At 68.3% G+C, this 55,501-nt stretch carries 58 protein-coding genes and 1 tRNA gene (2 of these 59 cut by a window edge); 23 read left to right on the top strand and 36 right to left on the bottom strand.

Annotation, left to right across the window (positions count from 1 at the left end; all coding sequences use genetic code 11):
* Positions 1-193: the 3' end of a hypothetical protein gene (locus AC3B5T_RS10775; RefSeq protein ID WP_010844182.1), read on the top strand. It extends 647 nt beyond the left edge of the window; only the last 193 of its 840 coding nucleotides appear in the window; its start codon lies off the left edge, out of view; its stop codon occupies positions 191-193.
* On the opposite strand, the gene AC3B5T_RS10770 is transcribed toward AC3B5T_RS10775, so the two are convergent.
* From AC3B5T_RS10770 to AC3B5T_RS10755, 4 genes are all read right to left on the bottom strand, one after another.
* A complete protein-coding gene (locus AC3B5T_RS10770) occupies positions 190-1,671 on the bottom strand; it encodes a sensor histidine kinase (RefSeq protein ID WP_488358637.1) in 1,482 nt (493 codons plus the stop codon). The genes AC3B5T_RS10775 and AC3B5T_RS10770 overlap by 4 nt on opposite strands.
* Positions 1,664-2,386, bottom strand: coding sequence for a response regulator transcription factor (locus tag AC3B5T_RS10765; protein WP_010844180.1), 723 nt, complete (start codon positions 2,384-2,386; stop codon positions 1,664-1,666). Before AC3B5T_RS10765 ends, AC3B5T_RS10770 begins: the two co-directional genes overlap by 8 nt.
* A gap of 94 nt (positions 2,387-2,480) precedes the next feature.
* Entirely contained in the window at positions 2,481-3,167 is a 687-nt protein-coding gene (locus AC3B5T_RS10760; RefSeq protein WP_488358636.1) for a DUF899 domain-containing protein, read from the bottom strand.
* A gap of 108 nt (positions 3,168-3,275) precedes the next feature.
* The gene (locus AC3B5T_RS10755) at positions 3,276-3,485 is read right to left on the bottom strand and encodes a hypothetical protein (RefSeq protein ID WP_010844178.1); all 210 of its coding nucleotides are present in this window, start codon (positions 3,483-3,485) and stop codon (positions 3,276-3,278) included.
* Positions 3,486-3,633: 148 nt separating this feature from the next.
* Here AC3B5T_RS10755 and AC3B5T_RS10750 point away from each other — a divergent pair, with 148 nt between their 5' ends.
* The gene (locus tag AC3B5T_RS10750) at positions 3,634-3,873 is read left to right on the top strand and encodes a three-helix bundle dimerization domain-containing protein (protein WP_488358635.1); all 240 of its coding nucleotides are present in this window, start codon (positions 3,634-3,636) and stop codon (positions 3,871-3,873) included.
* Positions 3,874-3,911: 38 nt separating this feature from the next.
* Here AC3B5T_RS10750 and AC3B5T_RS10745 read toward each other — a convergent pair whose 3' ends face one another.
* The gene (locus tag AC3B5T_RS10745; RefSeq protein ID WP_010844176.1) at positions 3,912-4,274 is read right to left on the bottom strand and encodes an Rv2640c family ArsR-like transcriptional regulator; all 363 of its coding nucleotides are present in this window, start codon (positions 4,272-4,274) and stop codon (positions 3,912-3,914) included.
* 100 nt (positions 4,275-4,374) lie between these two features.
* Between AC3B5T_RS10745 and AC3B5T_RS10740 the strand changes: the two genes are divergently transcribed.
* A complete protein-coding gene (locus tag AC3B5T_RS10740) occupies positions 4,375-4,857 on the top strand; it encodes an ArsI/CadI family heavy metal resistance metalloenzyme (protein ID WP_488358634.1) in 483 nt (160 codons plus the stop codon).
* A 46-nt stretch (positions 4,858-4,903) separates the two neighbouring features.
* On the top strand, positions 4,904-5,176 hold the full coding sequence (locus AC3B5T_RS10735; protein WP_488358633.1) for a hypothetical protein: 273 nt from the start codon (positions 4,904-4,906) through the stop codon (positions 5,174-5,176).
* Positions 5,177-5,214: 38 nt separating this feature from the next.
* Here AC3B5T_RS10735 and AC3B5T_RS10730 read toward each other — a convergent pair whose 3' ends face one another.
* From AC3B5T_RS10730 to AC3B5T_RS10715, 4 genes are read right to left on the bottom strand one after another with little or no spacing between them, the layout of a single operon-like run.
* Positions 5,215-5,625, bottom strand: a complete 411-nt coding sequence (locus tag AC3B5T_RS10730) for an arsenate-mycothiol transferase ArsC (protein ID WP_488358632.1) — start codon at positions 5,623-5,625, stop codon at positions 5,215-5,217.
* Positions 5,618-6,706, bottom strand: a complete 1,089-nt coding sequence (gene arsB / locus AC3B5T_RS10725; protein ID WP_014925407.1) for an ACR3 family arsenite efflux transporter — start codon at positions 6,704-6,706, stop codon at positions 5,618-5,620. Before arsB ends, AC3B5T_RS10730 begins: the two co-directional genes overlap by 8 nt.
* Complete coding sequence (locus AC3B5T_RS10720) at positions 6,703-7,065, bottom strand: ArsR/SmtB family transcription factor (protein ID WP_014925406.1); 363 nt, start codon at positions 7,063-7,065, stop codon at positions 6,703-6,705. Before AC3B5T_RS10720 ends, arsB begins: the two co-directional genes overlap by 4 nt.
* 45 nt (positions 7,066-7,110) lie before the next feature.
* Positions 7,111-8,301 (bottom strand): winged helix DNA-binding domain-containing protein, encoded by a 1,191-nt coding sequence (locus tag AC3B5T_RS10715; RefSeq protein ID WP_488358631.1) that lies wholly within the window; start codon positions 8,299-8,301, stop codon positions 7,111-7,113.
* 519 nt (positions 8,302-8,820) lie between these two features.
* Here AC3B5T_RS10715 and AC3B5T_RS10710 point away from each other — a divergent pair.
* Entirely contained in the window at positions 8,821-12,609 is a 3,789-nt protein-coding gene (locus AC3B5T_RS10710; protein WP_488358630.1) for an nSTAND1 domain-containing NTPase, read from the top strand.
* A 92-nt stretch (positions 12,610-12,701) separates the two neighbouring features.
* Here the strand turns inward: AC3B5T_RS10710 and AC3B5T_RS10705 are convergent, their stop codons facing one another.
* Positions 12,702-14,336, bottom strand: coding sequence for a carboxylesterase/lipase family protein (locus AC3B5T_RS10705; protein WP_488358629.1), 1,635 nt, complete (start codon positions 14,334-14,336; stop codon positions 12,702-12,704).
* Positions 14,337-14,408: 72 nt separating this feature from the next.
* Here AC3B5T_RS10705 and AC3B5T_RS10700 point away from each other — a divergent pair, with 72 nt between their 5' ends.
* Positions 14,409-14,762: a hypothetical protein gene (locus AC3B5T_RS10700; protein ID WP_010842778.1), complete on the top strand. Its 354-nt coding sequence runs from the start codon at positions 14,409-14,411 to the stop codon at positions 14,760-14,762.
* A gap of 73 nt (positions 14,763-14,835) precedes the next feature.
* On the opposite strand, the gene AC3B5T_RS10695 is transcribed toward AC3B5T_RS10700, so the two are convergent.
* The 3 genes from AC3B5T_RS10695 to AC3B5T_RS10685 form a co-directional block, all read right to left on the bottom strand.
* Positions 14,836-14,910 (bottom strand) — tRNA-Thr (locus AC3B5T_RS10695).
* A gap of 71 nt (positions 14,911-14,981) precedes the next feature.
* Positions 14,982-15,368: a RidA family protein gene (locus AC3B5T_RS10690; protein ID WP_488358628.1), complete on the bottom strand. Its 387-nt coding sequence runs from the start codon at positions 15,366-15,368 to the stop codon at positions 14,982-14,984.
* A gap of 28 nt (positions 15,369-15,396) precedes the next feature.
* Positions 15,397-16,365 carry an alpha/beta fold hydrolase gene (locus AC3B5T_RS10685; protein ID WP_488358627.1) on the bottom strand — a complete coding sequence of 323 codons (969 nt, stop codon included), beginning with the start codon at positions 16,363-16,365 and terminating at the stop codon, positions 15,397-15,399.
* A gap of 176 nt (positions 16,366-16,541) precedes the next feature.
* On the opposite strand from AC3B5T_RS10685, the gene AC3B5T_RS10680 reads away from it, so the two are divergent.
* The 4 genes from AC3B5T_RS10680 to otsB all read left to right on the top strand — a co-directional run bounded on the left by AC3B5T_RS10680 (position 16,542) and on the right by otsB (position 20,680).
* Positions 16,542-18,038: a threonine/serine exporter family protein gene (locus AC3B5T_RS10680; RefSeq protein ID WP_010842781.1), complete on the top strand. Its 1,497-nt coding sequence runs from the start codon at positions 16,542-16,544 to the stop codon at positions 18,036-18,038.
* A 167-nt stretch (positions 18,039-18,205) separates the two neighbouring features.
* Positions 18,206-18,367: a hypothetical protein gene (locus AC3B5T_RS10675; protein WP_010842782.1), complete on the top strand. Its 162-nt coding sequence runs from the start codon at positions 18,206-18,208 to the stop codon at positions 18,365-18,367.
* A 46-nt stretch (positions 18,368-18,413) separates the two neighbouring features.
* Entirely contained in the window at positions 18,414-19,901 is a 1,488-nt protein-coding gene (locus tag AC3B5T_RS10670; RefSeq protein ID WP_488358760.1) for an alpha,alpha-trehalose-phosphate synthase (UDP-forming), read from the top strand.
* Positions 19,898-20,680, top strand: coding sequence for a trehalose-phosphatase (gene otsB / locus AC3B5T_RS10665; RefSeq protein WP_488358626.1), 783 nt, complete (start codon positions 19,898-19,900; stop codon positions 20,678-20,680). Before AC3B5T_RS10670 ends, otsB begins: the two co-directional genes overlap by 4 nt.
* On the opposite strand, the gene AC3B5T_RS10660 is transcribed toward otsB, so the two are convergent.
* From AC3B5T_RS10660 to AC3B5T_RS10650, 3 genes are read right to left on the bottom strand one after another with little or no spacing between them, the layout of a single operon-like run.
* Positions 20,677-21,783 carry a zinc-binding metallopeptidase family protein gene (locus tag AC3B5T_RS10660; protein ID WP_014925361.1) on the bottom strand — a complete coding sequence of 369 codons (1,107 nt, stop codon included), beginning with the start codon at positions 21,781-21,783 and terminating at the stop codon, positions 20,677-20,679. The genes otsB and AC3B5T_RS10660 overlap by 4 nt on opposite strands.
* Positions 21,784-21,788: 5 nt before the next feature.
* A complete protein-coding gene (locus AC3B5T_RS10655; protein ID WP_010842786.1) occupies positions 21,789-22,598 on the bottom strand; it encodes a transglutaminase-like domain-containing protein in 810 nt (269 codons plus the stop codon).
* Between the two features lie 57 nt (positions 22,599-22,655).
* Entirely contained in the window at positions 22,656-23,783 is a 1,128-nt protein-coding gene (locus tag AC3B5T_RS10650) for an ROK family transcriptional regulator (RefSeq protein WP_055475759.1), read from the bottom strand.
* Between the two features lie 86 nt (positions 23,784-23,869).
* Here AC3B5T_RS10650 and AC3B5T_RS10645 point away from each other — a divergent pair, with 86 nt between their 5' ends.
* A complete protein-coding gene (locus AC3B5T_RS10645) occupies positions 23,870-24,634 on the top strand; it encodes an SDR family NAD(P)-dependent oxidoreductase (RefSeq protein WP_055475758.1) in 765 nt (254 codons plus the stop codon).
* A gap of 6 nt (positions 24,635-24,640) precedes the next feature.
* Here AC3B5T_RS10645 and AC3B5T_RS10640 read toward each other — a convergent pair whose 3' ends face one another.
* Positions 24,641-25,897: a L,D-transpeptidase gene (locus AC3B5T_RS10640; RefSeq protein ID WP_035717420.1), complete on the bottom strand. Its 1,257-nt coding sequence runs from the start codon at positions 25,895-25,897 to the stop codon at positions 24,641-24,643.
* A gap of 57 nt (positions 25,898-25,954) precedes the next feature.
* Positions 25,955-26,566 (bottom strand): helix-turn-helix domain-containing protein, encoded by a 612-nt coding sequence (locus AC3B5T_RS10635; RefSeq protein WP_055475757.1) that lies wholly within the window; start codon positions 26,564-26,566, stop codon positions 25,955-25,957.
* A gap of 47 nt (positions 26,567-26,613) precedes the next feature.
* Between AC3B5T_RS10635 and AC3B5T_RS10630 the strand changes: the two genes are divergently transcribed.
* Positions 26,614-27,531: a class I SAM-dependent methyltransferase gene (locus AC3B5T_RS10630; RefSeq protein WP_055475756.1), complete on the top strand. Its 918-nt coding sequence runs from the start codon at positions 26,614-26,616 to the stop codon at positions 27,529-27,531.
* Positions 27,528-28,511 carry an NAD(P)/FAD-dependent oxidoreductase gene (locus tag AC3B5T_RS10625; RefSeq protein WP_055475755.1) on the top strand — a complete coding sequence of 328 codons (984 nt, stop codon included), beginning with the start codon at positions 27,528-27,530 and terminating at the stop codon, positions 28,509-28,511. Before AC3B5T_RS10630 ends, AC3B5T_RS10625 begins: the two co-directional genes overlap by 4 nt.
* Before the next feature lie 33 nt (positions 28,512-28,544).
* On the opposite strand, the gene deoC is transcribed toward AC3B5T_RS10625, so the two are convergent.
* A complete protein-coding gene (gene deoC, locus AC3B5T_RS10620) occupies positions 28,545-29,222 on the bottom strand; it encodes a deoxyribose-phosphate aldolase (protein WP_014925354.1) in 678 nt (225 codons plus the stop codon).
* A 27-nt stretch (positions 29,223-29,249) separates the two neighbouring features.
* On the opposite strand from deoC, the gene purU reads away from it, so the two are divergent.
* Positions 29,250-30,152: a formyltetrahydrofolate deformylase gene (purU, locus tag AC3B5T_RS10615; protein ID WP_010842794.1), complete on the top strand. Its 903-nt coding sequence runs from the start codon at positions 29,250-29,252 to the stop codon at positions 30,150-30,152.
* A gap of 511 nt (positions 30,153-30,663) precedes the next feature.
* Here purU and AC3B5T_RS10610 read toward each other — a convergent pair.
* Positions 30,664-30,843 (bottom strand): hypothetical protein, encoded by a 180-nt coding sequence (locus AC3B5T_RS10610; RefSeq protein ID WP_055475754.1) that lies wholly within the window; start codon positions 30,841-30,843, stop codon positions 30,664-30,666.
* Between the two features lie 178 nt (positions 30,844-31,021).
* On the opposite strand from AC3B5T_RS10610, the gene AC3B5T_RS10605 reads away from it, so the two are divergent.
* On the top strand, positions 31,022-31,645 hold the full coding sequence (locus tag AC3B5T_RS10605; RefSeq protein ID WP_488358625.1) for a hypothetical protein: 624 nt from the start codon (positions 31,022-31,024) through the stop codon (positions 31,643-31,645).
* Positions 31,646-31,652: 7 nt separating this feature from the next.
* Here the strand turns inward: AC3B5T_RS10605 and AC3B5T_RS10600 are convergent, their stop codons facing one another.
* The 5 genes from AC3B5T_RS10600 to AC3B5T_RS10580 form a co-directional block, all read right to left on the bottom strand.
* Positions 31,653-32,837, bottom strand: a complete 1,185-nt coding sequence (locus AC3B5T_RS10600) for a hypothetical protein (RefSeq protein ID WP_488358624.1) — start codon at positions 32,835-32,837, stop codon at positions 31,653-31,655.
* Positions 32,834-33,709, bottom strand: a complete 876-nt coding sequence (locus AC3B5T_RS10595) for a carbon-nitrogen hydrolase family protein (protein ID WP_488358623.1) — start codon at positions 33,707-33,709, stop codon at positions 32,834-32,836. The genes AC3B5T_RS10600 and AC3B5T_RS10595 overlap by 4 nt, the downstream gene beginning before the upstream one ends.
* 10 nt (positions 33,710-33,719) lie before the next feature.
* Positions 33,720-34,418 carry a class I SAM-dependent methyltransferase gene (locus AC3B5T_RS10590; protein ID WP_488358622.1) on the bottom strand — a complete coding sequence of 233 codons (699 nt, stop codon included), beginning with the start codon at positions 34,416-34,418 and terminating at the stop codon, positions 33,720-33,722.
* A 110-nt stretch (positions 34,419-34,528) separates the two neighbouring features.
* Positions 34,529-35,041, bottom strand: coding sequence for a DUF2505 domain-containing protein (locus AC3B5T_RS10585; RefSeq protein ID WP_058251265.1), 513 nt, complete (start codon positions 35,039-35,041; stop codon positions 34,529-34,531).
* 10 nt (positions 35,042-35,051) lie between these two features.
* Positions 35,052-35,558, bottom strand: coding sequence for a DUF2505 domain-containing protein (locus tag AC3B5T_RS10580; protein ID WP_435172621.1), 507 nt, complete (start codon positions 35,556-35,558; stop codon positions 35,052-35,054).
* 38 nt (positions 35,559-35,596) lie between these two features.
* Here AC3B5T_RS10580 and AC3B5T_RS10575 point away from each other — a divergent pair, with 38 nt between their 5' ends.
* The gene (locus AC3B5T_RS10575) at positions 35,597-36,691 is read left to right on the top strand and encodes a UDP-N-acetylmuramate dehydrogenase (protein ID WP_488358621.1); all 1,095 of its coding nucleotides are present in this window, start codon (positions 35,597-35,599) and stop codon (positions 36,689-36,691) included.
* Between the two features lie 12 nt (positions 36,692-36,703).
* Here AC3B5T_RS10575 and AC3B5T_RS10570 read toward each other — a convergent pair whose 3' ends face one another.
* From AC3B5T_RS10570 to AC3B5T_RS10545, 6 genes are all read right to left on the bottom strand, one after another.
* Entirely contained in the window at positions 36,704-37,819 is a 1,116-nt protein-coding gene (locus AC3B5T_RS10570; RefSeq protein ID WP_488358620.1) for an alpha/beta fold hydrolase, read from the bottom strand.
* 58 nt (positions 37,820-37,877) lie between these two features.
* Positions 37,878-38,741 (bottom strand): MerR family transcriptional regulator, encoded by an 864-nt coding sequence (locus tag AC3B5T_RS10565; RefSeq protein WP_488358619.1) that lies wholly within the window; start codon positions 38,739-38,741, stop codon positions 37,878-37,880.
* Positions 38,742-38,746: 5 nt separating this feature from the next.
* Entirely contained in the window at positions 38,747-39,070 is a 324-nt protein-coding gene (locus AC3B5T_RS10560; RefSeq protein WP_010842804.1) for a DUF2516 family protein, read from the bottom strand.
* Positions 39,071-39,151: 81 nt separating this feature from the next.
* Positions 39,152-40,387, bottom strand: a complete 1,236-nt coding sequence (locus AC3B5T_RS10555; protein WP_488358618.1) for a heparin-binding hemagglutinin — start codon at positions 40,385-40,387, stop codon at positions 39,152-39,154.
* A 3-nt stretch (positions 40,388-40,390) separates the two neighbouring features.
* A complete protein-coding gene (locus tag AC3B5T_RS10550) occupies positions 40,391-40,924 on the bottom strand; it encodes a helix-turn-helix domain-containing protein (RefSeq protein WP_010842806.1) in 534 nt (177 codons plus the stop codon).
* Positions 40,925-41,089: 165 nt separating this feature from the next.
* Positions 41,090-42,430: a DUF445 domain-containing protein gene (locus tag AC3B5T_RS10545; protein ID WP_014925340.1), complete on the bottom strand. Its 1,341-nt coding sequence runs from the start codon at positions 42,428-42,430 to the stop codon at positions 41,090-41,092.
* Between the two features lie 41 nt (positions 42,431-42,471).
* Between AC3B5T_RS10545 and AC3B5T_RS10540 the strand changes: the two genes are divergently transcribed.
* The 4 genes from AC3B5T_RS10540 to AC3B5T_RS10525 all read left to right on the top strand — a co-directional run bounded on the left by AC3B5T_RS10540 (position 42,472) and on the right by AC3B5T_RS10525 (position 46,200).
* Positions 42,472-43,284: a TetR/AcrR family transcriptional regulator gene (locus AC3B5T_RS10540; protein WP_010842808.1), complete on the top strand. Its 813-nt coding sequence runs from the start codon at positions 42,472-42,474 to the stop codon at positions 43,282-43,284.
* Positions 43,284-44,123, top strand: a complete 840-nt coding sequence (locus AC3B5T_RS10535) for an SDR family NAD(P)-dependent oxidoreductase (protein WP_488358617.1) — start codon at positions 43,284-43,286, stop codon at positions 44,121-44,123. Before AC3B5T_RS10540 ends, AC3B5T_RS10535 begins: the two co-directional genes overlap by 1 nt.
* The gene (locus AC3B5T_RS10530) at positions 44,120-44,971 is read left to right on the top strand and encodes a polyphosphate kinase 2 family protein (RefSeq protein WP_010842810.1); all 852 of its coding nucleotides are present in this window, start codon (positions 44,120-44,122) and stop codon (positions 44,969-44,971) included. Before AC3B5T_RS10535 ends, AC3B5T_RS10530 begins: the two co-directional genes overlap by 4 nt.
* Before the next feature lie 143 nt (positions 44,972-45,114).
* On the top strand, positions 45,115-46,200 hold the full coding sequence (locus tag AC3B5T_RS10525) for an IS110 family RNA-guided transposase (protein WP_014924910.1): 1,086 nt from the start codon (positions 45,115-45,117) through the stop codon (positions 46,198-46,200).
* A 367-nt stretch (positions 46,201-46,567) separates the two neighbouring features.
* Here AC3B5T_RS10525 and AC3B5T_RS10520 read toward each other — a convergent pair whose 3' ends face one another.
* Positions 46,568-47,761 carry a benzoate/H(+) symporter BenE family transporter gene (locus AC3B5T_RS10520; RefSeq protein WP_055475741.1) on the bottom strand — a complete coding sequence of 398 codons (1,194 nt, stop codon included), beginning with the start codon at positions 47,759-47,761 and terminating at the stop codon, positions 46,568-46,570.
* 70 nt (positions 47,762-47,831) lie between these two features.
* On the opposite strand from AC3B5T_RS10520, the gene AC3B5T_RS10515 reads away from it, so the two are divergent.
* On the top strand, positions 47,832-48,356 hold the full coding sequence (locus tag AC3B5T_RS10515; RefSeq protein ID WP_488358616.1) for a helix-turn-helix domain-containing protein: 525 nt from the start codon (positions 47,832-47,834) through the stop codon (positions 48,354-48,356).
* A 147-nt stretch (positions 48,357-48,503) separates the two neighbouring features.
* Positions 48,504-49,442 (top strand): hypothetical protein, encoded by a 939-nt coding sequence (locus AC3B5T_RS10510; RefSeq protein ID WP_488358615.1) that lies wholly within the window; start codon positions 48,504-48,506, stop codon positions 49,440-49,442.
* 156 nt (positions 49,443-49,598) lie between these two features.
* On the opposite strand, the gene AC3B5T_RS10505 is transcribed toward AC3B5T_RS10510, so the two are convergent.
* From AC3B5T_RS10505 to AC3B5T_RS10490, 4 genes are all read right to left on the bottom strand, one after another.
* On the bottom strand, positions 49,599-50,372 hold the full coding sequence (locus AC3B5T_RS10505; RefSeq protein ID WP_010842814.1) for a hypothetical protein: 774 nt from the start codon (positions 50,370-50,372) through the stop codon (positions 49,599-49,601).
* 288 nt (positions 50,373-50,660) lie between these two features.
* The gene (locus tag AC3B5T_RS10500) at positions 50,661-51,527 is read right to left on the bottom strand and encodes a 3-hydroxybutyryl-CoA dehydrogenase (RefSeq protein ID WP_488358614.1); all 867 of its coding nucleotides are present in this window, start codon (positions 51,525-51,527) and stop codon (positions 50,661-50,663) included.
* 168 nt (positions 51,528-51,695) lie between these two features.
* Entirely contained in the window at positions 51,696-52,991 is a 1,296-nt protein-coding gene (gene aceA / locus AC3B5T_RS10495; protein ID WP_014925333.1) for an isocitrate lyase, read from the bottom strand.
* A gap of 467 nt (positions 52,992-53,458) precedes the next feature.
* On the bottom strand, positions 53,459-54,238 hold the full coding sequence (locus tag AC3B5T_RS10490; RefSeq protein ID WP_055475738.1) for a hypothetical protein: 780 nt from the start codon (positions 54,236-54,238) through the stop codon (positions 53,459-53,461).
* Positions 54,239-54,298: 60 nt separating this feature from the next.
* Here AC3B5T_RS10490 and ramB point away from each other — a divergent pair, with 60 nt between their 5' ends.
* Positions 54,299-55,501, top strand: partial view of an acetate metabolism transcriptional regulator RamB gene (gene ramB / locus AC3B5T_RS10485; RefSeq protein ID WP_055475737.1) — the 5' portion only. It continues 228 nt past the right edge of the window; only the first 1,203 of its 1,431 coding nucleotides appear in the window; its start codon is at positions 54,299-54,301; the stop codon falls past the right edge of the window.

The raw sequence follows: 55,501 nt of genomic DNA, 5'->3' as shown, positions 1-55,501 counted from the left end.
CGAGGTGCGGTTGCCGACCCAGCTGGTTCTCGCGGTGATCGACGGGATCGGCTGGAAGTCACGGCAGTCGGACCTGCGCCGCATCCATCAGCTGTGGGTGACACGCCAGATCGACGGGATGTACACACTCGTCGGACTCGACCGGTTCCGCGACGACGTCACCGACTTCGCGAAGCTCCGGCGGTTGATCTAGTCGACGTCGGCGAGCGGCAGCCTCACCCAGAACGACGCTCCCGCACCAGGACTCGTGTCGACGCCCACGCGCCCGCCGTGCGCGGCCACCAGGGCGGCGACGATCGACAGACCCAGACCGCTACCACCGCCGTCGCCGCGGTGCCGCGAGGAGTCACCGCGGTAGAACCGCTCGAAGACGTGCTCGGCATCCTCCGCCGTGAGTCCCGGGCCGGTGTCGGTGACGGTCAGCACCGCCTCGCCGGTGTCCGGACGGTCGTCGACGGTCACCCCGACCGTGATCGAGGCGTCGGTCGGCGTGTGGTTCACGGCGTTGCCGATGAGGTTGCGCAGCACCTGCACCAGACGCGGCCCGTCGCCGAGGACCACCGGCGGACGATCGCCCGCGACGACGTCGAGTCGGATCTCACGATCGGGCGCGGCGGCCCGTGCGCTCTGCACGGCGTCGGCGGCCAGGCCGAGCAGGTCCACGGGCGCGGAATCGACAGGACGCGCGGCATCGAGTCGCGCGAGCATCAGCAGGTCCTCCACCAGCAGGTTCATCCGGCCGGCCTCGTCGTCGATGCGTCGCATCGCATCGGTGACATCGGGAAGATCGGGGACATCGGCAACGCCGTGCTGTGAATAGAGTTCGGCGAAGCCCTTGATGGACGTGAGCGGTGTCCGCAATTCGTGGCTGGCGTCGGCGACGAAGCGTCGCATCCGCTCCTCGGAGGCGCGCGCCTGCTGTTCGGATGCGGCGGTCGAGGCGAAGGCGTGCTGGATCTGCCCGAGCATCCGGTTCAGCGAGTCCGACAGGCTGCCGACCTCGGTGTTGGCCGGCGCCGGCGGGACGCGCCGGGTCAGGTTCCCCTCCGCGATCTCGTGCGCGGTCTCCTCGACCCGCCGGAGCGGACGCAGACCGGTGCGCACCAGGACATAGCTCAGCACCCCGATCAGCAGGACGACCAGCACACCGATCCCGATCTGCAGCCAGATCAGCCTGCTCACCGTGTCGTCGATGTCGGACATCGGCGTGGCCACGATGGATCTGCCGAAGCTGTTGCTACGCTTGATAACCCGCCATTGTGGGCCGTCTCCGTCGACGGACGGGACGGTCACGGGTCCGGCGTTGTCGCGGGCCAGTCCGTCGAGGTCGGGGGCGTCGTCGAACTGGTTGTAGACATTGTCGGTCGAGACCCCACCGGGACCGTAGACGATGGACTCGACGTAATAGGGCGACGGCGGCCGGCGCGGTCCGGGCGGGCCGGGTCCGTCGCCGAGGAATCCACGGGGTTCGGCCCACGTGCGTATCGCGTTCGTCAGTCCCTCGTCGGCGCGCGCGATGAGGTCCTGACGCATCGACGAGGTCACCGCGATCCCGGAGGCGAGCAGCCCGACGGCGACGAGCAACACGGTCAGGGCCACCAGCGAGATCCGCAGCGGAACACCGCGCTTGCGCGTCCCGCGACCGGTGCCGGCCACCGCCCGATCAGTCACGGGGCTCTCGCATCACGTAACCCACTCCGCGGAGGGTGTGGATGAGTCGCTTGTCGCCGGTGTCCAGTTTGCGTCGCAGGTACGACACATAGGATTCGACGACGTTCACCTCTCCCCCGAAGTCGTAGTTCCAGACATGGTCGAGGATGCGCGGTTTGGACAGCACCGTGCCCGCATTGACCATGAAGTAGCGCAGCAGGGTGAACTCCGTCGGCGAGAGCGGAACCAACTCGCCCGCCTTGAACACCTCGTGGGTCTCGTCGTCGAGTTCGATGTCGGCGAAGGTGATCTTCGACGACGCGCGCTGCTGATCGTCGAAACCGCTGCGCCGCAACAGCACCTGCAGGCGGGCCACGACCTCTTCGAGGCTGAACGGTTTGGTCACGTAGTCGTCGCCGCCGATGGTCAGGCCGTTGATCTTGTCCTCCACCGTGTCCCGCGCCGACAGGAACAGCGCGGGTGCCTCCACCCCGTCGGCACGCAGGCGGCGCAGGAGCCCGAACCCGTCCATGCCCGGCATCATCACGTCGAGGACGAGGACGTCGGGTTTGGCGGCGCGGCACCTGTCGAGAGCCGCCGGACCGTCGGCGGCGGTCTCGACCTCGTACCCCTGGAATTTCAGCGACACCGACAACAGCTGACGGATGTTCTCCTCGTCGTCGACGACGAGGACCTTCGCGCCGCGCGTGCCGTTCTGATTCGCCGCTTCACTCACACGATCAGACTCCCAGGACGCCCTGGTATCTCACTGTAGGCACGCTGGGAGATTCCTGTGAGCGTTGACCAGCGGTTTCACCGAGGCCGCAGCCTCACGCGTCGGGGTGACCGTACGCCGCGGCGATCTCTTCCGAACCGCGCCAGCGGGAGTAGGTCGGGCTCTGTGGCCATCCGTCCGGAGAGTCCTGCCACTCCTCCTGACGCCCGTAGGGCAGCACGTCGAGGAGTCCGAACACGAAGCCGAGTTGTTCGGTGCCCCGTCCGGTGGAATGCCAGGTGCGGTACACCGTATCGCCGTCGCGGAGGAAGACGTTGACCGCGAACCCCTCCCCCGGCGCGGCATCGACATCCGCCGAGAAGGTCGTACCCGCCGAGGAATACCAGTCCATCCGATTGCCGACGCGCTGCTTGTAGGCCAGCGCCTCCTCGATCGGCCCGTGCGTGATGATGACGAAGCGCGCGTCGTAGTCGGCGAGGTAGTCGAGCCGGCTGAACTGGGTGGTGAAGCCGGTGCAACCCGGGCACTGGAACTCGGCGCCGTCGGTCCACATGTGGTTGTAGACGATCAGCTGTGAGCGTCCGTCGAAGACATCGACCAGCCGAACCGGTCCGTCGGGCCCGGTCAGGACATAGTCGTCCATCTCGACCATGGGGAGTCGGCGACGCTGCGCGGCGACGGCGTCGAGTTCGCGGGTCGCCGCCTTCTCGCGGCGGCGCAGGTCGGCCAGCGCCGTCGCCCAGGTCTCGCGGTCGGCCACGGGTGGGAGTGCCGTACTCACGACGATGCCTCTCGCATGACAGTGCCTTTCGCTCGGTGATGAGAACAGTTCACCGGGTAAGACCCGCCCTTGCTCCGGAATTCATCGCACCGCGGGAACGGCACCTGCCTAGGCGGTGAGTTCGTAGGCCGCCTGGAGCCGGCGCACGTGCTCGCGGACCTCGTACAGTTCCCGGCGCGCGGTTCGCAGAGCCTTCTCGCCGCCTCGACCGGCCTGCAGGCTCTCCACGAGTGAGTCGGCGACGCGTTCCAGCTCGTCAACCAGCACCCGGGCCTGCGCCTGTGCGACGGGATCGACAGATCGTCGCGAGCGAACCATGGGGTCATCGTAGGTTCTTCGATCGTTAACCGCTCGCGGAACCGCCGTCCACCGACCGGGGTTGAACGTCGATGGCGGCGAGATGAACGGTCGATGAACCTCTTCATCGTGACGGTCCACATTGTCGCGTTCGGACTAAATTGTGTCCATGGATGCCCATGACGAACGTCGTCAGATCAGCGAAGTCCAGGACCGGCTCATCGGCCTCTACTCGCACCGTTCGCCCAACGACGTCGCCGCCGCGGTCGAGAAGGCATACCAACACTTCGACGGCACCGAGGTCCGCGACTTCGTGCCACTCCTCGTCGAACGACGCGCGAACAAGGCTCTCGGCGGCACCGACGTCATGGCCGATCCCGCCTCGGTCCCGCCGCACGTCGGGGAGTGACCGAAACGGGGATGACACCGTGACGCCCGGTCACGTGGTCAGCAGCAGCCGGTGGTGGCGCTGAGGACGTTGCGGAGGGCTTCCAGCGATTCGGGTCTCGACCGGTAATAGACGTTCATCCCGCGACGCTCCGGCGAGACCATCCCGGCTTTTCGCAGCTGACCCAGATGGTGGCTCGTCGTCGCCTCGGTGAGTCCGACGGCTGTCGCGAGGTCGCACGTGCAGATCCCGTCGCCGTCGTCGGCGAGGAGGATCGAGACGAGCTTGATCCGCGCAGGGTCGGCAAGAGCCTTGAGCCGCAACGCGATCTCGAGAGCAGTGGCGTCGTCGAGTGGCGCCGCCGACACCGGCGCACAACAGATGGGGGCACTGATGTCGACCATCGGCAAGGTCTTCGGCATGATCCGACCCTACCCCTCCTATTGACATATGTCGAAAAGGTGGCATCCTGCAAGGGCGACCCCGATTAGACATATATCTCACAGGTAAAGGTGGCTCGTCATGTCCCGTATCCAGCTCGCACTCAATGTCGATGATCTCGGTGCCGCCGTCAAGTTCTACGCCAAGCTGTTCGACACCGCCCCGGCGAAACGGAAGCCCGGTTACGCGAACTTCGCGATCGCCGAACCACCGTTGAAGCTGGTGCTTCTGGAGAATCCGGGCCACGGCGGCACCATCAACCACCTCGGCGTCGAAGTCGAGTCGAGCGAGAAGGTGCACTCCGAGATCGCCCGACTCTCCGGCGAGGGCCTGTTCACACAGGAGGAGATCAACTCGACCTGTTGCTTCGCGACCCAGGACAAGGTGTGGGTGACCGGCCCGAGCGACGAGAAGTGGGAGGTCTACACCGTGCTCGCCGACTCCGAAACCTTCGGCGTCAGCCCGAAGTTGTTGGAAGCGAACGAAGTCGACGGAGATCAGCAGGGCGCGGCGTGTTGCGGTGGCGCCTCCGATTCACCCGGTGCCCGCACGGCCTGCTGCTGAACGAGCGCAGCTCATTCTTGTCGGAGGGTGCCCGTATGTTTGAGTCATGCAGTTCGGGGGTGACGGCACAGACACTTCGGGCGAGAGGTCCGAAGCCGAGTCCTCGCTGCCCGCAGCGCTTTCCGACTTCGAGCTGTCTCCCGGGGAACTCGTCGACGTCATCACCCACTGCGGCCGCGACCTGTTCGGCTACCTCGTTCCCGGACGCCCGCCTGATCATCCGGCGCGCAGCAAGCTCGCCGAGCAGCGAGCCACCCGCACCACCGCCCACCGTCGCGAGGTCGACGCGTGGAACGCTGCCAACCCACCACCGTTCTGAATGACTCAGGCGCCAAACCCCGCCGCCGGTCCGGACGACTATCGCTCCAGACGGCCGGCGAGGTCGCGGATGCGTGCGGTGATGTCGTCGCGGATCAGCCGCATCCGCTCGATGCCGTCGACGCCTCGAGCGGAGGGTTCGACGGTGTTCCACACCTCGACGTCGACCCCCTCCGGCGGAGTGACCTCGGCGGTCCCGACCACCACGACCAGATCCGCCGCGCGCATCAGTTCGTCGGTGAGTTGCCGCGGTTGATGTCCGGTGACGTCGGCGCCGACCTCGGCGAGCACCTGGGCGGACAATTCGTTGACCTGGCCGCCGATCTTCGCGCCGGTGCCGGCCGACGAGGCGGCGATCCGCCCGGTGACCGTTGACGTGAGGTGTTCGGCCATCACGGATTTGCCGCGGTTGCTCACGCAGACGAACAGCACGTCGTATTGGTCAGGCATCACGTACCGGCTCCTTGGTCGGATCGATGACTCCGGTGAACCTCTTGCGCAGCGCGAGGGAGACGTACACGAGCGCGACGAGGACGGGCACCTCGATGAGTGGGCCGATGACTCCGGCAAGAGCCTGACCGGAGGTCGCACCATAGGTCGCGATCGCAACGGCGATGGCGAGCTCGAAGTTGTTGCCGGCGGCGGTGAACGCCAGCGTGGTGGTCCGTGCGTAACCCAGCCCCATCGCGGCGCCGAGGACGAATCCGCCACCCCACATCACCGCGAAGTAGATCAGCAGCGGCAGCGCGATCCGCACGACGTCCCACGGGTGAGAGGTAATCTGCTCCCCCTGCAAGGCGAACAGGATGACGATGGTGAACAGCAGGCCGTAGAGGGCCCACGGCCCCAATCGCGGGAGGAACGAGGACTCGTACCATTCGCGGCCTCTGGCCCGTTCGCCGATGCGGCGGGTGAGATAGCCGGCGACCAGCGGGATTCCGAGGAAGATCAGCACCGACTTCGCGATCTGCCACGGCGAGGTGTCGATGGTCGTCTGTTCCAGGCCGAGCCATCCGGGTAGCACCGAGAGGTAGAACCAGCCCAGCACGGCGAACATGATCACCTGGAACACCGAGTTCAGTGCGACGAGGACGGCAGCCGCCTCGCGGTCGCCGCACGCCAGGTCGTTCCAGATGATGACCATCGCGATACAGCGCGCCAGACCGACGATGATCAGTCCGGTCCGGTACTCCGGCAGATCGGGGAGCAGAAGCCAGGCCAGCGCGAACATCAACGCGGGTCCGACGATCCAGTTCAGCAGCAGCGATCCCAGCAGCAGGCGACGATCGCCGGTGACCGAGTCGAGTCGGTCGTAGCGCACCTTGGCCAGCACCGGATACATCATGATCAGCAGTCCGAGAGCGATCGGCAGCGAGATGCCGTCGATCTCCACGGCCGCCAGCGCGTCTCCCAGGCCGGGAACGGTGCGGCCCAGCAGCAGGCCCGCGACCATCGCCGCGCCGATCCACACCGGCAGGAACCGGTCCAGCATCGACAGCTTCGCCGCGACCGCGGTGTCGGTGGCGGTCATGGCCGGACCTCGCACGACCGGGCCTCCCCCACCACCGACGCGAGACCGCCCAGCAGATCGGAAAGCTGTTGTAGCGCATCGGTGTTCACGCGGTAGTACACCCAGGTCGCCCGACGCTCACCGGTGATGAGACCCGCCTCCCGCAGCACCTTGAGGTGGTGCGAGATCGTCGGTTGTGAGACGTCGAACGGTCCGGAGATGTCGCACACGCACGCTTCGGCTCCCGGATGCGCGGCGATCTCTGACAGCAACCGCAACCGAACCGGATCCGCGAGTGCTTTCAGCACCGGCGTGGCCGTCTCCGCCTGGTCGGTGCTCAAGCCGCGCCCGACCGGCGACAGCAGGTTCTGATTCGACATGCGTCAATATTGACCGATGTCGAATCAGTGGGCAACCGCGACCCCTCACAACCGGCGTGCGTAGGGAGCGGCGTATCCGGTCTTCAGCGGTTCGTCCCCCAGCCACGCGGCGAGCTCCTCGGCCCGGGCGTCGAGCGCGCGACGCGCATCGCGGGGCAGCGGCTCCAGCGGGATGATGTCGATCGACGAGTCCGCGCGGCGATACCAGCCGCCGACGATGCGGCCGTCCCACCAGGCGGTCTGACCGCCGTTGCCCGCGGAGTCGAAGACCTCCGCGGCGTGGCCGCCGAGGTAGAAGCCGCGCTCCTTGTAGCCCATGGTGGTCGGGTCCAGTTCGGGCAGCAGAACAGCTTGCGGTTCGACCTCGTCGGCCGAGGCATCGGGTACATCGTCGGGCAGGACGTGGCCGACGCCGCCGCCTTCCAGGTCGACCTGGGTCGTGTCGAGTTCGGCGAGGGCCGCGCGGACCGCGGTCTTGGTCGACCCCAGCCACCAGGCCAGGTCGGTCTCGGTGCCGGGTCCGTACGTGCGCAGCCAGCGTCCGATCAGCGCGCAGTGCCCGTCGTGAACGCTGATCGACGGCAGCGCCTCGCCGAGCCAGAGGGGCATCGACGTCCAGGCCGGCCGCGACAGATGCCAGCCCATGCGATTGGGGCCGCGGACGATCGCGCCTTCGGCGTCGAGCATGTTCAGCACCCGCGGACCCATCGGTGCGCGTCCCGCCCAGGAGGTGCCCGCGCCGTGGCTGATGTAACCGTCGAGAGCCGGTAGGCGCTCGCGCAGTTCGGTGGAGGTCAACGATTCCCCGCCGGCCAGTTCGGCCAGGACCGCCTGCCGGGCGGTCTCGATCCAGCCCTCCGGGTCGTCGAAGTCGGGACTGCGCCGGAGATCGCGCAGCATGTTGGTGCGCTCGGAGGCCGAGATCCGTGGCCCCAACGCCCCGACGGACTCGGCCAGGACGTCCCTCGGGAACACGAACAGGGTCCGTCGCATCGCGAGGTGCTTGACGAGCGTCCGCGCTTCGTAGAGGGCGGCGTCGACGGAGTGGCGCGCGAAGCCCGGGCCGACACGAGCCCAGGCGGCCAGATGGACCGTCGAGGGAGTGGTGGCGTGCAGACCGACCATGGTGGCGGCCGCCTCGACCGCGTCGACTGCCCGCGACGACGCGTCGAGGTGCGCCCGGCGCATGAGGCGTGCGCGGCGCTGTGCGTCGGTGATCACCGGTCGAGCGCTCATCGCTCGAGAATCATCGCTCGGGCACCGCAAGCATTCGCATGGAGAGATCGTAGTGAGGAGAGCCGACAAGAAGAGAGTCGCCCAGAGGAGGGGACGCGGGTGCCGGAGACCGCCGACCCCCGTCGACCCGGTGTCCGGCACCCGCGCGGTCGTGTGGGCCGAACGACACACAGCCCCCGACGGGCAGTGTTCGCCGAACACCTCCGTGTGTCCTTCGACCGACGCAACCTGTGCGCTTCCCGACCCCCGTCGAGTCGCGCCCCACAAGCAGACCCCACGAATGCCGCCCACTCCACCCTCACGCCGGAAACCGCAGCGAAGCCACTGGTCAAGCGGCTAACGGACTATCCGGACCGGACAGAACCAGTTCCGGATCCGGCTTCCGAACCGCCTGCGGAGCCTGGTACGCACGTCCGAGATGTGGCCGTCGCCACATCGGGTCGCCGATGCTGGCGCGGTGGGTTCGGCTACCGCATGATGGTGCGGTCGAACAGTCGGGGCGAGCATGGGGACAGCTGAGTGGATTTCGGTGAGGCTCTCGCGCGACTGTTCGTGCAGGCAGGCCGTCCCACACTGCGGGCGTCGGCGACGCGGGCGCGGGTCTCGGCACAGCGGATCAGCGACTGGCGCAACGGGCGGCATTTCCCGCGGGACTTCGCGACCGTCGAACCGCTGCTCGTCTGGCTGACCGCCCGGGCTGTCGCCGCCGGCGCCGACGACGTCCTCACGATCCGGCAATGGCGAGAGATGTGGGACCACCGGACGCCCGACGAGGCCCGCACGGAGGAGCCGTCCGCGCCGCAGCAGGCACGACCGTTCGCCGGTCTCGCCACCTTGACCGCAGCCGACAGCCAGATGTACTTCGGCCGCGACGACGTCGTCGGCACCCTCGTCGACGCGATCCTGGCGGCACGCAAGGGACCGCCGCCCCTGGCTCCCGCGTCCCGGCTCGTCGTGGTTACCGGGGTGTCGGGATCGGGCAAGTCGTCGCTGCTGCGTGCCGGCCTCGCGCGGGACGCCCGGTTGGCCCCGCCCCGACTCGGCGAGATCACCCCGGGAGGCCTCGCCATCGCGGACCCGGCGGAAGCGGAGGTCACCGACGCGCCGGCTCCGACGCGGCCGACGACGACCGAGCAGGCGGTCATCGTCATCGACCAGTTCGAGAACGTCTTCTCCCTCGAGGACTCGCTGCGGGCCGAGACGCTGCGCGAGGTCGAGGAACTCGCGCACGACACCGTCGTCGTGGTCGGAGTGCGAGCCGATTTCTTCAGTCAGTGCGTCGAGCACCCGTTCCTCGCCGACGCATGGCAACACCGCTGCATGATCGTCTCGGAGATGACGCGCACGCAGTTGCGCGAGGTCATCACCGCACCCGTCCGTCTCGCCGGCGGCCGGATCGAGACCGGACTCGCCGACGTGATGATCACCGAGCTGTACGAGGCGTCGACGGGCGGCGACCGGGCCGGCCGGCTGCCATTGCTCGCGCACGTCCTGCAGGCGACCTGGGCGCGCCGCAGCGGCAACCGGATGACCCTGTCCGGCTACCGGGCAACCGGCGGTATCGCGCGCGCCGTCGCCGACACCGCGGAGGCCGCCTGGGCGGCGATCGACCCGCGGCATCGGGACCTCGCGCGCGCCGTCCTGCTCGCCCTCGTGCACGTCGGTCCGGCCGGGATCGCGCTGCGCGTGCCGCTGTCCACGGCGACCCTCGCGAACCGGTTCCCGCCCGAGGTCGCCACGGTCATCGACGAGTTCGCCCAGGCCAGGCTGCTCACGGTCTCCACCGACTCGGTGATGCTCGTGCACGACGTGGTGCTGACCGCGTGGCCACGTCTGGCCGAGTGGATCGCCGACGACACCGACAACCACCTGTGGCGTCAGCAGGTCGACGCCGACAGCGCGGCGTGGCTGGCCAACGGCCGGGGCCGGTCGTTCCTCTACACCGGGTCGCGTCTCGATGACGCCAAGCGCCGGCGGCGGGCCCTCCGCAGTGACTATCTGCACCTGCTCAGCAAGGAGAACGACGCATTCCTCGACGCCGCGGTCGCGATGCAGCAGCGGCGACGCCTCACCCGCATCGGTGCGGTGTCGGTCATTGTCGTGCTGGCGATCGCGGCGACGATCACCGCGGCGATCGGGTTCCGGCAGGCCCACGACCTGCGGCAACAGCGAAACGCCGCCGAGCGGTCGGCACTGCTGTCCCACATCGACAGCATGCAGTTCTCGAACCCGTCGCTGGCGGCGCGGCTGCTGCTCGTCGCGCACCGGATCTATCCCGACGACCCGACGGTGGAGAGCCGCCTGCGCGGGGCCGCGACGACTCCGCTCGTGACACCCCTGACCGGTCACACCGGCCCGGTCTACGACCTGTCCTTCGACCGGACGGGCACCCGGCTCGCGTCGGCGAGCGGCGACCGGACCGTCCGCGTCTGGACGCGGTCCGGTTCGTCGGACTACCGGGAGTCCGCGGTTCTGCGCGGCTTCGGCAACTACGTCACGAGCACCGACTTCCACCCGACGCGGCAGCTGCTGGCGAGCAGCAGCGGCGACGGCTCCGTTCGCATGTGGGACCTGACCGACGCGTCGAACCCGCGCGCGGCGACGACGGTCTCACCCGGCCACGGCACGGTCTACATGGTGCGGTTCGCCGCCGACGGCCGCACCCTGGCCGCGTCGTCGGACGACGGCACCATCACCGTGTACGCGGTCTCCCCGACCGGTTCGATCCGGGAGACGGCCGTGCTGCGCGGTCACACCGCCGCGGCGCGGACCCTGTCCTTCAGCCCCGACGGTCGCACCCTGGCCAGCGGCGGCGACGACCGGACCGTGCGCCTGTGGACCACCGGCGAATCACCGCAACCCCTGGGTCCCCCGCTCACCGGCTTCCCCAGCATCACCCACGCCGTCGCCTTCAGCCCCGACAGTCGATCCCTCGCGGTCACCGGCGACAGCCCCAACGCCCAACTGTGGGATGTCGCCGACCCGCTCGCGCCCCGCCCGTTGAGCACCTCCCTGCCCAACAGCACGGCGGGGTCGTGGTCCATCGCCTTCGACAGCTCGGGTTCGCAGCTGGCCTCCGCCCGCGCCGACGGTCTCGTCCGGGTGTGGAACACCGCCAATCCCACCTCGCCGACCCTGCAGTGGGCGCTGCAGACCACCTCCGAGCAGGGGTCGGTGCGGACCTTCTCCGCCCGCTTCGACCCCAGCGGCGACCAGCTCGTGTCCGGTCGTTCCGACGGCACCATCGACGTCTGGAGCCTGCCCGGCCGGACCGAACCCGATCGGGGCGGGACGATCACGGGGCTGGACACCGACGCCGCGCAACGAGTCCTCGCGACGGTCGGCTCCGACACGACTCTGAACCTGTGGACGACGTCCGGCGGCCTCACGCTGCGATCGCGAACGCCGATCCAGCGCCGGGTCAACGACCATCCGCGTGTCAGCCTCAACGGCCCGGGCACGCTGGCCGCGACCGCCAACAACAACGGTGGGCTCGTCGAGCTCTGGGACATCGCCGACACCGCGGCCCCTCGACGCGCCGCGGCCCTCGGCGTCGCCACCCGCTACTCCTTCCCGGTCGTCTTCGCGCCGTCGGGGAACCTGCTCGCGACCGGCGACACGGATACCACCGTGGCCCTGTGGGACACCTCGGACCCCCGCTCCCCGCGACGGGTGGGTGCACCGCTGCGCGGACCGACCGACCTCATCCGCAACGTCGCGTTCAGCCCCGACGGCACGCGGCTCGCGCTGACCTCCGACGACAAGCGCGTCTACCTGTACGACCTCACGTCGTCGAGTCCGGACCCGGTCGACGTCATCACCGACGAGGCGCCCATCGCCCAAGCCGCCTTCGACGACGGCGGTGTGCTGGTGGTCGCCTCCCGCGACCTGTCCACCTGGCGCCTGCCGCCGGTCGGCTCCGACGCCGAACCGGAACTGCTCGACCGGCAGGAGGACATGTTCGCCTCGACGGTCTCGATGGCGCCCAACCGCCTCGCGGTGGGCACCGCGACGCACGAGCTGATCAGCTTCGCGCTCGACGACGACGGTCAGCTCACCGATCGGCAACCGGTCGGGACATTGCTCGCCACCACCGACACCACCACCACCTGGCAGCTACCGGTCCAGCTCCCGTCCGACGAGGAGATCATCTCCGGCGGGGACACGACCGGGAACGTCTACCTGCACACGCTCGACCTCGATGTGGCCCGCGACTGGATCTGCGCGAGCACCGCACCCCTCACCGACGCGCAGCGCGACGCCTATCTCCCGCACGTCGACGTCCGCGCGAATTGCGGTCGGGACTGAATGTTGTTGGCCGGCAGGTGACCTCGACGGACGCGGCGTCCTCGCTGCGCTCGGTCGACGCTGCTCGGCCAGCAGAGGGGTCGCAGCAGGCCTCACCGGAAGCCGAGCACCTCGTCGCCCCATGCCTCCCAGATGTCGCCGTCGAGGTTCTGCACCACCCGATCCTCGGCATCTATGCGCAGCACCGGACGGTGGCCGGTGTCGTAGGTGGGCCAGGGATCACCGAGTGACCCGGCGTCCGGCTCCTGTCCGTGCGCGAACGCGGTCCATCGTCGGACCATCCTCTCGGACACCGCTTCTCCCTGCTTGCGGCCGCCGAGCAGGAACGTGACGTCACGGGGCCCCGCGCCGAGATTGCCCCACACGTACGGGACCTCGGTGGCGTGGGCGGCGCCGAGGCCGAGGAGGCGGAACATCCTCGTTGTCCAGTCGTAGCGGTAGACGTAGACGGGCGCCGAGCGTGCGTGCGCCTCGGCCAGCCACAGCGTGGGCATGCGGAACGCCACGTCGCGGGCCACGCCGAGCCCGGTGACCTTGGGACGCAGACCCGAATAGGCCGAGAGCACCTGGGCACGCTGCGGGAGGACGACGTCCGGGTACTCCTTCGTCATGCCGGCGAACATCCGCTCGATGTCGGCCGTGGTGATCGGCATGAGCGGGGACTTCATGTACTTGAAGAGATTCGCCTCGTCGCGATTGGTCCCGATGATCAGCGGCACCGGATGCGCACGGCCTGCCCGATACACGTCGAGGGGATGCTCGGGCAGCAGATCGCCATCGATGACCGGCGCGAACGCGATGGTGCCCGGGGTCTCGGCGGGGATCTTCTCGAAGAGAGTGGTGGTGAGCGCCGAACACGTCATGCCGTCGAGCGCCTCGAGCCGTCCGACGACGTCGCCGGTGTCGAGTTCACCGGCGTCGATGCCGGCGACCTCGAGCAGTTGCGCGGCAACCCGCGCCGCCCGCTCGGACCCGTACATCGAGGTCACGGGCGAGCTCTGCGCGATCGCCCGGCCGAAGAGCCCGGCCGCGGCCGGCATCGTGAGCAGTGCGGTGACCAGTCCCGCACCCGCCGATTCGCCGAACACCGTCACTTTGCCGGGATCGCCGCCGAACGCGGCGATGTGGTCGTGGACCCAGTGCAGCGCCGTCAGCACGTCGCTGAGTCCGGCGTTCGATTCGAATCGCCCGTCGATCGACGAGAGGTCGGCGAACCCGAGGACCCCGAGCCGGTAGTTGAGCGTCACGACGACCACGTCCCCCGTGGCGGCGAGGTTCGAACCCTCGTAGAACGGCTGGGCCCCTGATCCCAGGACGTAGGCGCCGCCGTGCAGCCACACCATGACCGGCAGTCCGACGGCATCGTCGGCATGCTCCGAGGCACCCGGCGGGGTCCACACGTTGAGGAACAGACAGTCCTCGTCCATCACCACGTCCGGGCCCAGCCGCACCGCGGGGTTCAGTTGTTGCGGGCAGACCGCGCCGAATCTCGAGGCATCGACGACGTCCTCTGGCGCGTCGCTCTCGGCGAGGGGCACCGCCCGGTGCCAGCGCAGCTCCCCCACCGGCGGACGGGCGTACCGGATGCCCCGCCACACGTCCGCCCGCTCGCCGACGACACCGCGGTAGGTGCCGACGCGGGTGTGGGCGAGCGGTCGCGGGCCACTCGCAGCTTCTCCCACGGATGAGGGTGGGATGGCGGAGGTGCCCGGTTCGTCGTGCTTCATCAGTCCATCGTGCACCGTGAACCTGTTCCGGTTGTCCGGAATTTCACCGCGCCTCCTGGGTAATGTGACCCCATGGAGCTACTACGCAACGTCGTAATCTTCCTGCACATCATCGGCTTCGCCGTCACCTTCGGCGCCTGGGTGACCCAGCTCGTGGCGCGCGAGTTCCGCGTCACCCGCGTCATGGACTACGGGATACTGCTGTCCCTGCTGACCGGGCTCGCACTCGCGGCGCCGTGGCCGGCCGGAATCGACCTGAACTACCCCAAGATCGGGATCAAGCTCGTGATCCTGCTCGTTCTGGGCGCGATCCTCGGCATGGGCAGCGCACGCCAGAAGCGCACCGGCGAACCCGTACCCCGGCCCCTCTTCTGGGCCGTCGGCGCGCTGTCGCTGCTCGCCGCGGGTCTCGCGGTCATCTGGTGAACGACCGCGCCCACCGGGCCGGACCCGCGAAACGACAACGCCGCGCACCGGATCGGTGCGCGGCGCTTGTTCGTGGAGCCCCCTGTCGGGATTGAACCGACGACCGCTCGCTTACAAGGCGAGTGCTCTACCACTGAGCTAAGGAGGCACGCGCGGCCGAGTATATCGGCCGGACCGCTTCCCGGTTCATCCCACCCGGGCCGATCGGACGCTCCCCGATCAGCCCCGGATCGCGGCCACCGCCTCGATCTCCACCAGCTGCTCGTCGTAGGCGAGGACCGAGACACCCAGCAGGCTGCCCGCGGGCTTGTGATCGCCGAAGGCCTCGGTCACCGCGTCCCAGGCGACCACCAGATCGGCCTGCAGGTGCTCGGCGACGAACACGGTGACCTTGGCGACGTCGCGCAGCGTCGCGCCGGACTCGATCAGCGCGGCCTCCAGGTTCTTCATGCACTGCACGGCCTGTTCGCGGACGTTCCCGGGAGCGACGGTCGCGCCGTCGTCGTCGATGGGCGCCGCGCCTGCGGTGAAGACGAGACTCCCGGGACTCACCGTTGCGCTGCGGGTGTGGCCGTCTCGAGGACCGTTGATGTGCACGGAAGACATGCCCGCGATCGTAGACCAGCCGCGGAACTCAGCCCTCCAGCGCGGAGTCGATCACGGCGGCCAGTTCCACCGGACGGTCGCTCTGGACCGAGTGGCCGGCACCGGCGATCACGACTTCGGAGAATCGCGCCGCCCGCTCGGCGAACTCGCGGGCGTCGGCGTCGTCGACGAAGGTCGAGTCACCTCCCCGCACCAGGGTGAAGTGGGTGTCCGCGGTCTCGACGTGCTCCCACAGCGGGCGGAAGTCGTCCGCACCCGAGAGCCGGTCGTAACGCCACTCGTACCGGGTGCCGACCGGCTTGCTGTTGTGTATGACCCCACGTCGTATCGCCGACCGCGGCCGGTGTGGGGCCATCGCCGCGATACTGTCCGTCATGGTCTCGATGTCATCGAAAAGAGCTGGGCCGCTGGCCAACTCGGTCGTCCCGCGCTGGTCCGCCGACATCCCCTGCAGGCGCGTCGAGACCGACGGTGTCACATCGACGACCACGGTGTGGGCCACCAGCGCCGGACGCAGACCGACCGCGCGGATGGCGGTCAACCCGCCCAGCGACATGCCGACGAGCATGCGTGCACGAGGCGCGACCTCGCCGATGACCGGCAGCACGGCCTCCGCCGCCGTCCACGGCATGTAGTCGCGGTCCGCCCGCCGATCCGAATGTCCGTGACCGGGCAGATCGATGGCCACCGCGGACAGATCGGGTCGCCGGCAGATCAGTTCGAGGATCACGCTGTCCCACGTGTGCGCGTTCTGCGCGCCACCGTGGAGAAACACCACCTCGGGATCTGCTCGCCCCCAGCGCAGAGCACTCAGCGCGCGCCCCTCGACGTCGACGGTGTCGCGTTCGACGACCGGCAGCGGGAAGTCATCGCGCCCGATCTCCGCGCGATTCTCGGCGAGGTGGTCGAATTCGTCCGCGGTCGATCCCGTCATGATCTCTCCCTGGGCTCCGTGCGGGATCATCCCGCCTGCGTCGACGAAGAAGGCGCCGGGCATGTCCGAAATACTGTGTACCACCACCGGACAGCTGCCGTCGTGAGTGTTTGATCGGAACGCGGCACCCTGCCCGAACCGCCCGGACGGAGGAGGTGTATCCAGTCTCCTGTCAGGGTTGAACCGGTCGGGAGCCGGTTACCCCGCGAGCACTCCCCCACCGACCCCAGGAGGCCTGCGTGCGCGAACAGATCGGCCGTGTCCTGCGCCGGCTCAGCGGCAGCCGGCAGGCGACGATCGACACCATCGAACCCGGCAGCATCATGGTGTCGCCGCGCAAGCCGATCGAACCGTTCGACGTCGCGGCGATCACCGAGGTGCTCGATCTCGCCACGAAGATCGGTGCGGTCCTGCTCGACTCCGGCACCGGGGCCATCGACACCCAGACGCAGATCAAGTTCGTCGCCGGCGTGTACGGCCTCGAGGACGTCGACGTCGACGTCACCTACAACACGATCGTGGTCAGCGCGCGGCGCGGCGCGACCCTGCCGCCCATCACGACCATGGAGCAGGTCTACTACCGCTCGATGGACTTCACGCGGCTCGCGCAGGTCGACCGGCTGGTCCGCCGTATCCGTGATTCGTTCATCAGCCCGTCGACCGCGCATCAGATGGTCGACGAGATCATCACCGCGCCGCACCCGTATCCGCACTGGCTGGCCACGACCGCCTGGGGGATCATGGCGTCGGGCATCGCGGTGCTGCTCGGTGGCCAGTATCTCGTCGCCGCGCTGGCCTTCGCGACCACCGTGGTGACGGTCAGCATCAACCGCCGCCTCAACCGCATCGGGACCCCCGTCTTCTTCCAGCAGGTCCTCGGCGGGTTCGTGGCCGTCGTCCCCGCCGCCCTCGTCTTCGCCGCGGCCGAACGGCTCGGTGTCCAGATCGCGCCCTCGCAGGTCATCGCGGCCGGCATCGTCGTCCTGCTGTCCGGGCTGTCGCTGGTCGGCTCGGTACAGGACGCGATCACCGGCGCGCCCATCACCGGGGTGGCCCGCTTCTTCGAGTTGCTGCTGATGACCGGCGGCATCATCGCCGGCGTCGGCGTCGCGATCCGAATCCTGGAGGCGGGGGGCATCTACCTCCCGACAATCACCACGACGACCAGCTTCGAGGTCGTCGAACTCCCCATCCGGGTGGTCGCCGGCGCGGTGGCCGCCTGTGCCTATGCGCTGGCCAGCTACGCCGAGACGCGCGCGCTCGGGGTGGCGTTCCTCGGCGGCTTCATCGGCACCGCCGTGGCGGCCGCATCGACCTTCACCGACATCGGCGACGTCATCGCCAACGGCCTCGCGGCGGCGTTCGTCGGCCTGATCGGCGGCCTGCTGGCGCGCCGTGCACTGACGCCGCCGCTCGTCGTGGCGGTGGCCGGCATCACCCCGCTGCTACCGGGTCTCGCGGTGTATCGCGGTCTCTACGGCATCCTCGGCGATCAGACGCTCGACGGCTTCACCTGGATCGCGAACGCGCTGGCCATCGGCTGCGCTCTCGCCGCGGGAGTCACGCTGGGCGAGTTCGTCGCCCGGTCGCTGCGTCGTCCCCAGCTGCCTCCCCGGCCGGACTGGCGACTCCGCCGCCGGATCGCGCTACGCGAGGATCGCGAGGCCCGTCAGGCGCACGCCAACGCCCGCCGGGGCCGACCGAACCGCCGGCGACCACCGACGCCGCGACTCTGACGCGAGGCGGGTGACCGTGAACCCCCGCGATGCCCGGGTAGAATACGTAGTCGGGCGTGTCCTCGGACGGCAGCGTGGCATCACCAGGAGTCCGGGGACGCCGCACCGCCGCGCCGGCTGACATCGCGCGCCGAACGCACACCATGCCGCACAACGAGGGGACTCACATGCCCGCGAAGACGACCGACATCGCCGACGAAGAACTGGAACCCGTGGCCGACGAGACCGCCAACTCGGCGCGCCGCGTCGTCGCCGCGTACGCGACCGACGCCGACGAATGCCGGATGCTGTTCGCCATGCTGGGGATCGCGCCGGGCGAGAACGCCTGACCAGGTGGCTCCGCGAGCAGGAGAAACCCACCCCGACGCCGACGGCGTGACCGGGACCGACCGGAACATCCACGACGGGGCGGAGTTCGTCGTCGTCGCGAACCGTCTGCCCGTCGACAAAGAGGTCCTTCCCGACGGCACCGTCAATTGGAAGCGGAGTCCGGGGGGACTCGTGACCGCGCTCGAGCCGATCCTGCGCGCCAACACCGGGGCATGGGTCGGATGGTCGGGGATTCCCGACTCCGACGACAACCCCGACATCGAGGGCATCGACATCCACGCGGTCCCGCTCTCGACGCAGGAGATCGCCGAGTACTACGAGGGCTTCTCCAACGCCACGCTGTGGCCGCTCTACCACGACGTCATCGTCAAACCCGAGTACCACCGCGAATGGTGGAACGCCTACGTCGAGGTCAACCGGCGGTTCGCCGAGGCGGCGTCGAAGGCCGCGGGCGAGGGTGCGGTCGTCTGGGTGCAGGACTACCAGCTCCAGCTGGTGCCCAAGATGCTGCGGATGCTCCGACCCGATGTGAAGATCGGCTTCTTCCTGCACATCCCGTTCCCGCCGGTCGAACTGTTCATGCAGATGCCGTGGCGGACCGAGATCGTCGAGGGCCTCCTCGGCGCCGACCTCATCGGCTTCCATCTGCCGGGCGGGGCACAGAACTTCCTCTTCCTGGCCCGGCGCCTCGCCGGTCAGGCGACGAGCAAGGGCACGGTCGGCGTTCGCTCGCGTTTCGGCGTGGTGCAGGTCGGGTTCCGGACCGTGCGCGTCGGCGCGTTCCCCATCTCGATCGAATCCGGCGAGCTCGACGCCCAGTCCAAGACCCGCAAGATCCGGGAGCGGGCCGCCGAGATCCGCCGCGAACTGGGCAATCCGAAGACGATCATGCTCGGCGTCGACCGGCTCGACTACACCAAGGGCATCGACGTCCGGCTCAAGGCCATCTCGGAGCTGCTGGCCGAGAAGCGGCTCGAGCCCGCCGACACGGTGATGCTGCAGCTGGCGACGCCGAGCCGGGAACGCGTCGAGAGCTACAAGCAGATGCGCGCCGGCATCGAGCAACTCGTCGGGAACATCAACGGCACGTACGCGAGCGTGGGACAGCCCGTGGTGCAGTACCTGCATCGTCCGGTGCCCCGCGAAGAACTGCTCGCCTTCTTCGTGGCAGCCGACGTCATGCTGGTCACGCCGCTGCGTGACGGCATGAATCTCGTCGCCAAGGAGTACGTGGCATGCCGGGGCGATCTGGGCGGCGCGCTGGTGCTCAGCGAGTTCACCGGCGCGGCAGCCGAATTGCGTTCGGCCTACCAGGCCAATCCGTACGACCTCGACGGCGTGAAGGATGCGATCGAGGCCGCCGTCGGACAGAGCGAACACGAGGGCAGGCGACGCATGCGCGCGCTGCGGAGGCAGGTCCTCGCCCACGATGTCACGAAATGGGCCGAGAGCTTCCTCGGCACGCTCGGCGCCGACTCCGACACCGAGCTGTCGGCCAATCGGGGTGTCCACCTGGTGGACGAACCGGAGTGAGCGACAACGGGATTCCCGCCGAGCTCACCGAGGCGCTGACGCGGGCCGCCGGCGTCGGGGTGCTGCTCGTGGCGAGCGACTACGACGGATGTGTCTCGCCGATCGTGTCGCGGCCCGAGGACGCCGTTCCCCTCCCCGCGTCGATCGACGCTCTCACCGCCGCCGCCGCGCTGCCGGACACCGTCGTCGCAGTCGTGTCCGGTCGCGAGCGCGCCGTGCTCGCGGCACTGTCCGGCCTCACCGCTCCGGTGGTGCTGGTCGGCAGTCACGGCAGCGAGTTCGAGTCCGGCTTCGCGGTCGAGGTCACCGACGAGGCCCGCGCGTTGCTCAACCGGCTGATCGACGAGTTGTCCTCCATCGTAGCCGAATTCCCGGGCAGCACAGTCGAGGTCAAACCGGCCAGCACCGTGCTGCACGTGCGCAACGCGTCCGAGACGGACGCCGTCTCCGCGCTCGACCGTGCGCGCACCGGCCCGGCCGCCTGGCCGGGCGTGCACGTGACCGAAGGCAAGGCCGTTCTCGAACTCGCGGTGATCGAGACCAGCAAGGGTCACGCGCTCGACACCCTGCGCGAGGCCATCGGCGCCGACGCGGTCATCTACCTCGGCGACGACGTCACCGACGAGAAGGCCTTCGCCCACCTACGCCCGGGGTCCGGCGACGTCGGCATCAAGGTCGGCGAGGGCGACACCGCCGCCGAATACCGCATCGCCGACACCGACGACGTGGCAACGGTTCTCGCGTTCGTCGCCGAACAGCGGGCACGCGCGGCCGACTAGGCCGGCATCGCGACGAGCGGGTCCGTGGCCACCGCCCGGCGGGCACTCTCGCGGATCACCTCGTGTACGAAACCGAGTTTGCGTACGACCGGTTCGGGGATCGTGAACGGGTACAGCGGCCGACGCCCCATCGCCACGTTCACCCTGTTCAGCATGAGCGACAACCACTTCCAGTCGTAAAGCAGACGCTCGATCGGCTCGTCGGCGTACGACCGGAGCGGCACGATGTCGCGCTCCATGGTGAACCGGACCTGCTGGGCATCGAGATTGAGCCCGGATTCCCGGGCGGTGTCGATGGTTCCGGTGATGTGCAGGTAGTGCGCGAAGCACTCGGCGAAGTCCTCCCACGGGTGCATCGTGGCGTACTCGGAGATGTACGAATCGTGCCAGTTCTCTGGTGCCCCGAACCGGTAGTGCCGCGTGATCGCGTCGGCGTAGCTCGCGCGTTCGTCCCCGAACAGGTCCCGGCAGCGCTCGAGGTACCGGTCGGCGCCCGGACCGGTTTCGACGAGGACGTGTTCGAAGTAGTGACCCGTCTCGTGCCGGAAGTGACCGAGCATCGTGCGGTACTGCTCGCCGAGGTCGACCCGTAGCCGCTCACGATACGCATCCTGGGTCTCGGCGAGGTCGATGGTCACCACACCACCCGCGTGACCGATCATGACCGGCCTGCCGAGGGTCTGACTCGACAGCAGATCGAACGCCAGGCCGCCGTCGGTGCGCCAGAACGGCTCCACCGGCAAGCCGAGATCGACGAGTTGATAGATCAGCAGCCGCAGGTCGAAGGACGCCGGGGCGAGCTTCTCGAGCGCGATGGTGTCCTCGGCGTCGGGCTGACGCCGGATCAGGGACTCCGGAAAACAGCGTCCGCGCAGTCCGATGCTGTCGTCGGCGACCTCGGCCGGGGTCAGCCAGTTGCAATGGGTCCGGTCCCACAACGAGCATCGGACCCACCGGATGCCATCGATCTCGACCCCGTCCGCCGAGACCGCGTACAACGACCGCGACGGGAGGTGCACGCCGACGGTCGTCCCGCAGTTCGGACAGGTCTGACGGTCGAAGCCGGACAACGCATTACAAACCGGACAGGTGAGCGCATGCACGCGGCTCAGCCTATCCGGATGCGCGCATTCCCGTCGTCGATCGGAAGGTCCCCTCGTACCGTCGCCGTCACCTCGTAGGAGTTGAGGTTGATCGAACCGCGATGGTTGTCGAGGAATGCGGTGTCGGCGGCGTCGCGGCCGGTCGAGATCCGCACGAGGCTCTGCCGTGGAGCGAGTCCGGTCGCGTCGACCGACACCCATTCGCCGTCCACGATCGCCTCGGCGACGGCATGGAAATCCATCGGCGAACATCCGGGCGCGTAGACCGCGACGAGCCGCGCCGGGATGTTGAGGGCCCGCAGGAGCGCGACGACGAGATGCGCATAGTCGCGGCACACGCCCGCACCGGCGAGCAGGGTGTCGGCGGCACCGTCGATGGGGTCACTCGCGCCGGGGATGTAGCTGAGCCGGTCCGACACGTAGGCGGCGACCTGCCGCAGGATCTCGCCGTCGGGCAGCGACGAGTCGAACTGACCGGCCGCGAACCCGAAGAACTTGTCGCACTCGGCATATCGGCTCGGACGGAGATAGGTCGAACGGTCGGTGACGTCGACGGGCAGCGGGTCGGCGGGGGTGAGCACCGACGCCCAGTAGTCGATGGTCAGGACACCCCGCTCGAGCTGCAACCGGTGGATGCGGGAGCCGTGCTGCCCGATCATCTCCTCCGGGGTGACCGACCGGCCGTCGAATTCGACCTTGAGTTCCTCCTCCAGTTGGAGTCCGGGCAGTCGGGCGACGGTGATCTGCATCTCCAGTTCGGTGGGGTCGTCGACCCGCACCTCGAGCCGTGCGGACACATCGCGGGGCAGCGTCATGGACTCACCGTAGGGGATGCGCGCGACAACGGCAGCGGCAGGCGGTCGGGTGACCGGTCACAACGTCGCCATCGCCGCGACCGGATCCGCGTAGATGACACTGAGCGCCACCACGATCGCCGCGCTCTCCTGCACCCGCACACCGAACCTCGAGGGCGCGATCTCCAGCGGCCACGTGAGCGTCGTGGCTTCGTCGAAGGCCGCCTGCACCGGCGCGAGCCCGTGCGGGTGCGCGGCGAACGCGTCGCCGGCGACGACGATGGCGTCGGGATTGATCACGTCCCGGATGAGCGCGACCGACTCACCGAGGACGCGGGCCCGTTCGTCGACGATCCGGGACGACGTGGGACTGATCCCGAGACGACGGGCCGCCGCCTCCGCGGCGTCGTCGCCGATGACGTTCTGCAATCGGACCCGAGTGAGTCCCGGCGCGAGCACGGGCGCCGTGACCGGCAGGTGGGCGATGGTGCCCGCCCCGCGTTCCGGCACATGCACCCGGCCGTCGAGAGTCATTGCCATCCCGGCTGTTTCACGTGCGTAGAAGAACAACCCGGAGCCCCCGTCGTCGCGCGGGTGGGTCAGCAGCAGCTCGGCGGCGGCCATCGCCTCGACGTGCTCGCACACCGACACCGGGGTGTCGAGGTGTTCGGCAAGTGTTGCGCCCACGCTGAGTTGATGCCAGCCCAGGACCCGATGGTTCACCACACCGGTCTCGGCGTCGACCGCACCGCCGACGGCGACGCCACCCCACAGCACCCGACGCCCGCTGAAGCGTGCGGCGAGTTCGGCGAGCAGTGCGCAGAGGTGCCGCAGGGCGTCCTCCTGGTCACCGGTCGGCGTGAGCACCGCATGGCTGTGCAACGTTCGTCCGCCGAGGTCGGCGATGGCGAGCACGGTTCGCCGGGCGCCGATGTGCATCCCCGCGACACACAGCGAGTCACGGTCGAGGGTCAGCGGATTCTTCGGTCTGCCAATCGATTTCGGCCCCGCCAGGTCGGGTCGTTCGACGATGAGGCCATGGGCGGCGAGTGCGTGCACCTGACGGTTGATGGTGGCCGGCGACAGACCCGTCGTCGACGCGAGCTGATCCCGGGTCACCGGACCACCGACCCGGATCGCGTGCAGGACCGCCGCCGCCGGGGTGGAGGTCAGTTGCAGCGCCGCCGGGATGACTCCCCCACGCATGCGATGAATGTAGCAGTGCGGCGGGGGCGCCGAGGCGTGCCGACGGGCTGCGCGGCGGCCTTGCGGGCATCCGTAAGGTTGAGCCCATGAGCACCGACACTGCCTCTCAGTCGACGGACAGCCGACCGATCGCCGTGGTCACCGGCGCGAGTTCGGGTATCGGCGCGGCCACCGCGCGGCAGCTCGCCACGCAGGGTTACCACGTGGTGCTCGGCGCCCGCCGGCTCGATCGGGTGACGGCACTCGCCGACGAGATCGGTGGCACGGGAAGACAACTCGACGTCACCGACGACGAGTCCGTCGCGGCGTTCGTCGCCGGGCTCGACACGGTGAACGTGCTCGTGAACAACGCCGGCGGCGCGAAGGGCCTGGACCCGGTCGCGACCGCCGACCTCGACGACTGGCGCTGGATGTGGGAGACCAACGTCCTGGGCAGCCTGCGGGTCACCAAGGCCCTGCTCCCCTCACTCGTCGCCTCGGGTGACGGACTGATCGTCTCGGTCACGTCGATCGCGGCGTTCGAGGCCTACGACAACGGCGCCGGGTACACGTCGGCGAAACACGCCCAGGGCGTCGCCCACCGGACGCTGCGCTATGAACTCCTCGGGAAGCCGGTACGGCTCACCGAGATCGCCCCGGGCATGGTCGAGACCGACTTCTCACTCGTCCGTTTCGAGGGCGATCGGGAACGCGCCGACGCGGTCTACGCGGGGCTCACGCCGCTGGTCGCCGAGGACGTGGCCGAGGTCATCGGGTTCGTCGCGTCCCGCCCGCCCCACGTCAATCTGGATCAGATCATCCTCAAGCCGCGCGACCAGGCCTCCGCCCGGAGGAACATCAAGACGGGGTAGTTGCGGTCAGCGCGGCGCCGGCGCATTCGAGGTGGGCGCCCCGCTCGGCGTCGCAGGGACCGAGGTCTCCCGGACCTCACCCTTGACGGCGGACATCCCCTGCCACGTCTCCCAGTCGTAGATCCAGTCGTAGATGTCGCCGTCGGCCTCCGACAACGCGATCCGTGTCCCGGTGACCTCCACCGGGTCGCCGTACACCGCGACCCCGAAGTAGCGTTCGGCGTCGGACTCGGACAGGTTGATGCACCCGTTGGTGACGTTGGCCGAACCCTGGACGTTCACGGTCGCGGGGTTGGCGTGGATGAACTCGCCGTTGTTGGAGATCCGCACGGCCCAGCGTTCCCTGATGTTGAAGTAGCCCGCGGCCGGGTTGCTCATGAAGAACTCTTCGTACTTCTCGGTCACCACGTGGATGCCGGAGCGGGTGACGTTGCGGTCGAGATCGCCGCCGCCGTAACTGCACGGCAGGGCCATCAGCTCGACGCCGTCGCGGAGCACGACGATCCGGTGCGAGGACTCCTCGGCCTTCACCACCTGCGCGCGCCCGATGGAGAAATCACTGGTCACATCGGCCGCCCCGTAGGCCCCGCCGCCGTGGTCGAGCCCGTAGAGCTTGGCGACCATGCTGACCTTGGTGCCGGGGGCGAAGTACTCGCGCGGCCGCCAGTGCACGCGGGAGCCGTTGTCCTCGCCGAGCCACGCCCACGACCCCTCGGTCGGCGGAGTGGTGGTGACCGTCAGCGCACGTTCGACGGCCTCCTTGTCCTCGACCGTGCCGTCGAACTTCAGGATGATCGGCGCCGCGATGCCGACCTCCTGCCCGTCGCCGATGTTGACGACGACGTTCACCTGACTCGACGGTGTCAGGGTGGTGAACGTCCCGGCGACCGGCACGACCTTGCGATCGAGACCCACCGCCGTTCCGCTCCAGGTGTATTCGGTGCCGTAGCCGAGCGGCTCGCCGATCGTGTAGCTCGTCCGGTCCGCCGACAGCTGCCCCTTCACCACGACTCCGCGTGGGTTGGTCAGTTTCACGTCGGGATTGAGGAACCCGTCGGTGGCCTTCACCGAGAACTCGGTCGTCGGGCCGGCCGGTTCGGCGTCGAGGGCGGGGGTGAAGGTCAGGCGGACCGGGGGATCGGCCGGCGTGTCCTCACCGGGGCCGAGGCCGGAGCCCGAGCAGGCCGCCACCGCGACCCCGAGCGCGCCGACCCCGGCCGCGGCGAGCACGGAGCGTCGGTTCACCGAGGTCTGAGGAGTCATCACTGCAACAACAGTACCGATGCGGCGCCTCGCATCGGTGGTGTGCGGGCCGCGGGGTCAGGCGTCCGGGGCGCCCGCGGCGTCGTCGTCGCGCGCCGCGGTACCGGTCCGCACGGACGGCAGGTGGGCCCGCTCGCCGGCATGGTCCATCATCGACAGCACCTCCACCGGACCCTCGTACGAGCAGATCGCGTGCGGGATCATCGTCGAGAACTCCGCGGCGTCGCCCTCGGGTACGAGGACGGTGCGGTCACCCAGCCACAGCTTCACCGTTCCCGACAACACCGTGAACCACTCGTAGCCGGGGTGAACACGCAGCTCACCGACGGGTTGCTCACGGTCGAAGCGCATCTTGGCGACGGTCACGCCCTGCGGCGCGTTCTCCCGCGAGAGCAGCCACATCGTCATCCCCTCCACCGTGTGCGGCTGGGGCCGGATCACTACATCGGTGTCATCGGCGGGTTCGACCAGCTGATCCAGGGTCGTGCCCAGCGCGCGGGCGATCGGCACGAGCTGGTCGAGCGCCACCCGCCGGTGCCCGGTCTCGATCCGGCTGAGGGTGGACGGCGACAGGTAGCACCGGGCGGCGAGGGCATCGAGTGTCCAGCCCCTCGCGATCCGGAGTCCGCGAATGCGCTGGCGGACGACAGCATCGAGTTCTTGCGTCATTGGCAAGATAGTATGCCATCGGGGCATGACGCCGCTACCGTGAAGACATGACCAGCACCCACCATCACCACCCGGTCGGCGACCGTCACGCGCACGCGGGCCACGCCGGCGATCACATCCACGACCACGCCGACCACGCCCGGCTCGCCGCTGTCCTCGACCTCGACGCCGAACTCATGGCCGATTATCTGGAGGACGCAGCGCGGCTGATCGAGGAGTCGTCGACACACGCGCCCGCGCGCATCGCCGATCTGGGAGCCGGCACCGGGACCGGCACCGAGGCGCTCGCGCGCCATTTCCCGCAGGCGCAGATCATCGCCGTCGACGGTTCGCCCGACATGGTCGCGCTCGTCGAACGTCGTGCGCGAGCGGGCGGTTTCGCCGGTCGGGTGACCGCCGTCGTCGCCGATCTGGACGACGGGCTACCGCCCCTGGGGTCACCGGACGTCGTCTGGGCGGCCATGTCGCTGCACCACGTCGCCGATCCGCAACGCCTGTTGCGGGAGGCCGCGACCACGCTCGCCCCGGACGGGATCGTCGTGATCACCGAGATGGCAGGCGTCCCGCGCTTCCTTCCCGCCCACGAGGACACCGAGCTGCGTGCCCTGCAGGAGCGCTGCGAGACCGCGGCGACCGAAGCCGGATGGGAGGCGCTCGTGGACTGGACCGACGCGTTCGACGCCGCCGGGTACGACGTGCTCCGTGTCGAGACCCTCCGGGTCGAGCGCAGCGATCCCGGCCAGTCGGTGGCGCGGTACGCACGGCACTGGTTCACCCAGTTCCGGCTGCGCTTGGCCGAGACCCTCGACCCCGCCGACCTGACCCGCCTCGATGACCTGACCGACGATTCCGACTCCGACGCACAGCGTCGTCTCGACGACCTGACCCTGTCCGCCGGGCGGCTCCTCTGGATCGCCCGCCCGCGCACCACCGCAATCCCCACTCCCGAGAGCGAGCAACGATGACCACCCCCGTCACAACCGGGAAGTACTCCACCACAAGCAGATACGACGTCGCCATCGTCGGCGGCGGAGCTGCCGGCCTCAGTGCCGCGACGATCCTGGCGCGGTCCTTGCGCAAGGTCGTGGTCATCGACGCGGGCCAACCGCGCAATGCACCCGCCGCCGGAGCCCACAACGTGCTGGGGCAAGACGGGACCTCGCCCCTCGACCTGCTCGCCCGCGGGCGCGCGGAGGCGACCGGGTACGGGGCCGAGATCCGGTCGGACACCGTCGTCGACGCCGCCGGCGCCATCGACGACTTCACGCTGCGTCTCTCCTCGGGCGAGGTCGTCGCGGCGCGCCGCCTCATCCTGGCGACCGGGCTGGTCGACGAACTCCCCGACCTCCCCGGGGTCGCCGAACTGTGGGGTCACGACGTGCTGCACTGTCCGTACTGCCACGGCTACGAGGTGCGCGGGACCCGGATCGTCCAGATCGCGACGAGCCCGATGTCGGCGCATCAGGCGCTCATGTTCCGCCAGCTCAGCGAGCATGTCACGGTGATCGCGCATGACCCTGCCGCCTTGTCGGCGGACGATCGTGAGCATCTCGCGGCCACCGGCATCGACGTCGTGGACGCCCGCGTCGAACGCGTCCGGACGCGGGAGCGGGACGGGGCGACCCGCCTCGACGGCGTCCGCCTGACCGATGGCACCGTGGTCGAGGCCGACGCGGTGGTCGTCTCACCGAGGTTCGTGGTCCGCGGTGAACTGTACGAGCGCCTCGGTGGCAGCCTCGTCGACGGCCCGATGGGCATGGGCGGCGTGGTCGGGACCGGCCCGATGGGTGAGACCGAGCTGCCGGGCGTGTGGGCGGTCGGCAACACCACCACGATGAATGCGATGGTGACCGTGGCCATGGGTGAGGGCGTCTCCGCCGGTGCCGCGGTCAACGCCGGACTGGTGATGGCCGACCTCCACGCCAAGGCCTCCGCCCCGGCGTGACGGACGACCACCGTGCCGGGCGTCGTCGGCCGCCTATTCGGGGAAACCGTCGAGTACGGCGGCCGACGCGGACAGACCGAGCCGGGTCGCACCGGCCGCGATGAGCTCGGCGGCGAATGCGGCGGTCCGGATTCCGCCACTCGCCTTCACCCCCATGCGATCGCTCACCGCGGCCCGCATCAGTTGCACCGCCTCGACGCTCGCACCGCCCGCCGGATGGAACCCGGTCGACGTCTTCACCATCGACGCACCGGCCCGTTCGGCGCGGCGGCACACCTCGGTGACGGTCTCCGGTCCGGCGAGTTCCAACAGCGCAGCCGATTCGATGATCACCTTCAGGAGGGTGTCGTCCCCGACGGCCTCACGGACGGTGAGGACGTCGGCGAACACCTCGTCGAACCGACCGTCGACGGCCGCCCCGACATCGATCACCATGTCGACCTCGTCCGCACCGGAGTCGACGGCCAGACGCGCCTCGGCCGCCTTGACCAGCGAATGGTGCTTTCCCGACGGGAACCCGGCCACGACGCAGGTCCGCAGTTCCCCGGTGTCGATCGGGAGCATCGACGGCGACAGGCAGACGGCGAACACCCCGAGCCGCGCGGCGTCGGCAACCGTGGCCTCCGCGTCGGCGCGGGTCGCCTCCGGCTTCAGCAACGTGTGGTCGATGATGGCGGCGACGTCGCCGCGGCGCAGGTCCTTGTTCGTCACACCGACGAGCTTGGCACACTGACTGTCGTGGCCCCCGGACAGACGACCCAGACCCAGGCAGATCAGACCGAGCACCGCTATGTGCTGACGCTCGGCTGCCCCGACCGCACCGGCATCGTGGCCCGGATCTCGACCTTCCTCACCGACGTCGGCGGCTGGATCACCGAGGCGGCCTACCACTCCGACGAGGAGACCGGCTGGTTCTTCACCCGTCAGGCGATTCGCGCGGATTCGGTGTCGTCGACCGCGGAGGAACTGCGCGCGCGCTTCGCCTCGGAGGTCGCCGCCGAACTCGGGCCCGAGACCGATTGGCACCTCACCGATTCGCGGGAGACCAAGTCCGTGGTCCTGCTGGTGAGCAAGGAGAGCCATTGCCTCATCGACCTTCTCGGCCGCGCTCACCGAGGCGAACTCCCGGCAGCGATCCGGGCCGTCGTCGGCAACCATCGCGAATTGGAGGACCTGGCCACCCGTTTCGGCGTCCCGTTCCACCACGTGCCGTTCGGGGGCGAACGCAAGGCCGAGGCCTTTGCCGAGGTGGGCCGGATCGTCGAGGGCTACGAACCCGACGCAGTCGTGCTGGCGCGCTTCATGCAGATCCTGCCGCCGCAGTTGTGTGATGCCTGGGCCGGCCGCGCCCTCAACATCCACCACAGCTTCCTGCCCAGCTTCATCGGCGCCCGGCCCTACCATCAGGCCTTCGCGCGCGGGGTGAAGCTGATCGGCGCCACCTGCCATTACGTCACCGCCGACCTCGACGCCGGCCCCATCATCGAACAGGACGTCATCCGCGTCGACCACAGCGACTCGGTCGCCGACATGGTCCGCCAGGGCCGCGACATCGAGACCCTGGTGCTCAGCCGCGGCCTGCGGTGGCACCTCGAGGATCGTGTTCTGGTCCACGGACGCAAGACCGTCGTCTTCACCTGAGGTCCCCGACACAGCGAAACGCCCCGCGACTCGAGTCGCGGGGCGGTTCCAAGTATGTTCCGGGCACTCAGGTAGTGGGCTCTTCCTCGCCGCCGAGCGAACCGGTGAGCACGTTGCCGAGGATCTCCTCGATAGCGCCGGAGATGCCACCCTCGATTACGTCAGCCATGTCTACTCCCTTCGTCATCGGTGAGATTGTTCGTTGATCACCGTCCGCTCTCACCCGTGCGTCGGCTCGAATCCGACGTTACATATTCATTTCGGGAATGTCTGCCCCTCATCGTGATCTCATCACTCGTAAACGGATGAATCGGGCGGGGAATATCTCGAATTACCAGCTGAGAGGGTACGGCAGCGGATTTGGAATCAGAATAAATCGAAACATCGAATTCAGACAATGCAGCGATAATGCAACGTCGAACGACGTGTCGTCCGACTTGAATGGACCCAAAAAGAGTTCAGCGGCTGGTGCCGCCGCGCGTCACCAACCGCTGAACCGGAATTCGTCTGCTCAGGTCTCCGAATCGCTGCCACCGAGCGAACCGCCGCCGATCGAACCCGCGTCGCCGAGCCCGCCGATGATCGCCTCGACCGCACCTCCGATCGCACCCGCTAGACCGCCCTCGACTATGCCTGCCATATCCGCCTCCTCGATGATGGTGAGATGTCCGGTGTCGGTCGCGCGTCTCACCTGGTCACACGACTCGGGTGCGACGTTACAGACCCATCACGGAATCGTCCTGCGATATGAATAATTCTTGGTTTGAATTCTCGAATGAGGATCTAAACAAAACGTGAATCTCGCGCCACCGACCTCAGAGTTGTCCCGACTGGATACATTCGCGGGAATTTCATGGTGGCATGGACCAATGGTCAGCATTCACGCGGCCGGGATCAGATCACGGTCATTGACGGCCGCCGACCGCCCGCTCGCACTCAACCTTCTCGCGGCGGGAATGCAGGAGGTCCCGGTCTATCGATGGCTATTGGGCGACGATGCCCCGGCCGAGGCATTCCGGTGGTACGGCGACATTCTCTTCACCGACCATCTGCCGGGCGCCCGGGGAATGTTCACGCCGGCCGGAGAAATGACCGCTCTCCTCGCGGTCGCCGGCCCCGATCACCGGACGCAACCGGTCGATGACGAACTGGCGGCCCGTTCACGGCATTTCGTCATCGCCCTCGACGGATTCATCACACGATTTCGAGAACTCCAGCAGAAATCCCGCGCCCGCTCTGTCGACGGCGCACACAGCATCGTCTTCGCGCTCGTCCACCCGGCCCATCGAAGGAACGGCACTCTCGCGGCAATGCTCGAACCCGTCCTGGAAGAGGCCCTCGGCGCGGGGTCGCCGGTCACCGCCAGCACGGCCGACGCCCACATGGTCGACGTGTACGCACGGAAGTGGGGCGGCCGGGTCTACGGAGAGTTCACGCTGACCGACGGACCGACGGTCTGGTTCCTGACCGTCGATCCGCCGGCGGCGGTCTGAGTCCCGGTCAGACCGAGCAACCGCCCGACTGGCTCTGCGACGACGTGCCGGTCATCTCACTGGTCAGCTGCACGTCCGAACCGCTGATGGCGAACTCGAGCCCGCTGTCGGTCACCTCGAGCGAGTCGACCTGCACCTCGTCGAAGAACGGGCCGAGCGACGACGTCGTGATCTGGTCGACGATCTGCTGCGCGAAGTCCGGCGGGATGCCGAAGACCAGAGCGCTGGCCTTCACGACCTCGAAGTCGACCCGACCGTCGTTCAGCACCGGTTTGATGGTCGCCGACACCGGCACCTGGAAGACCATGACCGGGAAGGCGGCCTGCACCTCGAAGGTGCCGTCGGCCGCATTGCCGGTGATCTGCTCGACCGCGCCGACGCCACCGGTCGGACTGCCGGTGCTCTGACCGGACGCCCCGGCCTGCTCCTTGCTGAGTTCGACGATCCGCTCGTAGGGAATGAAACCCGTGCCGTCGAGACTCTGGATGTCGGTGGAGTTCTCGGTGCCCGAGATGCCGTCGGCACGCATGTGCAGACGGACGCCCCCGGCGCTGTCATCGGTGTCGACCTGTACGAACGGGATGTCGCCGCTGCCCTGCAGGAGGATCGGCTTACGGCTGAGCGACACCTCGGTCGGCACGCCGGTCAGCCCGCTGAAGGACTCCTCGAGGCAGTTGGTGACCTTGTTGCGCAGGTACAGCTCGCTGCCGACCGCGGCGATGACCGCGAGGAGCAGCACACCGACGACGCTGAAGGCGACGATCTTGCGGGTGCTCCGCTTCTTGCGCGGGGAGGTGAGGACCGGTCCGCTGCCGGTGCCGTCGGGAGATCCCGGCGGAATCGGTCCCGAGGCGGTCGTCCCGGGCCCGTACGGGTCCTCGCCGGGCGCGAACTGCGAGGTGGGGGGCTTGGCACCGCCGATGGCACCGGTGTCGGCATCGGACGGCGGGATGGCCGAGTAGGCCTGCGCTCCCGGGACGATCGGTTCGGTCGCGAACTGCTCGGTCGCGGGCGGATCGCCCTGTTCGGCGCCGGACACCGCACGCCATTCGCCGCCCTGGCCCGTCGAGGTCGGCTCACCGGTCGCGGGATCGGGATCGCCGGGGTTGTTCGTGTTCGGATCGTGCTTGCCGGTTGCGTCGGCGGGGTCCCCGGATGAGGAATCGGGGCGGGGCGTGTTGCTGTCGCTCATGGGTTCCGTCCTGGGTCGTCTGACTCGCGGAGCCGCGTGTGGGCCGGCGTCACGTCGTTGTCCGTCTCGCCGCCGACCGGCAGTGTGCGCTCGTTGGCGAGGACTGCCAGTTGCGTACGGGCTTGGTCGACCAGTGCTAGGTCGAGGTCGTGCACGTCCACCCGGATGCTATCCGGATACGCGGCGACCAACGTACCGAATGGGTCTGTGATTTGGCTGTGTCCGATTCCGGTCGGCGCGCTCGACGACGCGGCCGCGTCGTCGGTGGGAAAAGCCTGGTCGACGGCCACGACGAAGGTCGTCGAGTCCAGCGCTCGGGCCGAGGCGAGCACCTCCCACTGACGGAGTTTGCCCGGTCCGGAACCCCAGGACGTGGGTACCACGATCACCTGGGCGCCCCTCCGCGCGAGGTGGGTGAACAATGCGGGGAATCGGATGTCGTAGCAGGTGGCCACGCCGACGGTGACGTCGCCGACCGCGAAGGTCAGCGGCTCCGCTCCGGCGGCCACGTTCTTCGACTCGGTGAATCCGAAGGCGTCGTAGAGATGGATCTTGTGGTACCCGCGGCGTGTCCCGTCCGGGTGTGCGACGACGACGGTGTTGCGGACCCGGCCGTCGCCGGCGGGTGTGAACATCCCGGCCACCACCGTGACGTCCGACGCCGCGGCGACTTCGGACACCCCGCGCGCCCACGGACCGTCGAGATCCTCGGCGACCGGCTTCAGCGGCACCCCGAACCGGCACATCGTCGCCTCCGGGAAGACGACGAGCTCGGCGCCGCGCGACGCCGCGTCCGCGGTGGCCGCACGCACCGTCTCGAGGTTGGCGGTGGGGTCGTCGGTCGAACTGATCTGGGCCATCGCGACACGCATGACGGCCACACTATCCAGCCGGTGCGACCGTCTCCCAGGGAACCGTGAGCACGTTGTCGGACAGGCGGCGCCGCGGCACCTCGCAGTCGACCCCACGGTCGCGCAGCAGACCCAGTGCATGCACCCACCGGGCGCGCGGGCCGTACGGCGCCAGCGGCGCGGCGATGTCCCAACACTGATCGGCCAGGGCCAGCAGCGTGTGGATCCGCTCGCCCGGCACGTTGCGATGGATCAGCGCCTTGGGCAGTCGCTCGGCCAGTTCCGACGGACGGTCCGAATGCTCCGGCGCCCAGCTGAGGGTCAGGCTCACCGGCCCGTCGACGTCTAGCAGCACCCAGCTGCACCGTCGGCCGATCTCGTCGCACGTCCCCTCGACGATCACTCCGCCCGGCGAGAGTGCACCGCGAATCCGGGCCCACGCGTCGTCGACCTCGTCCTCGTCGTACTGACGCAGCACGTTGAACGCGCGCACCACCCGGGGTCGCAGGCCGCCCAGCTCGAAGCCGCCGAGACCGAACCGCACGCCGGCACGGGGCTCGACCACGCGGGCAGGGTCGATCTCGAGACCGACCATCTCCAGATCCGGGGCGACCGCGCGGAGCCGTTCGGCCATCTCGACGGTCGTGTCCGGACGCGCACCGTAGCCGAGGTCGACGACCAGCGGCCGGGGCACGTCCAGGGCGGCACGCACCCGCGGGGAGTGGACCATCCACCTGTCCACCCGCCGGAGCCGGTTGATGTTCGTCGTGCCCCGGGTGACCCGGCCCTGCGGTCTGTGCTCGATGCGCTCGGACCTGACGGACGGGCGGCCGGCTCGGATCACAAGTTCTTGTCGACCCAGTCCTTGGCGTACTCCGCCTCGGCGCGGAACAGGTCGACGAGGTTGATCAGGATCATCTGCTCGAGCTTGCCGTTGACGAACGGGACGAAGACCTTCGCCTCACTGGTCCGGCGGATCGTGCAGCCACCGTTCTCGGTGGGGAAGAGTTCCTGCCAACCGTTGAGGCTGCCCGGTCCCGCCGGGATCGAGGCGTTGTAGGTGCCCTTCGTGTTGTCCGGGTCGAACGGGCCCAGGGTCTCCTCGCGGGTGATGACCATGTCCTTCTTCATCACCGTCTGCGCGAGCGCGGGCAGCTGGTCGCGCCCGATCGTCTGCTTGAGGACCACCCGGATACCCGTCTCGTCGGAGACGAAGGAATCGACCTCGCAATGCGGGGAGATCATCTGGAAGCCCGCCATCATGTCGTCCCAGTACTGCTTGATGCTCTGGGCCTGGTAGAGCTTCTCCGCGGACTGCGTGTACCGAGCGGAGTAGCTGAGCCGTCGTGCCATGCAGACCAGGCTACGTCAGCGGATTCTCGGTCTCCCACTCGACGGTATGTCCGCGCTCGGCGTCGAGCAGCGCCGACAGCTCGCTGACCACCGCCTTCTCGATCTTCCCGCCGAACAGCGGGAGATTCACCGACACCTCGGCGCGGTTGTCGGTGGTCGCCGGGTCACCCGACGTCACGGTGGTGCCGGTGATGTCGACCGGCACCGGCGCCCCGTCGACCGTGGCATGCGTCTCCCCCTCGATCCGGTCGCCGACCAGGCGGTATGTGTTCTTGCGCGGGATTCGGAGGTCGCCCGGCATGACCTTGGTGACCGCGGAGGGCAGCTTGTCGGCGGGAATGCCCTGCTGGATCTCGACGGTGACCGTGTCCTCGCCGATGGTCACCTTCTCGACATGCCCGTGCCCGGAGTTCATACGCTCCACCAGGTCGTGCCAGTACTTCTCGGTGGTGTAGATCGCCCACAGACGCGCGGTGGAGAAGGGATAGGACACCGTGTGCTGCAGCTTGCTCGCCATGATGAGAACGCTACCGCCCGCCGGTTAACGTTGAGGACGTGACCGACACGCAGGCGCCGCTGAGCGCGCCCCTCGCCGAGCTGACCACCCTGCGTCTGGGTGGGCCCGCCCGCGAGATCATCCGCTGCGAAGACACCCGCACCATCGTGGAGACCATCCTCGACCTCGATGCACGGTCCGAGCCGGTCCTCGTCGTCGGCGGCGGTTCCAACCTCGTCATCGGCGACGCCGGGTTCGACGGGACGGCGGTCGTACTCGCCAGCGGCCGCGTCGAGTTCGGTTCTGGCCGTGAGTCGGGACGGCCGCACGTGGTCGCCGACGCCGGCGTGGGCTGGGACCAGCTGGTCGCCGCGACGGTCGACGCCGGTTACGGCGGGCTCGAGTGCCTCTCCGGGATCCCCGGCGCGGCCGGGGCGACCCCGGTGCAGAACGTCGGGGCATACGGCGTCGAGGTGGCCGACATCCTCCGATCGGTTCAGGTCCTCGATCGACGCTCAGGCAACCTGCGGTGGGTCTCCCCCGCCGAGCTGGGCCTGGGCTATCGAACCAGCAATCTCAAGCACCGCCACGACTTCGTGGTGGTCGCGGTGTCGTTCTGGCTCAACGCGAATCGCGCGAGCCAGCCGATCCGCTACCGCGAACTCGCCACCCGCGTGGGCGTCGAACCGGACGACCGCGTCGATGCGGCCGCGGTCCGCTCGGCCGTCCTCGAACTGCGCGCGGGCAAAGGTATGGTGCTAAACCCGGCCGACTTCGACACCTGGAGTGCCGGTTCGTTTTTCACGAACCCGATCGTGCCCGGCGAGGACACCCCGGCGGTACTCGAACGGATCGCGGCGCGCGTCGGCGACGATGTCGCGATCCCGACCTATCCCGCGGGTTTCGACGACACCGATTCGGCGGTCAAACTGTCGGCGGGGTGGCTGATCGAACGCGCCGGGTTCCACCGCGGATACCCGGGCCCGGACGCCGCGGTCCGATTGTCGACCAAACACACTCTGGCACTGACCAATCGGGGCGCGGCGACCACCACGCAGCTCCTCGACCTGGCGCGCGAGGTGCGCGACGGGGTCGCCGAGGCGTTCGGGGTGACGCTGCGACCGGAGCCGGTCCTGGTCAACTGCAGTCTCTGACCCGGCAATTCGTCAGACCGACTGAACGTCCTTGCGCTCCTCGGTGTCCCGGCTGCTCTCGGCGACGACGTCGTCGAGGAGGTCGTTGAACCGTTCGGCGGCTTCGATGCTCGACATGTGCCCGACACCCTCGTACACCACGAGCTCGCGCAGAGATCCGTTGCGCCGCAGCACCTCTGCCATCTGCTCGGCGTGCAGTCGTGGGGTGAGGCGATCCTCCGTGCCGACAACGACGGTGGTGGGCACCGACAGTGCTGCCAGTCCGGCGGTGACGTCGAGCTTTCCCATCGCCGATCCCCAGCCGGCGCGGGCGCGCGGTGGGCACGCCCCGATCATCTCGTCCACGAACTCGACGTGCGCACGGCGGGCGTTCGGCCCCAGCGCGATGTAGTGCGAGAAGCGCACGCCGTATGACGTCTTCGGAATGGGCACCGGGACCGAGGTGATCATCTTCGCGGCCGCCGGCGCGAACGGCTTGGCGTAGACCGGCAGGTCGACCGGGATCAGCAGGTGGTTGTCCATGACCGCCTTGGCCGCGGTCGACACCAGCACCACCGACGACACCCGTGATCCGACCTTCTCGGGATTCTGGGCGGCCCACGACATGATGGTCATCCCGCCCATGCTGTGGCCCACCAGAATCGCGCGACGGTCGTCGGGCACCGCGGCCTCGAGCACCGCGTCGAGATCCTCACCGAGCATCGCGACGGTCGGTCGGCGACGACCACGCTCGCTGCGGCCGTGACCGCGCTGGTCGTAGGTGACGACCCGCCGGGAGCCGCCTTCCGACGCGGCGAGGTGATTGATCTGCGGGTACCAGTAGGCGGTGTTGCAGGTCCAGCCGTGGACCATCACGATGACGTCACCGGTGTCGTTCGCGGCCGGGTCGTCGGAGTCCCCGTAGACCTCGACATTGAGCCGCGTCCCGTCGGCGGTCCGGACCTCGAGGCGCTTCGGCGGGTTGTCGGGCCGGGTCAGGAGGTCGTCCGGGCCGTCGTCGACGGCGACGTCGGCGTGTAGGGCTTCTCGCGCGAGCCGCGTGAAGATGGTCCCGATCCCCACCGCGACCGCGCCCGCTCCGATCGCGGTGGCGACACCGCCGGCACTGGCCAATGACTTCGTGTTCACGCGGCACTCCTCACCTGGGAAGGACCCTCATCGGTCCTCTGCGAGGCACCGAATTCGGTCAGCGCCCCGTCTCGGGATTCAATGTACCAATGTCCGTTGTCTCATAGTCCGGCTGTGCCGGCTCCGAGTGCTCGTCGTCGGACTCACCCGTATCGAACTCACCCGCGTCGGATTCACTCGTGTCGGACACGATCGGCGCGGGCACCTCGGCGTCGAAGTAGGTCGCCGCCTCACCGATGGCCTTGGAGATCTGCTCGTCGAGCGCCTTGCGGAAGGTGGTCTCCACGATCTCGTGGGCGATGGGCCGGACGGTCTGGATCAGGTCGGCCATCTCGCTGACCCCGGCCTCCCCCAGGTCGGGGAGGTTCTCGTCGAAGTACTTGTCGGTGATGATCGAGACGAAGCTGGTGGCGACGTCCTCCAGATCTTCCTGGACGCGTACCCACCGGTCGAGCAGGACGTCGATGTCGACTCCGCTCTTGACCAGGATCTCGGCACCCTCGAGCAGCTCCGGGTTGCGGATGGCGTAGTGCGCACCGTCCTTCGCCAGCAGCCCGAGCTTCTGGCTGAGGGCGATCGACCGGTCGCTGGCGTTCAGCGTCTTGCGCAGCTCGGTGATGGTGATCGTCGCGGCGCGTTTGAAGTTGCGGAACCGCCCGCCCTTCGGCGTGCCGCGGAGGATCTGCTCGACCCGCATGCCGTGATGCGCCGCGTGCAGGAGCTCACTGATGGTGGCGAAGGTGTAGCCGCGCTCGAGCATGCGCGAGATGAGGTTCAGCCGGACGAGGTGCTGGTCGGAGTACCAACCGGCGCGACCGCGGATGGTGGGAGGCGGAAGCAGTCCGCGGTCCTGATAGACCCGGATGTTGCGAACGCTGACCCCGGACGCCTCCGCCAGGTCGTTGATCCGATATTCCGCCACGTGAGTCAGGCCCTTTTGCTGAACCAGGACTTGCCCTGGACGTCGTCGACTCGTTTGCGCACGTCGACGAGGTAGACGAGCATCGCGACCACGCCGATGATGCCCAGGAAGTTCACCGCCCCGAAGAACCAGATGAACAGGGTCGCGGCGGCGAGGATCGACACCCAGATGACCTTGGTCTGCCGGTCCACCGCCGGGAAGGCGTCGGGCCGTTGGATGGCCGCATGGATCAGCGCGACGGTCGAGGCGATTCCCGCGACCAGCGTCAGGGTCAACATGATCAGACTCTGGCCGTATGCCAATACGCTGAAGAAGTCCACGTCGAACACTGTAGTCGCGCGAGTCCGGTTTGCTGCGACACCCTACGACGCGGAGCGGCACCCGGCCCGTCGACCGTCACACGGAGCGGGTCAGTCGGCGCCGGGCGAGGCCTTCTTCGCGGGGGCCTTCTTGGCCGGGGCCTTCTTCGCCGCGGTCTTCGTCGCAGTCTTCTTTGCCGCAGTCTTCTTCGCCGCGGTCTTCGTTGCCGGGGTCTTCTTCGCCGGGGCCCTCTTGGCCGCGGCCTTCTCGGCCGGGGCTTTCTCGGCCGCCGTTGCCTTCTTTGCCGGGGTCTTGGTGGCTCCCGCGGCCTTCTTGGCTCCCGCCGTCTTCTTGGTGGCGGCCCGTTCGGCCGCACCTCTGACGGCAGCGGCCTTCTTGGTGGCGGCCTTCGCAGGCGCCTTCTTCGCGGGTGCCTTCTTCGCAGCAGCCTTCTTCGCGGGTGCCTTCTTCGCGGCGGCCTTCTCGGGTGCGGCCTTCTCGGGTGCCGCCTTCTGGGGTGCCGTCTTCCGGGGCGCTGACTTCGATGCCGGCTGGGTCGTGGCCGGCGGCTCGGGAGCCGAGTCCACCGCCGCCGTGTCGACGGCCGCCTTGTTCTGCTCGACCTTCGCCGCGGCCTCCGGCGAGAGGACGTCGGGTACACCCGGCCCCGACTTGCCGGACCGCGCGATGCTCGCCGGGGACTCGGCGTCGCCGCCGTCGGTGCGGTTGGCGAGCTTCAGAGCGCGTTCGCCGACCGCCCGTGTCTGCCCGGAGATGGTCCCCAGCGCGTCTTCGGTGAGACCGACGGCGTCGTTGTACACCTTCTCGAGCTTCGGGAGATTCTCACCGACGAGGGGTTGCGCCTTGAGCTTCTCCACGGCCTCGTCGCGTCGTTCCGACAGGGCGGTCAACAGTCCCGCGGCCACCGCCAGGTACGCCTCGGCCACCTTGCGCAGTTCCTCCGGCGAGAACCGCGCCCGCAAGTCCTCGATCTCCGCCGGCAACTCGACCGGTAACGCCGACAGCTTGGTCCGCGCCTCCTCGAACAGGGCAAGCGCCGTCGCGAGCGCCTCGTCGATCCGTGCCTGCGCGTCGTCCTTCGACCCGGTCAGCCGCGCCTCGAGCTTCGACTGGGTGGAGCCCACGGTCTCGACGAGCTTCGACTGCGTCGAACCGACGGTCTCGGCAAGCCTCGACTGAGCGTCGGCGACCTTCGCCTGAGTGGAACCGACCGTCTCGACGAGCTTCGATTGCGCCTGCTCGCTCGCGGCCTCGCCGCGCTCGCGCACGTCTGCGAGCAGAGCAGCCACCTGCCCCACGGCTGTGGTCAACGGGTTCTCGCTCATCAACTACTCCTTGCCGGTCGACTCGATCGTGTTCTCTTTACGGAATGACTCATAGATCTCCAGCAACATCTGCTTCTGGCGTTCGTTGATGGAGTCATCTGCGATCAGAGCATCGCGGACCGGGCTCGCGGGGCGTTCTTCGAGAATCCCCGCCCGGACATACAGGACCTCCGCGGAGACCCGCAGACCCTTGGCGATCTGAGCGAGCACATCCGCCGACGGTTTCCGCAATCCGCGCTCGATCTGACTGAGGTACGGATTGCTCACTCCCGCCCGCTCGGCGAGCTGGCGTAGCGAGACCTTGCCGGCGACCCGCTGGGACCGGATGAAGGCACCGATGTCCTGGGCCGCGTTGGCCACGGCCTCCACCGCCTCGACCGCGATGGGGGTCGTCCCATCGGTGTCGTCCTCCTCGGCTCCCGACCCGGGACCGTCTGCGGTGGTGGGTGATTCGACCGCGCCGCCGGAGCTCGTGCCCGCGTCTGCGACCGAGGCGTCGTCCGCGTCGAGAGACGCTTCGTCCTTCTCGGGCTGCATCAACGCTCCGTTCTCCTGGACCTGCTCCGGTGTCGTCGGTCGGGGCGTTCGGCGAAGTGTCCGACTTTCGGCCCGTTCCCCAGTATCAACACGACTGCTAACCCGTGCAAGCACACAGCAAACTGTCCGGCACCGCCACCGGGGGCGGTTCCGCCGAGCCAGACGTCACGAGAAGATCAGCACCGATGTGGAGTAGATGACGAGCCCGGCCAGTGCACCGACGACGGTGCCGTTGATGCGGATGAACTGCAGGTCCCGGCCGACCTGGAGCTCGATCTTGCGACTGGTGTCGTCGGCATCCCAGCCACGCACGGTCTCGGTGATGACCGAGATGATCTCCTGCGAGTAGTTCGCGGCGACGTGATGTGCGACCCTCGCGACCCAGCCGTTCATCTTCTCCTGCAGCGGACGGTCGTCGCGGATTCGCTCCGCGAGTTGGATGATCGAGTCCGACAACGTGTTCCGCAGGGTGCTGTTCGGGTCCGACAGCATCTCCTCGATCACGGCCTTGCCGGTCTGCCACGCCGTCGACGCCGCGCCGGTCACCTCGTCGCGTCCCACCAGTTCGAGCTTGAGAGCCTCGAACTTGGCGATCATGTCGGGATCGTTCTGCAGGTCGTCGGCGAACTTCTCCACGAATTCGTGCATGGCGCGCCGCAATTCGTGATCGGGGTCCACCCGGACCTTGTAGGTGAAATCGACGAGTTCGCGATAGATCCGGTCGCCCACCAGGTTGTTGACGAACTTCGGCGTCCACTGCGGCCCGTCCCGGTCCACCACCCGGTCGACGAGGTCCTGACTGCCGACCGCCCACTCGTGGGCACGGTCACACAGAAGCTGGAACACCGGCTCCAGACGGTCCTCGGCGATGAGCTGTTCGAGGATGCGTCCGGTGGGCGGCGCCCACTGCGGTTCGGCCGCCCACTTCAGCGCGGCCTGGATGAGCTGTTCGACGTCCTCGTCGCGCAGCATCTCGGCGGCGAGCTTGATCGCGCGCGCGGCTTCGCCGCTCACCCGCGGAGCGTTGCGCGGGTCCGCCACCCACGTCGACAGTCGGCGCGGCAGGTCGAGTTGTTCGGCGCGGTAGACCACGACGTCGGGCGTCATGAAGTTCTCTTCGATGAAGCCGCCCAGCTGATCGCCGATGTCGTCCTTCTTCTTGCGGATCAGCGCGGTGTGCGGGATCGGGATGCCCAGCGGGTGGCGGAACAGCGCGGTCACCGCGAACCAGTCGGCCAGCGCACCCACCATCCCGGCTTCCGAGGCCGCGCGAACGTATCCGACCCATGCCGCGACGTCGGCGCCGTCGCGATGCTCGAGGTATCGGGTGAACAGATACACGATCGCCGCGAAGACCAGGAAGCCCGTGGCCACCGCTTTCATCTTGCGTAGGTCCTTGCGCCTGCTCTCGTCCCCGGCGCTGTTCTCGCCGAATCCGGGAGAGGACGCCTTGGCCGGCGGACCCTCGTGCTGACCGGCTACTCCCGGGATGACTGTCGATGCCATGGAACCAGTGTCACCCATCGAGCGACTACGCTGGCTGCGTGATGGCCAACCGCCCGAATCCCGCCGCAGCCGCGCGCGCAGCAGTGGCGGCCGCGGCCAACGTGACGCGCGGGCTGGAACAGGTCCTGACCACTGTCACCGAGTCGGTCGCCGAGACCGGCGCCAAACCGGACGGCCGCAAACAGCGCTGGGAGAAACACAAGCTCGCGCGACGCACCGAACTCACCGACGGCGTCATCGCCGCGGTGCGTGAGCTGGGCGCCGACGTCGGCATGGACGAGATCGCCGCGCACATCGGCGTCTCCAAGACCGTGCTGTACCGCTACTTCGCGGACAAGAGCGACCTCGGCGTCGCGACGACGGTGCGCTTCTTCGAGACCACCATCTACCCACGGCTGACCGAGGCGATCGCCGACGATCTCGACGAGTACACGCTCACCCACACCATCATCGGGGTGTACGTGCACGCCGTCGACGACGAACCCAACCTCTACCGATTCGCGCTGGCCAGTTCGCCCACGTCGTCGCCCGCGCCCGCCGACTCGGTGCGCCTGGTCACCCAGTTGGTCATGGGCAGCATCCAGATGCGAATGGCCGAACGCGGGGCCGACACCACCGGCGCCGAGCTGTGGTCCCATGCCCTCGTCGGCGGCATCCAGCACGTCGTCGACTGGTGGATGACCAATCGGACCCTCAGTGCCGACGAAGTGGTGGATTATCTGACCATGATGGTCTGGAGCGCAGTCGTTGGTGTGTGGCAGGTCAACGGATCGCGGGAGAAGTTCCTCGCGGCGCCGCCCGCACTGTTCGATCCCCCGCCCATCGATCCCGCCGCCGGGACCCCGACCGTCTGATGACACGCGTCGCTCTCGTGACCGGCGGCAGTCGCGGCGTCGGCTACGGAATCGCTCGCGCACTCGTCGACGAGGGGTGGACGACGTACGTCACCTCGCGGAAGGGAACCGGGCCCGACGGAGCCCGCGCGCTGCCCTGCGATCACACCGACGACGCCGCGGTCGCCGCCGTGTTCGACGAGATCACCACCGACGCAGGCCGACTCGATCTCCTCGTCAACAACGCGTGGGCGGCACCGAATGGCTTCGGGGGATTCTCCGAACCGTTCTGGAAGAGACCGGTCGACGACTGGGACACCCTGATCGGCGTCGGACTGCGAGCACACTACGTCGCCTCGGTGCATGCGGGGAGGATCATGACCGAGGCCGGCGGCGGGCTCATCGTGAACATCTCGTCGTTCGGCTCGCGCGGTCATCTGCATTCGGTCCTGTACGGGATGAGCAAGACCGGTCTGGACAAGATGGCCGCCGACATGGCGGTCGAACTACGGGGAACCGGCGTCAGCGCGATCTCGTTGTGGCTCGGCCTGATCCGCACCGACCTTCTGCTGTCGCTCGGCCTCGACGAGTTCGCCGGCTTCTCGCTCGCGCGCGCCGAGGATCCCGAGTTCGTCGGCCGGGTCGTCGCCCGGCTCGCCGCCGATCCCGAACTCCCCGAGCTCAGCGGACACAGCCTCGTCACCGCCGAACTCGGTGCGGCATACGGGATCGTGAACAACGACGGCACGCCGCCGGATTCCCATCGCGCCGCCTTCGGCGGTGGACCGCTGTTCCCGCCGCCGGTCGAAGCCGTGTCCGAGCCCGAATCCGAACCCGAATCCGAGAGGACGCCGTCATGAGCACCGGTTGGTCCACGCCCGCCGTCGAGGCCCTGCGCGCCAGGACGATCGGCCCGATAGCGTCCTTCGACCCCGAGACGACGCCCGGCTTCGACGGCGACAAGGCGGCCGGCACAGAGCTCCTCGCGCAGCGCGGAGAGGTACTCGCCGATCTGCAGGAGTTGCTGTACGCCAACGGACGCGCCGGCGATCATCGCTCGGTGCTGCTCGTGCTGCAGGGGATGGACACGGCCGGCAAGGGCGGCATCGTGCGTCACGTCGGCGGCATGATGGACCCGCAGGGCCTGTCGATCAGGGGGTTCGGCAAGCCAACGAAAGAGGAACTCCAGCACGACTTCTTGTGGCGTATCCATCGCGCCCTCCCGCCCGCGGGCCGGATCGGGATCTTCGACCGGTCCCACTACGAGGACGTCCTCCCGGTCCGCGTGCACAACCTGGTTCCGCAGTCGGAGTGGGAGAAGCGCTACGACCTGATCAACCAGTTCGAGTCCGAGCTCGTCGCCGGCGGGACCACCGTTCTCAAGTGCTGTCTCGTGGTGTCCAAGGACGAGCAGAAGCGCCGTCTCGCCCAACGCCTCGACCGACCCGACAAATACTGGAAGTACAACCCCGGCGACGTCGACGAACGCGGTCACTGGGATGCCTACCTCGATGCGTATCAGGCGGTTTTCGACCTCACCGACCGCGACTCCGCACCGTGGTTCGTCATCCCGTCGAACCGCAAATGGTTCGCGCGTCTCGCGGTGTGCGAACTGCTCATCGATGCGCTCACACGTCTCGATCTCGATTGGCCACCGGCCGATTTCGACGTCGAGGCCGAGAAGAAGCGACTCGCTGCCGCCGACTGAATCTCTGCTCCCTGAGGTGCGAGGAGCGATAGACGGTATGAGGGCCTTGGGGCCGAAGGCCTCAAGCTGCAAACACATCGTGGGTTGCTGCTGCTGAGTTCACACTCGGCGGTAGCACCACATTGCAGATCAGGAGGCCTCCGGTGATTGTTCAGGGTACAAGTGTCGGATTGGATGTTCACGCACGTTCGGTGGTCGCTCACGCCATCGATGAGGACAGCGGCAACGTGATTCGGGAGACGTTGGTTCCCGATGCGGCGACCATCGTGAGCTGGCTTCACAGCTTGGCTCCGCCTGTGCGGGTTGCCTACGAGGCCGGTCCGACGGGTTTCGGATTGGCTCGGGCGATCACTGCGGCCGGGATGGAGTGTGTGGTTGCCGCGCCCTCGAAGCTGCAACGGCCAGCCGGGGACCGCGTCAAGACCGATGCCCGAGACGCTGCGCACCTGGCGAAGTTGCTGCGCCTGGGCGAGGTAGTCGCGGTCGGTGTGCCCGAGGAGGGTACCGAAGCGGCCCGTGATCTGGTCCGCGCCCGCGAGGACGCTCGCAGCGACCTGATGCGGGCGCGGCATCGATTGTCCAAACTGCTTCTGCGCCAGGGGATCGTCTACTCCGGCGGGAAACCCTGGACCGGTGTTCATCAACAGTGGCTGCAGCGTCAACGTTTCGAGCTGCCGCTGTTGCAAGCCGCCTTCGACAACGACCTGGACGCGGTGTTGAGCGTGACCGCACGCCGAGACCGCCTCGATGAGCTGATCGAACAGACCGCGGCCACCGATCCGTGGCGGGCTGTGGTCACCCGATTGTCATGTCTGCGGGGTGTGTCGACGCTGACCGCGTTCGCTCTGGCCGTCGAGATCGGCGACTGGTCGAGGTTCAGTGGCGCCACGATCGGCCCCTACGCCGGGTTGGTGCCCTCGGAATACTCGACCGGCGGTACCCGCAGTCAGGGATCGATCACCAAGGCCGGGAACGCCCACGTGCGGCGGTTGCTGGTCGAGGCGGCCTGGCAACACCGGCGGCCCTACGGCACGCCCGGACAGACCATGCGCCGTCGGTGGGAGGCCGCCTCACCCTCGGCCCGCGCCCGTGGCCATGCCGGCAACCGACGGCTACACAAGCGTTGGCAACAATTCGACCGCCGCAGCAAACATCCCTGCGTGGCCAACACCGCGATCGCTCGTGAGCTCGCCGGCTGGTGCTGGTCGCTGGCGGTGCTCGACGACTAACCAGCACTGACACACAATCTTGGCCACCCGCCGCGACTGCGCTGTGGTGAACAGGGAACGAATCCACGGCGTCGCTATGTGCGCCAGCACCTCTGGGTGCACGGTACGCACGCTTACATAGACCCGTCGGTCAGCGTTTTCATCTCCTGTCGAACACCGTTGAGCGGTAACCAACCCGCGTATATCAGTCCGACAACACCGTCGCGAGTAACGACCACCACACACCGCGGCGGAGTAACGACCACCACACACCGCGGCGGGTGGCCAACCCCCACTACAGCCCCCTAGCAAGGAGGCCAACTCGCCATGGAACTTGACAAAGCAGCACTACATATCAGCGACGAGCCTCGAAGGGTCTCGACACCCTTCAGCGACGGGGCCCAACGCGCCGCCCGAGCACCCCGTGCGCCACCAGTCCGACGACGAGTGCCCAGAAGGCTCCGCCGATCCCGGCGAAAGTGACGCCCGCGGCAGCGGTCACGAAGGTCAGCGCCGCCGGCATGCGGAACTCCGCCTTCTCGAACGCCCCCAGGACCGACGCCACGAACGTGGTCAACAGCGCAAGTCCCGCAACCGCTTCGAGCAGTCCATCCGGCGCGATCGCCGTGATGACCACCAGCGCACCCGACAGCACCGCGAGTACGAGGCTCGTCGAACCCGTGGCCACGCCGGCGATCCACCGCCGCGTCTTGTCGGCGCCCGCCTCGGGTCCGGCAGCCAGCGCCGCGGACAGAGCGGCGAGATTGATCGCGTGCCCACCGAACGGCGCGCCGAGCACGGTTCCCGCCCCGGTCACGAACATCGCCGGGCGCCACGGCGTCTCGTATCCGAAGGACTTGAGGACGGCCACACCCGGAACGTTCTGTGAGGCCATGGTCACGATGTAGAGCGGGACCGCGAGCCCGACGATCGCGGTGGCGTCGAAAGCGGGTGTGGTCCAGGTCAGCTGCGGCCACCACGACTCCCCGGCCCAGCCGCCGTAACCGTCGAGGACGAGGTTCACGCCGATCACGATCAGCGCGGTGACCAGTGCCAGCGGCAGTGCCCATCGCGGAAGCCACCGCATCGCCAGCAACCAGACGACGAGGATCGGAATGGTCGACCACGGTTGCGCCGACAGTGAGGTCATCGGCGCGAGGCAGAGGGTGAGCAGCACCCCGGCGAGCATCGCCTGGGCGATCGGCGTGGGGATCCGGCCGATCAGTTCGCCGAGGGCCGGCACCAGGCCGGTCGCCAGGATCAGCAGCCCGACGACCAGGAACGCCCCGACCGCTGCCGGCCACCCGGCGTCGTAGGACGCACCCGCCGACACGAGAAGTGCCGCTCCCGGGGTGGACCACGCCAGCGTCACCGGCCGGCGCGTGCGCAGCGAGAGCAGGATCGACCCGAGGCCGAACAAAACTGTCAGGACGAGCAGACCCGACGCGGCCTGTGCCGGACTGGCACCCACCGATCGCAACCCGGTGACCACCACGACGAAGGAGGAGGTGAACCCCACCAGCGAGGTGACGACTCCGGCGATGATCGGCTCGCTGCGAGTAGACGGCACGGCACTGGTCATGTCGCGAGCATAGCGGTATCGTTCCGTAAACAGAACACTCCGACGACCCGAGAGGACAGGGACTGCGACGATGTCGGACGGCGAGGACCGACGACGCTCGGTCGGCACCCGGATCACCACCCTGCGCAACCGCCGCGGCCTGTCCCTGTCCGCACTGGCCCGCGAAGCCGGTATCGGCAAGGGCTCGCTGTCCGAACTCGAAGCAGGACAGCGAAATCCGACTCTGGACACTCTCTACGCGGTGGCCGGTCCGCTCGGCGTCCCGCTGACCGCCCTGCTCGGCGAGGACACGGGCGTGGAGGGCGCGAGTCCGCACCTCGCGGCGCGGATGCTCCATGTCGAGCACCATGACGACGGATCGGTCACCGAGGTGTTCTGGCTCCGCGTGACCCCGGGCGGAACCAGGCAGTCGCCCGCACACGGCCCCGGCGTCGTCGAGCACGTGCATGTGGTCAGCGGCCACCTTCGTGCCGGGCGCGCCGGCGAGGAACACACGGCCGGACCGGGCGAATCCCTCCAGTGGCTCTCCGACGCCACCCACACCTACCGCAGCGACGACGGCGCGCTCGCGGTCCTGACCATCCGGTCACCCTGACACCCTGACCCGCGCCGTCGAATCCCGCTCCCGCGGTGCTGCTTCCGTCCCGCTGATGAGATCCGATCAGCGGGACGGAAGCGGGACCGCGGGAAGGTTGGGGAAAACCCGATGGAGCCGAAGCCCCCTCCGCTGCGTCGAATAGAGATGACCAGCTACCCACTGGACCGCTACGGTCTGATCCGTCGCGGCGCCGCACTCGATGCGGCTTTCTCCGACAATCTGCTTGCTGCAGCGGTGTCCGCCGGCGACCTGATCCGCCTCATCCCCGGCGTCTTCGTCCCGGCATCCGACGACTTCGCCGGGCACGAAGGCGATCAGGAGTTGCAACGCCTCAAGTCTGTTGCGATCGCCACGTCACATCCCGCGAGCGCACCGCAGCTGCCGCTGAGTCACGTCTCGGCCGCCGCGGTGCTCGGCATTCCACTGCTGAAGCCCGACACCGAACGCGTTCACGTCACCAACGGCAAGAGGGCCGGCGGATTCATCGCGACGCATCGTCACGTTCACGCCGCCGCCCTGACAGAGGACGAGCTCGCCGTCGTCGACGGAATACTAGTCACCAGAATCGAGCGAACCGCCGTAGATGTGGCAGCCGGGGGCGACTTCGCACAAGCGCTCACCGCCTTCGACCAGGCACTTCGTGCAGGGGCCGATCGTGAGCTCATGTGGCGCATCCTCACCTCTCGTCGTAGGCAGGGCGGCAGAGTGGCTCGGCGTGCGCTGGCACTGGCAGATGGGGCGGCCGAGAGCGTCGGCGAATCGTGGAGTCGTGCGCAGATGATCGAGGCCGGCCTGCCTGCTCCGGGGCTGCAACACGAGTTCTGCGGGCGGAGCGGCGTCTACCGTGTCGACTTCGACTGGCAGGCGAAGCTCGTCGGGGAGTTCGACGGCATGGTGAAGTACGGCCGCCTGCGCAAAGCGGGCAAGACCGTGACCGACGTGGTGCTGCAGGAGAAGCTGCGCGAGGACGAGATCCGCGCGCTGGGCCCCGTCGTCGTGCGCTGGACCTGGTCGATGCTCGAGGACGGGTCCTTCATCGGCCTGCTTCGGCCATGGCTGGAGAAGTTCGAATTGATGAGCTGAGTCCAGCGGTCCCATTTCCCTCCCGCTAATGAGATCCGATCAGCGGGACGGAAACACCACCGCGGGACAGGGACCTCGTCCGATACAAAGAGCACCCCACACACGACAACGCCCCCGCCGGAGCGGGGGCGTTGTCGGATGCGATTGTGGGTGAACCTACTTCGCGGTGGTCGGCTTCTTGACCGGGGCCTTCTTGGCCGGCGCCTTCTTGGCAGCGGTCTTCTTCACGGCCGGCACCGGGGTGTCCTTGGCCTCGGCGACCTTGTTGGCCGGCGAGGACTTGGCGGCGCGTCCCTTGGCCTCGACAGTGCCTGCGGCGCCGTCGATTTCCTTGGCCGCGTCGGCAGCCTGGTCCTTGACGTTGCTGCCGGCCTCTTCGATCGCGACGGCGACGTCCTCGACCTCTTCGCTGACGCGTCCGGCGAGCTTCGCCGCGCGGTCACCGACGAGGCGGGTCTGGGTCGAGACGACCCCGAGGGCGTCCTCGGTGAGATCGACGGCGTCGTTGTACACCTTCTCAGCGCGCGAGAGGTTCTCCTGGACGAGCGGCTTGGTGCGCAGGCGCTCCAGGGTGGCCTCGCCACGCTCGGCGAGCGAGGTGTAGAAGCCGTAGGCCTTCTCGACGTACGGGTCGGCGAGACGCTTGAGCTCGTCGGCGGTCAGCTTGCCGCGCAGCTCGTCGAGGTCGCTGGGAACCTCTTCGGACAGCGAGCCGATACGGGTCTTGGCCTCGTCGAAACGCGTCTGGGCGGTCTCCGGCAGATCCGAGATGCGGGTCTTGGCCTCGTCGAAGCGGGACTGGGCGGTCTCGGCGGCGGCCTCGGTGCGCTCCCGCAGTTCGGTCAGCTTCTCGGTGACCTGCGCGAAGGCGTAGTCGCCTGCGCCGACTGCGGCGTAGAGGGGAGCGTAGTTGCGTTCGGTGGTGGTCACAATGGACTCCTTAGGGTCGGGTCACCAATTGCGCTGCAGCACATGCGGTCTCGCTCATCTCGGCATCTTCGCCGGGCGCATGTCGGAGAATTCCGTCGCCTGTCGCCTCGAAACGTACGGTGTCGCAAGCCGATCGATTCGACTCACACCGCGCGAGAAAAGGGGAACCGCGGCGCCATCGGTATTGGTGTTTCCGCTATCCAGTATCCACGCTGTGCTAGCAAATGCAAGCATCTTGCTAACGCACGTGACGGAGGTCACCCGAAGTGCCCGCACACAGCGGTCTGATCACCCGTAACGGTGGAAACCGTGGCCCGATTTCTTGCCCAGTCTCCCGGCCTCGACCATGCGCAACAGCAGTGGAGGCGGCGAATAGAGGGGCTCTTTGAACTCCTCGTACATCCTGTCGGCGATCGCCTTGACCGTGTCGAGCCCGACGAGATCGGCCAGCTTGAGCGGGCCCATCGGATGCGCGCAGCCCAGGACCATGGCCTTGTCGATGTCGTCGACCGTCGCGAAACCGGTCTCCACCATCCGGATGGACGAAAGCAGATACGGCACCAGCAGTGCGTTCACGACGAACCCGGATCGGTCGGCCGAACGGACCACCTGCTTGCCCAGCACGTCATGAGCGAAGGTCTCGGCGCGTTCGACGATCTCCGGTGCGGTCACCAGGGTGGTCACGACCTCGACCAGCGGGAGAACCGGGACGGGGTTGAAGAAGTGCATGCCGATCACGCGGGCGGCGTTCTGAGTCGCCATGCCCAGCTTCATGATCGGGATGGACGAGGTGTTCGACGCGAGGACGGCCGCCGGGTCGGCGACCACCTTGTCGAGCTGGGTGTAGATCTCGGTCTTGACGGATTCGTCCTCGACGACGGCCTCGCACACGAGTTGCCGGTCGGCGAAGTCGCCCAGATCCGAGGTGAACCGGAGTCGCAGGGACGCCTGTTCGCGCTCCCGCTCGGTCAGTTTGCCGCTGGACACGCCACGATCCAGCGATCGGAGAACCCGATCGCGACCGGCGGCTGCGAGTTCGCGGGTGAATTCGTAGACGAGCACGTCGGACTGGGCCCGCGCGCACACCTCGGCGATTCCGGCGCCCATCTGCCCGGCACCCACCACACCGACGCGGGAGATCTTCTGGCCTGTCATGTCGGCTCCTCCGGAGGAAAACATCTACGCAACAACTGATTTCGCGAGAACACGGGTAGCTCCTCGGGGCACGAACCATCCCCGGGATACACCAACAGGCGGCCCGCAGCGAAAGCCGCGGACCGCCTGACTGGTACGCCAAATGTTCCGCCGGTGGCGGGAGAGTTCCTAGTGGAACTGTCCTTCCTCGGTCGAGCCCTTCAGCGCGGTGGTCGAGCTGTTCGGATCGACGGTGGTGGCGATGTTGTCGAAGTACCCGGCGCCGACCTCACGCTGGTGCTTGACGGCGGTGAAGCCGCGCTCCTCGGCAGCCTTGAACTCGCGGTTCTGCAGGTCGACGAACGCCGACATCTGCTCGCGCGCGTAGCCGTAGGCCAGGTCGAACATGCCGTAGTTCAGCGAGTGGAACCCGGCCAGGGTGATGAACTGGAAGGTGAAGCCCATGGCGCCCAGCTCGTTCTGGAACTTGGCGATGGTGCTGTCGTCGAGGTGCTTGCTCCAGTTGAACGACGGGCTGCAGTTGTAGGACAGCAGCTGGTCGGGGTACTCGCTCTTGACGGCCTCGGCGAACTTGCGAGCCAGCTCGAGATCGGGGGTACCGGTCTCCATCCAGATCATGTCGGCGTAGGGAGCGTAGGACTTCGCACGCTCGATGCACGGCTCGATGCCGTTCTTCACGTGGTAGTAGCCCTCGGCGGTGCGCTCACCGGTGACGAACTGCTTGTCGCGGTCGTCGACGTCGGAGGTGATCAGCGTGGCGGCCTCGGCGTCGGTGCGGGCGATGACGACGGTGGGAACACCGGCGACATCGGCGGCGAGACGAGCCGAGTTCAGCGTGCGGATGTGCTGCTGGGTCGGGATGAGCACCTTGCCACCGAGGTGGCCGCACTTCTTCTCCGAGGCGAGCTGATCCTCCCAGTGGGTGCCGGCGGCACCCGCGGCGATCATGGCCTTCTGCAGCTCGTAGACGTTGAGCGCGCCACCGAAGCCGGCCTCGCCGTCGGCGACGATCGGGACGACCCAGTTGTCGACCGAGTTGTCACCCTCGACGCGGGCGATCTCGTCGGCGCGCAGCAGCGCGTTGTTGATACGACGCACGACGCTCGGCACCGAGTTGGCCGGGTAGAGCGACTGGTCGGGGTAGGTGTGACCGGAGAGGTTGGCGTCGCCTGCGACCTGCCAGCCCGAGAGGTACACGGCCTTCAGGCCGGCGCGGACCTGCTGCACGGCCTGGTTGCCGGTGAGGGCGCCCAGTGCGTTGATGTAGCTGCCGTCACCCTGGGTCACGCCGTCCCACAGGATCTCCGCGCCACGACGGGCGAGGGTGTGCTCCTCGACGACCGAGCCCTGGAGCTCGGCGACCTGCTCGGCGGTGTAGTCACGCTTGATGCCCTTCCAGCGCGGGTTGGTGTCCCAGTCCTGCTGGATCTCCGCGGCGGTACGGGGCTTTCCGACGTTGCTCATTGGCTACTTCGCTTTCGTTGTCCTGCTCGTCCCGACCGGGGGCCGGATCGGGACGACGGCCCGGCGCGCCGCCGGAACCTCTCTGCTGACAGACAGCCGACTTCCTGCCCGAAGGTGTGGACTCGCGGTCGGCGTCAGTCTCGGCCGAAACTTGCGAACCTTCCGACTCGGTGTCGGTGGTGCCTGCAGCAAGGGTGCCACAAGACAAACCCGCAGGTCCAACCCTTGACGAATGCAAATATGGGTTATTTTTCGGCATCGCGGTGCAAAGTTTGCAAATATTGATCTGTGAAACCCGCGCCGCCCCCGCCAAAAAGTACGTCCGTACTGGGATTTTCCTACCCGAGGGTAGGTAAGCGTCTGGCCGATGGATCGCGGTCGACACGCACCCGAGCCGGCACGGTCGTGTACCCGGGAGTGACACCCTTCACACTCTCGGGCGCCGCGTCGGCGACGGCCGGCGTGGCTCAGGGTGTGGTGACTTGCTCGACGGCGGTGTCGAAGAGGGCCGAGAACGCGGCCGGATCGATCGGCTCCACGGGGGCGGTCGGCGGGTTCGTCGCGCGGGTGGGCGCGCCCGACACCGTCAGCTGCACCGTCACCGGCCCCGATGCCGGACGGTCGAGTACGGCGTACCCGGCGAACCCGATCTGCCGGCGGACGCCGCCGTCGGTGAGTGTCGTCGTGACGTCGGACCGCGTGAGCAACATCTGCTCACCGGGCAGCAGGCCGCCGTCGACGTCCGGCGGGGGAAGTTCGGTGAACTCGGTGACCACCCGGCTCCCCGCCAGGTGTCCCGTGGTGATGTCCGTCGTGGTGCGCGCGCAACGGCCGGTTGTGGTCAGACGGTCGGCGTCGATGTCGCGAGGTGCGGTGGTGACCAGCTCGACCAGCGCGCCCGTGGCACCGTCACGGGCGGCAAGGACAGCGGAGTTGTCCGAGGTCAGCTGCTTGTTGAGCGCCGCGTCGGACGTGGGGTCGCAGTACTCGGGGGTGACGCGCGCCGAGCGGGAGGCGTCGATGGCGGCCTGGTTCCCCGTGACGAGATCCGCGACCGCCAGTGGCGCGGAGGTGTACCCGGGCGGCAACTGCGACGCGGTCAGCACGAGGTCGGCAGGCCCGCGCGGAGCCGGTACTGCCGCCGGGTCGCCCGCACACCCCGCGACGAGGAGCGCCGCTGCCACGACGGACGCGGCCGTCGCGGCCGTCGCTGCCGGCGAGCGGCGTCGGCCGGGGAGGGAGAGCACGCGGTCACCGTACCCTGGGGACGACGCTCGAGGCGGCGGCACCTGTCCTGGAGGTGGACGATGAGCAGGACCTATGTGGGGTCGCGGTTGCGCCAGTTGCGTTCCGAGCGCGGCCTGTCGCAGGTCGCCCTCGCGCAGACGTTGTCGATCTCGGCGTCATATCTCAATCAGATCGAACACGACGCCCGGCCGCTCACCGCGTCGGTGCTCGCCAAGATCACCGAGGCCTTCGGCGTCGACGCCGGGTTCTTCGACTCGCAGGACGACGTGCGGTTGGTCGCCGAGTTGCGCGAGGCCCTGCTCGACGACGACCTCGAGGCCTCCCCCGGCGCGCTCGACGCCCAGGGGATCAGCGCGATGGTCACGTCGCATCCCGAGATGGCACAGGCGATGGTGAACCTGCACCGCCGCTACCGGATCGCCACCGATCAGCTCGCGGCGGCCACCGACGAGCGCGGCGACCGCAGCATGCGCGGCACCATCAGCGCGCCGCACGAGGAGGTGCGCGACTACTTCTACCAGCGCCGCAACTACATTCACGAACTCGACATCGCCGCCGAGGAGATGACCACGCGGATGCGGATGCACTCCGCCGACATCCGCCGCGAGATCATGAACCGCATCGAGAGCGTCCACGGCATCAGCATCGTGCGCCGGGTGGACCTCGGGGACTACACACTGCACCGGTTCGATCGCGAGGCGCGACGCCTCGAATTCTCCGCGTCGCTCTCGGCCGGGCAGCGGACGTTCAAGCTCGCCAGCGAACTCTGCTACCTCGAGTATCAGGACCTCCTCGACAAGTTGGTGGACGAGGCCAACTTCAGCAGCGAGGACGCGCGGGCGCTCGGACTCCTCGGCCTCGCGAACTACTTCGCCGCCGCGGTCGTCCTGCCCTACAGCCAGTTTCACGGTGCGGCGGAGGATTTCCGGTACGACATCGAACGCCTGTCCGCCTTCTACGCCGTGTCCTACGAGACGATCTGCCACCGTCTCTCGACGCTGCAACGACCCAACCTGAGGGGCATCCCCTGGTCGTTCGTGCGCGTCGACCGCGCGGGCAACATGTCGAAGCGACAGTCTGCCACCGGGTTCCACTTCTCCTCGAGCGGCGGAACCTGTCCGCTGTGGAACGTCTACGAGACGTTCGCCTACCCCGGCAAGATCATCACGCAGATCGCCGAGATGCCCGACGGCCGCAACTACTTCTGGGTCGCGCGGACGGTCGAACGCCGCGCGACTCGATATGGGCAACCCGGGAAGACC

Source organism: Gordonia sp. G4 (assembly GCF_057770005.1).
This window is presented reverse-complemented; position numbering and strand designations above follow the sequence as displayed.

Bases quoted from the DNA above. Each gene is read 5' to 3' on its own strand.
- AC3B5T_RS10730 (WP_488358632.1), bottom strand. From the start codon at position 5,625: ATGCCTGACCAATACGACGTGCTGTTCGTCTGCGTGAGCAACCGCGGC.
- AC3B5T_RS10705 (WP_488358629.1), bottom strand. From the start codon at position 14,336: ATGAAGCACGACGAACCGGGCACCTCCGCCATCCCACCCTCATCCGTG.
- AC3B5T_RS10735 (WP_488358633.1), top strand. From the start codon at position 4,904: ATGCAGTTCGGGGGTGACGGCACAGACACTTCGGGCGAGAGGTCCGAA.
- AC3B5T_RS10645 (WP_055475758.1), top strand. From the start codon at position 23,870: ATGAGCACCGACACTGCCTCTCAGTCGACGGACAGCCGACCGATCGCC.
- AC3B5T_RS10510 (WP_488358615.1), top strand. From the start codon at position 48,504: ATGACCAGCTACCCACTGGACCGCTACGGTCTGATCCGTCGCGGCGCC.
- AC3B5T_RS10625 (WP_055475755.1), top strand. From the start codon at position 27,528: ATGACCACCCCCGTCACAACCGGGAAGTACTCCACCACAAGCAGATAC.
- AC3B5T_RS10590 (WP_488358622.1), bottom strand. From the start codon at position 34,418: ATGGTCCACTCCCCGCGGGTGCGTGCCGCCCTGGACGTGCCCCGGCCG.
- AC3B5T_RS10700 (WP_010842778.1), top strand. From the start codon at position 14,409: ATGGAGCTACTACGCAACGTCGTAATCTTCCTGCACATCATCGGCTTC.
- AC3B5T_RS10715 (WP_488358631.1), bottom strand. From the start codon at position 8,301: ATGAGCGCTCGACCGGTGATCACCGACGCACAGCGCCGCGCACGCCTC.
- AC3B5T_RS10580 (WP_435172621.1), bottom strand. From the start codon at position 35,558: ATGGCGAGCAAGCTGCAGCACACGGTGTCCTATCCCTTCTCCACCGCG.
- AC3B5T_RS10745 (WP_010844176.1), bottom strand. From the start codon at position 4,274: ATGCCGAAGACCTTGCCGATGGTCGACATCAGTGCCCCCATCTGTTGT.
- AC3B5T_RS10595 (WP_488358623.1), bottom strand. From the start codon at position 33,709: ATGCGTGTCGCGATGGCCCAGATCAGTTCGACCGACGACCCCACCGCC.
- AC3B5T_RS10720 (WP_014925406.1), bottom strand. From the start codon at position 7,065: ATGTCGAATCAGAACCTGCTGTCGCCGGTCGGGCGCGGCTTGAGCACC.
- aceA (WP_014925333.1), bottom strand. From the start codon at position 52,991: ATGAGCAACGTCGGAAAGCCCCGTACCGCCGCGGAGATCCAGCAGGAC.
- AC3B5T_RS10650 (WP_055475759.1), bottom strand. From the start codon at position 23,783: ATGCGTGGGGGAGTCATCCCGGCGGCGCTGCAACTGACCTCCACCCCG.
- arsB (WP_014925407.1), bottom strand. From the start codon at position 6,706: ATGACCGCCACCGACACCGCGGTCGCGGCGAAGCTGTCGATGCTGGAC.
- AC3B5T_RS10635 (WP_055475757.1), bottom strand. From the start codon at position 26,566: ATGACGCAAGAACTCGATGCTGTCGTCCGCCAGCGCATTCGCGGACTC.
- AC3B5T_RS10520 (WP_055475741.1), bottom strand. From the start codon at position 47,761: ATGACCAGTGCCGTGCCGTCTACTCGCAGCGAGCCGATCATCGCCGGA.
- AC3B5T_RS10675 (WP_010842782.1), top strand. From the start codon at position 18,206: ATGCCCGCGAAGACGACCGACATCGCCGACGAAGAACTGGAACCCGTG.
- AC3B5T_RS10535 (WP_488358617.1), top strand. From the start codon at position 43,284: ATGACACGCGTCGCTCTCGTGACCGGCGGCAGTCGCGGCGTCGGCTAC.
- AC3B5T_RS10630 (WP_055475756.1), top strand. From the start codon at position 26,614: ATGACCAGCACCCACCATCACCACCCGGTCGGCGACCGTCACGCGCAC.
- AC3B5T_RS10690 (WP_488358628.1), bottom strand. From the start codon at position 15,368: ATGTCTTCCGTGCACATCAACGGTCCTCGAGACGGCCACACCCGCAGC.
- AC3B5T_RS10750 (WP_488358635.1), top strand. From the start codon at position 3,634: ATGGATGCCCATGACGAACGTCGTCAGATCAGCGAAGTCCAGGACCGG.
- AC3B5T_RS10740 (WP_488358634.1), top strand. From the start codon at position 4,375: ATGTCCCGTATCCAGCTCGCACTCAATGTCGATGATCTCGGTGCCGCC.
- AC3B5T_RS10545 (WP_014925340.1), bottom strand. From the start codon at position 42,430: ATGGCATCGACAGTCATCCCGGGAGTAGCCGGTCAGCACGAGGGTCCG.
- AC3B5T_RS10640 (WP_035717420.1), bottom strand. From the start codon at position 25,897: ATGACTCCTCAGACCTCGGTGAACCGACGCTCCGTGCTCGCCGCGGCC.
- AC3B5T_RS10540 (WP_010842808.1), top strand. From the start codon at position 42,472: ATGGCCAACCGCCCGAATCCCGCCGCAGCCGCGCGCGCAGCAGTGGCG.
- AC3B5T_RS10585 (WP_058251265.1), bottom strand. From the start codon at position 35,041: ATGGCACGACGGCTCAGCTACTCCGCTCGGTACACGCAGTCCGCGGAG.
- AC3B5T_RS10515 (WP_488358616.1), top strand. From the start codon at position 47,832: ATGTCGGACGGCGAGGACCGACGACGCTCGGTCGGCACCCGGATCACC.
- AC3B5T_RS10685 (WP_488358627.1), bottom strand. From the start codon at position 16,365: ATGCCCGGCGCCTTCTTCGTCGACGCAGGCGGGATGATCCCGCACGGA.
- AC3B5T_RS10500 (WP_488358614.1), bottom strand. From the start codon at position 51,527: ATGACAGGCCAGAAGATCTCCCGCGTCGGTGTGGTGGGTGCCGGGCAG.
- AC3B5T_RS10755 (WP_010844178.1), bottom strand. From the start codon at position 3,485: ATGGTTCGCTCGCGACGATCTGTCGATCCCGTCGCACAGGCGCAGGCC.
- AC3B5T_RS10600 (WP_488358624.1), bottom strand. From the start codon at position 32,837: ATGAGCGACAGCAACACGCCCCGCCCCGATTCCTCATCCGGGGACCCC.
- AC3B5T_RS10550 (WP_010842806.1), bottom strand. From the start codon at position 40,924: ATGCAGCCCGAGAAGGACGAAGCGTCTCTCGACGCGGACGACGCCTCG.
- AC3B5T_RS10555 (WP_488358618.1), bottom strand. From the start codon at position 40,387: ATGAGCGAGAACCCGTTGACCACAGCCGTGGGGCAGGTGGCTGCTCTG.
- AC3B5T_RS10655 (WP_010842786.1), bottom strand. From the start codon at position 22,598: ATGACGCTGCCCCGCGATGTGTCCGCACGGCTCGAGGTGCGGGTCGAC.
- AC3B5T_RS10530 (WP_010842810.1), top strand. From the start codon at position 44,120: ATGAGCACCGGTTGGTCCACGCCCGCCGTCGAGGCCCTGCGCGCCAGG.
- AC3B5T_RS10605 (WP_488358625.1), top strand. From the start codon at position 31,022: ATGGTCAGCATTCACGCGGCCGGGATCAGATCACGGTCATTGACGGCC.